51 protein-coding genes are annotated in these 50,451 nt (G+C 63.3%); 26 read left to right on the top strand and 25 right to left on the bottom strand.

The window, feature by feature from the left end; all coding sequences use genetic code 11:
* The 5 genes from BLU15_RS34895 to BLU15_RS34875 all read left to right on the top strand — a co-directional run.
* The coding region (locus BLU15_RS34895; RefSeq protein WP_305765363.1) for an enolase C-terminal domain-like protein at positions 1-318 on the top strand (318 nt) is incomplete at its 5' end.
* Complete coding sequence (locus tag BLU15_RS34890; RefSeq protein WP_244546913.1) at positions 315-1,187, top strand: amidohydrolase family protein; 873 nt, start codon at positions 315-317, stop codon at positions 1,185-1,187. The genes BLU15_RS34895 and BLU15_RS34890, both read left to right, overlap by 4 nt.
* A 121-nt stretch (positions 1,188-1,308) precedes the next feature.
* Complete coding sequence (locus tag BLU15_RS34885; protein ID WP_060520509.1) at positions 1,309-2,286, top strand: TRAP transporter substrate-binding protein; 978 nt, start codon at positions 1,309-1,311, stop codon at positions 2,284-2,286.
* A 79-nt stretch (positions 2,287-2,365) separates the two neighbouring features.
* Positions 2,366-2,887, top strand: a complete 522-nt coding sequence (locus tag BLU15_RS34880; RefSeq protein ID WP_090301714.1) for a TRAP transporter small permease — start codon at positions 2,366-2,368, stop codon at positions 2,885-2,887.
* Positions 2,888-4,168, top strand: a complete 1,281-nt coding sequence (locus BLU15_RS34875) for a TRAP transporter large permease (protein WP_034800061.1) — start codon at positions 2,888-2,890, stop codon at positions 4,166-4,168.
* 64 nt (positions 4,169-4,232) lie between these two features.
* On the opposite strand, the gene BLU15_RS34870 is transcribed toward BLU15_RS34875, so the two are convergent.
* Both BLU15_RS34870 and BLU15_RS34865 read right to left on the bottom strand, forming a co-directional pair.
* Positions 4,233-4,565, bottom strand: a complete 333-nt coding sequence (locus tag BLU15_RS34870) for a tetratricopeptide repeat protein (protein ID WP_034800062.1) — start codon at positions 4,563-4,565, stop codon at positions 4,233-4,235.
* Positions 4,566-4,590: 25 nt separating this feature from the next.
* Entirely contained in the window at positions 4,591-5,184 is a 594-nt protein-coding gene (locus BLU15_RS34865; protein WP_090301712.1) for a flavin reductase family protein, read from the bottom strand.
* A gap of 322 nt (positions 5,185-5,506) precedes the next feature.
* Here BLU15_RS34865 and BLU15_RS34860 point away from each other — a divergent pair, with 322 nt between their 5' ends.
* Positions 5,507-6,118 carry a helix-turn-helix transcriptional regulator gene (locus BLU15_RS34860; protein ID WP_034800063.1) on the top strand — a complete coding sequence of 204 codons (612 nt, stop codon included), beginning with the start codon at positions 5,507-5,509 and terminating at the stop codon, positions 6,116-6,118.
* A gap of 61 nt (positions 6,119-6,179) precedes the next feature.
* Here the strand turns inward: BLU15_RS34860 and BLU15_RS34855 are convergent, their stop codons facing one another.
* From BLU15_RS34855 to BLU15_RS34835, 5 genes are all read right to left on the bottom strand, one after another.
* Positions 6,180-6,947, bottom strand: a complete 768-nt coding sequence (locus BLU15_RS34855) for a 3-hydroxyacyl-CoA dehydrogenase (protein ID WP_034800064.1) — start codon at positions 6,945-6,947, stop codon at positions 6,180-6,182.
* A gap of 104 nt (positions 6,948-7,051) precedes the next feature.
* Positions 7,052-7,372, bottom strand: a complete 321-nt coding sequence (locus tag BLU15_RS34850) for a FliM/FliN family flagellar motor switch protein (RefSeq protein WP_051659531.1) — start codon at positions 7,370-7,372, stop codon at positions 7,052-7,054.
* Positions 7,373-7,527: 155 nt separating this feature from the next.
* Positions 7,528-7,884, bottom strand: a complete 357-nt coding sequence (locus BLU15_RS34845; protein ID WP_143034323.1) for a hypothetical protein — start codon at positions 7,882-7,884, stop codon at positions 7,528-7,530.
* A gap of 306 nt (positions 7,885-8,190) precedes the next feature.
* Positions 8,191-8,454, bottom strand: a complete 264-nt coding sequence (locus BLU15_RS34840) for a hypothetical protein (protein ID WP_034800066.1) — start codon at positions 8,452-8,454, stop codon at positions 8,191-8,193.
* Positions 8,451-9,254: a DUF899 domain-containing protein gene (locus BLU15_RS34835; RefSeq protein WP_034800067.1), complete on the bottom strand. Its 804-nt coding sequence runs from the start codon at positions 9,252-9,254 to the stop codon at positions 8,451-8,453. The genes BLU15_RS34840 and BLU15_RS34835 overlap by 4 nt, the downstream gene beginning before the upstream one ends.
* A gap of 245 nt (positions 9,255-9,499) precedes the next feature.
* Here BLU15_RS34835 and BLU15_RS34830 point away from each other — a divergent pair, with 245 nt between their 5' ends.
* From BLU15_RS34830 to BLU15_RS34805, 6 genes are all read left to right on the top strand, one after another.
* Positions 9,500-11,344 carry a phospholipase D-like domain-containing protein gene (locus BLU15_RS34830; protein WP_090301710.1) on the top strand — a complete coding sequence of 615 codons (1,845 nt, stop codon included), beginning with the start codon at positions 9,500-9,502 and terminating at the stop codon, positions 11,342-11,344.
* 305 nt (positions 11,345-11,649) lie between these two features.
* A complete protein-coding gene (locus BLU15_RS34825) occupies positions 11,650-12,822 on the top strand; it encodes an ABC transporter substrate-binding protein (protein WP_090301708.1) in 1,173 nt (390 codons plus the stop codon).
* A gap of 175 nt (positions 12,823-12,997) precedes the next feature.
* Positions 12,998-13,864, top strand: coding sequence for a branched-chain amino acid ABC transporter permease (locus BLU15_RS34820; RefSeq protein WP_034800070.1), 867 nt, complete (start codon positions 12,998-13,000; stop codon positions 13,862-13,864).
* Positions 13,861-14,865 (top strand): branched-chain amino acid ABC transporter permease, encoded by a 1,005-nt coding sequence (locus tag BLU15_RS34815; RefSeq protein WP_089046005.1) that lies wholly within the window; start codon positions 13,861-13,863, stop codon positions 14,863-14,865. The genes BLU15_RS34820 and BLU15_RS34815 overlap by 4 nt, the downstream gene beginning before the upstream one ends.
* A complete protein-coding gene (locus BLU15_RS34810) occupies positions 14,865-15,629 on the top strand; it encodes an ABC transporter ATP-binding protein (RefSeq protein ID WP_060529554.1) in 765 nt (254 codons plus the stop codon). The genes BLU15_RS34815 and BLU15_RS34810 overlap by 1 nt, the downstream gene beginning before the upstream one ends.
* On the top strand, positions 15,610-16,326 hold the full coding sequence (locus BLU15_RS34805) for an ABC transporter ATP-binding protein (protein ID WP_090301706.1): 717 nt from the start codon (positions 15,610-15,612) through the stop codon (positions 16,324-16,326). Before BLU15_RS34810 ends, BLU15_RS34805 begins: the two co-directional genes overlap by 20 nt.
* A gap of 22 nt (positions 16,327-16,348) precedes the next feature.
* Here BLU15_RS34805 and BLU15_RS34800 read toward each other — a convergent pair whose 3' ends face one another.
* The 3 genes from BLU15_RS34800 to BLU15_RS34790 form a co-directional block, all read right to left on the bottom strand.
* Positions 16,349-18,355: a CHASE2 domain-containing protein gene (locus BLU15_RS34800; protein WP_082566452.1), complete on the bottom strand. Its 2,007-nt coding sequence runs from the start codon at positions 18,353-18,355 to the stop codon at positions 16,349-16,351.
* A complete protein-coding gene (locus BLU15_RS34795) occupies positions 18,355-22,011 on the bottom strand; it encodes a FecR domain-containing protein (RefSeq protein WP_090301705.1) in 3,657 nt (1,218 codons plus the stop codon). The genes BLU15_RS34800 and BLU15_RS34795 overlap by 1 nt, the downstream gene beginning before the upstream one ends.
* 467 nt (positions 22,012-22,478) lie before the next feature.
* The gene (locus BLU15_RS34790; protein ID WP_034800075.1) at positions 22,479-23,165 is read right to left on the bottom strand and encodes a GntR family transcriptional regulator; all 687 of its coding nucleotides are present in this window, start codon (positions 23,163-23,165) and stop codon (positions 22,479-22,481) included.
* A gap of 204 nt (positions 23,166-23,369) precedes the next feature.
* Here BLU15_RS34790 and BLU15_RS34785 point away from each other — a divergent pair, with 204 nt between their 5' ends.
* The 8 genes from BLU15_RS34785 (at position 23,370) to BLU15_RS34750 (ending at position 32,118) form a co-directional block, all read left to right on the top strand.
* Positions 23,370-24,413 carry a 4-hydroxythreonine-4-phosphate dehydrogenase PdxA gene (locus BLU15_RS34785; RefSeq protein WP_060529556.1) on the top strand — a complete coding sequence of 348 codons (1,044 nt, stop codon included), beginning with the start codon at positions 23,370-23,372 and terminating at the stop codon, positions 24,411-24,413.
* A 75-nt stretch (positions 24,414-24,488) separates the two neighbouring features.
* On the top strand, positions 24,489-25,475 hold the full coding sequence (locus tag BLU15_RS34780; protein ID WP_060520518.1) for a Bug family tripartite tricarboxylate transporter substrate binding protein: 987 nt from the start codon (positions 24,489-24,491) through the stop codon (positions 25,473-25,475).
* A 61-nt stretch (positions 25,476-25,536) separates the two neighbouring features.
* Positions 25,537-26,037, top strand: a complete 501-nt coding sequence (locus BLU15_RS34775) for a tripartite tricarboxylate transporter TctB family protein (RefSeq protein WP_034800080.1) — start codon at positions 25,537-25,539, stop codon at positions 26,035-26,037.
* A gap of 138 nt (positions 26,038-26,175) precedes the next feature.
* Complete coding sequence (locus BLU15_RS34770) at positions 26,176-27,714, top strand: tripartite tricarboxylate transporter permease (RefSeq protein WP_034800081.1); 1,539 nt, start codon at positions 26,176-26,178, stop codon at positions 27,712-27,714.
* Between the two features lie 88 nt (positions 27,715-27,802).
* Positions 27,803-28,741, top strand: a complete 939-nt coding sequence (locus BLU15_RS34765) for a sugar phosphate isomerase/epimerase family protein (RefSeq protein ID WP_090301703.1) — start codon at positions 27,803-27,805, stop codon at positions 28,739-28,741.
* Between the two features lie 12 nt (positions 28,742-28,753).
* Complete coding sequence (locus BLU15_RS34760; protein ID WP_060520519.1) at positions 28,754-30,472, top strand: dihydroxyacetone kinase family protein; 1,719 nt, start codon at positions 28,754-28,756, stop codon at positions 30,470-30,472.
* A 336-nt stretch (positions 30,473-30,808) separates the two neighbouring features.
* A complete protein-coding gene (locus BLU15_RS34755) occupies positions 30,809-31,333 on the top strand; it encodes a DUF992 domain-containing protein (protein ID WP_090301701.1) in 525 nt (174 codons plus the stop codon).
* 140 nt (positions 31,334-31,473) lie between these two features.
* Positions 31,474-32,118, top strand: coding sequence for a DUF922 domain-containing Zn-dependent protease (locus tag BLU15_RS34750; protein WP_060520520.1), 645 nt, complete (start codon positions 31,474-31,476; stop codon positions 32,116-32,118).
* A 54-nt stretch (positions 32,119-32,172) separates the two neighbouring features.
* On the opposite strand, the gene BLU15_RS34745 is transcribed toward BLU15_RS34750, so the two are convergent.
* Genes BLU15_RS34745 through phnG form a run of 8 tightly spaced genes read right to left on the bottom strand, consistent with a single transcriptional unit; the run spans position 32,173 to position 37,600 of the window.
* On the bottom strand, positions 32,173-32,787 hold the full coding sequence (locus tag BLU15_RS34745) for a DapH/DapD/GlmU-related protein (RefSeq protein WP_090301699.1): 615 nt from the start codon (positions 32,785-32,787) through the stop codon (positions 32,173-32,175).
* Positions 32,784-33,491 (bottom strand): phosphonate C-P lyase system protein PhnL, encoded by a 708-nt coding sequence (phnL, locus tag BLU15_RS34740; protein WP_034800087.1) that lies wholly within the window; start codon positions 33,489-33,491, stop codon positions 32,784-32,786. Before phnL ends, BLU15_RS34745 begins: the two co-directional genes overlap by 4 nt.
* Before the next feature lie 3 nt (positions 33,492-33,494).
* Positions 33,495-34,271, bottom strand: a complete 777-nt coding sequence (gene phnK, locus BLU15_RS34735; protein ID WP_034800088.1) for a phosphonate C-P lyase system protein PhnK — start codon at positions 34,269-34,271, stop codon at positions 33,495-33,497.
* On the bottom strand, positions 34,268-35,146 hold the full coding sequence (locus tag BLU15_RS34730) for an alpha-D-ribose 1-methylphosphonate 5-phosphate C-P-lyase PhnJ (RefSeq protein WP_034800089.1): 879 nt from the start codon (positions 35,144-35,146) through the stop codon (positions 34,268-34,270). The genes phnK and BLU15_RS34730 overlap by 4 nt, the downstream gene beginning before the upstream one ends.
* A complete protein-coding gene (locus tag BLU15_RS39240; RefSeq protein ID WP_143034322.1) occupies positions 35,143-35,415 on the bottom strand; it encodes a hypothetical protein in 273 nt (90 codons plus the stop codon). Before BLU15_RS39240 ends, BLU15_RS34730 begins: the two co-directional genes overlap by 4 nt.
* The gene (locus BLU15_RS34720) at positions 35,412-36,521 is read right to left on the bottom strand and encodes a carbon-phosphorus lyase complex subunit (protein WP_034800091.1); all 1,110 of its coding nucleotides are present in this window, start codon (positions 36,519-36,521) and stop codon (positions 35,412-35,414) included. Before BLU15_RS34720 ends, BLU15_RS39240 begins: the two co-directional genes overlap by 4 nt.
* Before the next feature lie 3 nt (positions 36,522-36,524).
* Complete coding sequence (phnH, locus tag BLU15_RS34715) at positions 36,525-37,133, bottom strand: phosphonate C-P lyase system protein PhnH (protein WP_029742727.1); 609 nt, start codon at positions 37,131-37,133, stop codon at positions 36,525-36,527.
* Entirely contained in the window at positions 37,133-37,600 is a 468-nt protein-coding gene (phnG, locus tag BLU15_RS34710; RefSeq protein ID WP_090301696.1) for a phosphonate C-P lyase system protein PhnG, read from the bottom strand. Before phnG ends, phnH begins: the two co-directional genes overlap by 1 nt.
* Positions 37,601-37,690: 90 nt before the next feature.
* Between phnG and phnF the strand changes: the two genes are divergently transcribed.
* The 3 genes from phnF to BLU15_RS34695 all read left to right on the top strand — a co-directional run bounded on the left by phnF (position 37,691) and on the right by BLU15_RS34695 (position 40,664).
* A complete protein-coding gene (gene phnF, locus BLU15_RS34705; RefSeq protein WP_029742729.1) occupies positions 37,691-38,440 on the top strand; it encodes a phosphonate metabolism transcriptional regulator PhnF in 750 nt (249 codons plus the stop codon).
* 169 nt (positions 38,441-38,609) lie between these two features.
* Positions 38,610-40,004 carry a selenium-binding family protein gene (locus tag BLU15_RS34700; protein WP_090301694.1) on the top strand — a complete coding sequence of 465 codons (1,395 nt, stop codon included), beginning with the start codon at positions 38,610-38,612 and terminating at the stop codon, positions 40,002-40,004.
* Positions 40,005-40,037: 33 nt separating this feature from the next.
* Positions 40,038-40,664 carry a hypothetical protein gene (locus BLU15_RS34695; RefSeq protein ID WP_090301692.1) on the top strand — a complete coding sequence of 209 codons (627 nt, stop codon included), beginning with the start codon at positions 40,038-40,040 and terminating at the stop codon, positions 40,662-40,664.
* 20 nt (positions 40,665-40,684) lie between these two features.
* Here BLU15_RS34695 and BLU15_RS34690 read toward each other — a convergent pair whose 3' ends face one another.
* The gene (locus BLU15_RS34690) at positions 40,685-41,377 is read right to left on the bottom strand and encodes a glutathione S-transferase family protein (protein ID WP_029742732.1); all 693 of its coding nucleotides are present in this window, start codon (positions 41,375-41,377) and stop codon (positions 40,685-40,687) included.
* Between the two features lie 91 nt (positions 41,378-41,468).
* On the bottom strand, positions 41,469-42,059 hold the full coding sequence (locus tag BLU15_RS34685; protein ID WP_060520524.1) for a VOC family protein: 591 nt from the start codon (positions 42,057-42,059) through the stop codon (positions 41,469-41,471).
* Positions 42,060-42,346: 287 nt separating this feature from the next.
* Between BLU15_RS34685 and BLU15_RS34680 the strand changes: the two genes are divergently transcribed.
* From BLU15_RS34680 to BLU15_RS34670, 3 genes are read left to right on the top strand one after another with little or no spacing between them, the layout of a single operon-like run.
* Positions 42,347-42,946, top strand: a complete 600-nt coding sequence (locus BLU15_RS34680; protein WP_090301690.1) for a hypothetical protein — start codon at positions 42,347-42,349, stop codon at positions 42,944-42,946.
* Positions 42,946-43,536, top strand: coding sequence for a hypothetical protein (locus tag BLU15_RS34675; RefSeq protein ID WP_244546912.1), 591 nt, complete (start codon positions 42,946-42,948; stop codon positions 43,534-43,536). The genes BLU15_RS34680 and BLU15_RS34675 overlap by 1 nt, the downstream gene beginning before the upstream one ends.
* 11 nt (positions 43,537-43,547) lie before the next feature.
* Positions 43,548-44,087: a hypothetical protein gene (locus BLU15_RS34670; RefSeq protein WP_090301685.1), complete on the top strand. Its 540-nt coding sequence runs from the start codon at positions 43,548-43,550 to the stop codon at positions 44,085-44,087.
* On the opposite strand, the gene BLU15_RS34665 is transcribed toward BLU15_RS34670, so the two are convergent.
* The 5 genes from BLU15_RS34665 to BLU15_RS34645 all read right to left on the bottom strand — a co-directional run.
* Positions 44,068-45,330, bottom strand: a complete 1,263-nt coding sequence (locus BLU15_RS34665; protein WP_090301683.1) for a hypothetical protein — start codon at positions 45,328-45,330, stop codon at positions 44,068-44,070. The genes BLU15_RS34670 and BLU15_RS34665 overlap by 20 nt on opposite strands.
* An 81-nt stretch (positions 45,331-45,411) precedes the next feature.
* Complete coding sequence (gene scpA / locus BLU15_RS34660; protein ID WP_034800101.1) at positions 45,412-47,550, bottom strand: methylmalonyl-CoA mutase; 2,139 nt, start codon at positions 47,548-47,550, stop codon at positions 45,412-45,414.
* Positions 47,551-47,590: 40 nt separating this feature from the next.
* The gene (locus BLU15_RS34655) at positions 47,591-49,594 is read right to left on the bottom strand and encodes an acetyl-CoA carboxylase biotin carboxylase subunit (protein WP_090301681.1); all 2,004 of its coding nucleotides are present in this window, start codon (positions 49,592-49,594) and stop codon (positions 47,591-47,593) included.
* Between the two features lie 30 nt (positions 49,595-49,624).
* Positions 49,625-49,915, bottom strand: coding sequence for a hypothetical protein (locus BLU15_RS34650; protein ID WP_244546911.1), 291 nt, complete (start codon positions 49,913-49,915; stop codon positions 49,625-49,627).
* 11 nt (positions 49,916-49,926) lie between these two features.
* A partial coding sequence (locus BLU15_RS34645) for a carboxyl transferase domain-containing protein (protein WP_305765362.1) occupies positions 49,927-50,451 on the bottom strand: 525 nt, incomplete at its 5' end.

The raw sequence follows: 50,451 nt of genomic DNA, 5'->3' as shown, positions 1-50,451 counted from the left end.
TTTTCCGAGATGGCGAAGATCACGAGCCTTGCGACGCTGCACGGCGTTCGCATCGTGCCGCATGTCTGGGGCACGGGCGTGCATATCGCTGCCGCGCTGCAGTTCATGGCGGCGATGACGCCGGATCCGGTGCGGGTCAACCCGATCGAGCCGATCCTGGAGTTCGACCGGACGGAAAATCCGTTCCGACAGGCGGTGCTGAAGGCGCCGATCGAGGCGGTCGACGGTGTCGTTGCCATCCCCGATGCGCCCGGCCTTGGCATCGAGATCGATCGTGACGCGCTCGCCAGGTTCAAGATGCCCGAGAGCGCGCAATGATCGAGCGAACCCTCACCGGCCGCCCGCCTGAACCGCGCTTGCCGACGGGCACGGTCGACGCGCAGATGCACATGTATCTGCCGGGTTATCCATCGCTTCCCGGCGGCCCGCCTTTGCCGGTTGAGCCGTTGCCGGATGCTGCCGCCTACCGCCAGGTCATGGACTGGCTCGGCATCGACCGGGTGATCATCACCCAGGGCAACGCCCATCAGAAGGATAACGCCAATCTGCTCGCCTGCCTGGCCGAGATGGGCGATGTCGCGCGCGGCGTCGCCGTCATCGACGAAACCACGTCCGATGCGGACATCGGCGCGCTCAGCGACGCGGGCGTTGTCGGTGCCCGTATCATGGATCTGCCTGGAGGGGCGCTGGGGCTCGATGCGTTGGAAGCGGTCGATGCGCGGGCACATGCGGCAGATTGGATGATAGCCGTGCAGTTCGACGGCAACCGGCTGCTCGACCATCTGCCGCGGCTGGCGCGCATCCGGTCACGCTGGGTGCTCGATCACCACGGCAAGTTCTTTGCCGGCGTCGATCCGGATGGACCGGAGATCGCGGCCCTCTTGAAGCTGATCGATCGCGACAATGTCTGGTTCAAGTTCGCCGGCGTCTACGAGAGTTCGCGCGACGGGTGGCCCTATGAGGATGTCGCAGCCGTCTCCAGGAAGATCGCCGCGCATGCGCCAGAGCGCATCGTCTGGGGCTCGAACTGGCCGCACAACATGATCCGCAAGACGGAAGACTATCCCGACGATGCACGGCTGGCAGACCTCGTGCTCGGCTGGCTTCCGGACGAACGGGCCAGACATCTGGCTCTCGTCGAGAACCCGGAACGCCTGTTCAAGCTGCCGGCGTTCGCCGCGGTGTAGTTGCCGCGGGTGCTGGGAGGCGCCCGTGGAACCCACAACATGGAGATTTCGCATGCCGGCCCGGATGGGCAGCAACCCGGTCTTGGGAGAGGCCGAAGCACGACTAGAGGAGGAGGAAAACATGAAGAAAATTGCAAGCATGCTTTGCGTCGCCATGGGGCTGGCGTTTGCCGGCACAGCGGCGCAGGCGCAGGAAATCACCCTGCGTTCGGCAGACATCCATCCGGATGGCTACCCGACGGTCGATGCGGTCAAATACATGGGGCAATTGCTCTCCGAGCGCACCAACGGCCGAATCAAGATCGAGGTCATGAACAACGGCGTTCTCGGCGGCGAGAAGGACACGATCGAACAGACCCGCTTCGGCGTCATCGACATGAACCGCGTCAACGCAGCACCCTTCAACAACCTCGTCAAGGAGACGATGGTCCTCGGCATGCCTTTCCTGTTCCGCTCGACGGAACACATGCACAACACCGTCGACGGCCCGATCGGCGACGAAATCCTCGCAGCCTTCGAGCCACACGGCCTGATTGGCCTTGCTTTCTACGATAGCGGCGCGCGCTCCTTCTACACGACCAAGAAGCCGATCGAGAAACTGGCTGACCTGAAAGGCCTGAAGATCCGCGTGCAGCAATCCGATCTCTGGATCGCGATGATGCAGGCCTTCGGCGCCAACCCGACGCCGATGCCGATGGGCGAGGTCTACTCCTCGCTCGAGACGGGCGTCGTCGATGGTGCCGAGAACAACTGGCCGTCCTACGAATCTGCCCGCCATTTCGAGGTGGCCAAGAACTATTCTCTGACCGAACATTCGCTCAATCCGGAAATCCTCGTCATTTCCAAGACGAGCTGGGACAAGCTCTCGCCTGAGGATCAGACGCTGCTTCGCCAAGCGGCCAAGGACAGCGTCGGCAAGATGCGCGAGCTTTGGAGCGCGCGCGAAAAGGCTTCCGAGGAGAAGGTCCGCGCTGCCGGTGCGAACGTGATCAAGGTCAACAAGGAGGAGTTCGCAGCCGCCATGGGGCCGGTCTACGACCAGTTTGTCAGCGACCCGAAGCTGAAGGACCTTCTCGAAAGGGTAAAGGCGGTCAAGTGACAGCGGTGAGGCCGGCTCCGGGATCGGGGCCGGCCTTTTCAACTGTTTACCGGATCGCCTTTGTCGAGGAGGAAGAAACATGCGTCGTTTCATGCGGACGATACGTCCGCTTCTAGGCGCGCTGAGCTGCGCTTCGCTCTACATCGCCGGCATCGGCATGGTCGCCATGACCCTGATCGTCGGCTGGCAGGTCTTTGCCCGCTACGTGCTCAACGACTCTCCGAGCTGGTCGGAGCCCTTGGCTCTTCATCTCATGGCCTGGTTCATCATGCTCGGCGCCGCCGTCGGTGTACGCGAAAGCGTGCATCTCGGCCTCGATGTCGTCCGACACGTGATGAAGCCGTCGGTGCAGCTTGCCATGGATCTGACGAGCCTCGGGCTGATCGTCGTGTTCGGGTTAGCGATGGCCTATTACGGCCTGCTCCTTTCGGCCGGCACCTGGACGGCGACCATTCCGGTTCTCGGATGGCCCGGCGGCGTCGACTTTTTCCCGCTGATCGTCGGTGGCGCCATGATCGCCCTTTTTGCCGCGGAGCGATTGATCGACCAGTTTCTCGGCGTCGAACTCGCAGCCGATGTCGTCGTGCAGGAGATGGCCTGAATGGCTTACACTATCCTCTTTGGGGTCTTCACCCTCCTGATGCTCATCGGCACGCCGATCGCCTTCTGCCTCGGCATCGCTTCGTTCGCGACCGTGCTCTATCTCGGCCTGCCGCCGGTGGTCGTGTTTCAGCAGCTGAATTCGGGCATGAACGTCTTTGCCATGATGGCGATCCCGTTCTTCATCTTTGCCGGTGACCTGATGGTGCGCGGCGGCATCGCCAACCGGCTGATCCAGTTTGCGGCCGGCCTCGTCGGCCACCTGCGCGGCGGCCTCGGCCAGGTCAATATCGTCGCCTCGACGCTCTTCGGAGGCATCTCCGGCTCGGCGGTGGCTGACGCCTCTGCGGTCGGCGGTCTGATGATCCCGCAGATGGCCAAGCGCGGCTACGACCGCGACTATGCCGTCAACGTCACCGTCAATGCGGCGATTATCGCGCTGATGGTTCCGCCGTCGCACAACATGATCCTCTATTCGATCGCCGCCGGCGGTAATGTTTCGGTTGCCGATCTCTTTACCGCCGGCATCATCCCGGGGCTCTTGCTCGCGCTTGCGCTGATGGTGACGGCCTATGTCGTTGCCAGGCGCCGGGGCTATCCGTCCGAACCGTTTCCGGGCTTTGCCAAGGTCTTCTACTACCTGCTCGCCTCGTTCCCCGGCATCGTGCTGATCGGCATCATCTTCGGCGGCGTGCGCTCCGGCGTCTTCACCGCCACGGAAAGCTCGTGCATTGCCGTGCTCTATGCCTTCCTCGTCGCCATGCTTGTTTATCGCGAGCTGGATTGGACGGGCTTCGTCGAGGCGGTGATGGGGGCGGTGCGCACGACGGCCATGGTGCTGCTCGTCATCGGCATGGCGGCGTCCTTCGGCTGGCTGATGGCGTTCCTTCAGGTGCAGGCATTGATGATCAGTGCGATCGGCGCGATCTCGGAAAACCCGATCATCGTGCTGCTCGTCATCAACATCATCCTTTTGATCCTCGGCACCTTCATGGACATGGCGCCGATGGTGATCATCTGCACGCCAGTGCTGTTGCCCGTGGTCAAGGCCTTCGGCATCGATCCGGTGCATTTCGGTGTGGTGATGATCCTCAATGCCGGCATCGGCCTCAACACGCCGCCGGTCGGAACCGTACTCTTCGTCGGCTGCGCCGTCGGCGGGATATCCATCCGCGAGGCGATGCGCACGATCTGGCCGTTCTTCGGCGCCAGCATCGCAGTGCTGATGGCGGTCACCTACATACCGGCGCTGTCGCTGTGGCTGCCTTCGGTCTTCAAGTGAACTGATCGTTCGCGATATCTCCGGGCTCGGTATATCCGCCGGGCCCGGCCTTTTTCAGGGCTGGCTACTCGTTCCCGTTGGCGGCGAGACACTGCCGCTCCAGGCGTTTCAGGAAGACGCCGATTTCCTTTGCTGCCTGCAGATCGCCCTTCCGCTCGGCGACCGTACGGCCTTCGCGCCAGACCTGAATTGCCTCCTGGTGGCGGCCCAGCTTGAGGAGGATTGCGCCACGCAGTTTCCATGCTGCCGAATAGTCCGGGTCGAAGGCGATCGCCCGCTCCACATGGGCCAAGGCGGTATCGAAGTCCGCCTCCTGGAGGCAGATGCTGCCGAGCGTGAACCGCAAAAGGGCGTCGTCCTTTCCGTCCTGTAAGAGCTTTTCGAGCACTTGCCGCATGGCTTCCTCCTCCGCGATCGCCGGTTCAGGCCGCAGGCTTGCTTGGGGTAAGGGGCGCATGCCCATTGCTCGCCAGCGTCAGCGATCTCGTCCTGTCGAGAGACTGATACCGGCGGCGGCCCCAGATCAAGGGGTCGGCATGAGCAGACGTCTGGGTTGCGACAATTGTTCCCACGAACAGCATATGGTCGCCCACCTCGATCGAAGCGCTGAGCAGGCAGTCGAGCGTGGCAGCCGCGCCGAGCAGCCTTGGCCGTCCGCTCGGCCACTCAGCCCATATGCCGACGAGATAGCGCTTCGACGCTTCGATCTTGCCGGCAAAGGCATCTGCGATCAGCTCCTGGCCCTCAGCCAGCATGGCGAGCGAAAACCCTCGCTCGGCGGCGATCAGCGCGGCAAGCGGACTGTCCGCCTTGATCGAAATGACGATCGACGGCGGGTTGGCAGAGAGCGAGAAGGTCGCCGTCAACGTCCGGCCGAGACTGTCGGGGCCATTGCCGGCGCTCGCCACGCAGACGGTGGCGGCGAGATGCGACAGGGTGTCGGCGAACTCCGGTTTCGACACCGCCAGGTCGGCATGGGCGTCGATGGCGAGGGAGGGCGGAGGTGTCTGGCGCATGGGGCTCGTTCCGAGATGAAATAGCCCGTGGCGGCGGGGAGACGCCACGGGATTTGCAGAAGCCTGAGCTCAGGCGGGGGCGAGCGGCTGCTGCAACTCATGCCGTTTTCGGCAAGTGCTGCGGCGGCGTAGGGAAGGGCGGGAAGTTCGAAGGCCATGGTCAAATCCTTTGCGGGCGGGGCACTCTCGGATCACTTGTCTGCGAACGGAGGAGAGTGTATTTAGCAAGACAATTCTTTGTAAATCTGCGCGCGGGAATATGTCAAGCGATCCCTTGTTAAATCCAGAGCAAAGCGCCGGCCGCACCCCGGGCGAGCGCATCATGCTTGCACTCAAGCTACACGGACCGCAGACCGCGACAGCGCTCGGCAAACGTCTGGCGATCACCGGCGAGGCCGTGCGCCAGCAGTTGGTGCGTCTCGCCGAGGAGGGGCTGGCCACGTCGTGGTCCGAGGCAAAAGGCGTCGGTCGTCCGTCGCAGTTCTGGGGGCTGACGGCTGCCGGCCACGCGGAGTTTCCCGATACGCATGCAGAGCTGACCGTCCAGTTGTTGCGCACCATCCGGCAGACGCTTGGCGAGGACGCGATCGACCGGCTGATCGCCGCGCGTGAGGACGAGACGCGCCAGAACTATCGTGCGGCGATGGTGGAGAAAGAGAGCCTGCGCGAACGGGTGGACGTGCTCGTTCGATTGCGGTCACAGGAAGGCTATATGGCCGCCTGCGAGGATCCGGGCGACGGAACGCTGCTGTTCGTCGAGAACCATTGTCCGATCTGTGCCGCCGCGACCAACTGCCAGGGCTTCTGCCGGGCAGAATTGAGCGTGTTCCGCGCGGTGCTCGGCCCCGGTGTCGAGGTCGAGCGCGCCGAGCACATTCTGGCCGGCGCGCGACGTTGTGCCTATGTGGTCAAGTCGGCCGACCGGGCCGCCTGATCGTGCCAAAGGAACGCTCTGGCACGCGCCCGGTCGTCGGGCGCCACCAGCTCCGATCGTGTCAGCGCGCGCCCATGCGCAGGGCGCCGTCGAGGCGGATGACTTCGCCGTTCAGCATGCGGTTTTCGCAGATGTGCTGCACGAGTGCCGCGAATTCGTCCGGTTTGCCAAGGCGCTGCGGGAAGGGCACGCTCTTGCCGAGCGAATCCTGCACTTCCTGCGGCATGCCGGCCATCATCGGTGTTTCGAAGATGCCCGGCGCAATGGCGACGACGCGAATGCCGTGGCGCGCGAGTTCGCGCGCAATCGGCAGGGTCATCGAGACGACGCCGCCCTTGGAAGCCGCATAGGCCGCCTGGCCGATCTGGCCATCGAAGGCGGCGACCGATGCGGTATTGACGATCACCCCGCGCTCACCATCCTCGCCGGGCTCTTCCCGCTGGATCGCCTCTGAGGCGAGCCGCAGCATGTTGAAGGTGCCGATGAGGTTGATCGCGACCGCGCGCGAAAAGCTTTCAAGCCGGTGCGGACCGTCGCGCCCGAGCACCTTTTCCCCCGGCGCGATGCCGGCGCAGTTCACCAGGCCGTGCAGATGTCCGAAGCGATCGAGGGCCGCTGCCACTGCGGCGGCGCCATCGGCCTCGCTGGTGACATCCGTCTTCTGGAAGAGCGCGTTGCCGCCAAGCTCCTCGGCCATCTGCTGGCCGGCTGCGGCGTTGACGTCGGCGAGAACCACGCGGGCACCCTCGCCATGCAGCTGCCGCGCGACGGCCGCACCCAGACCCGAACCGCCACCGGTAACGATAAAGACTTTTCCATCGATCAGCATATGAGGCTCCTCCCGTACCGGATCGTGTCGTTGAACTATCGACATAGCCTTGCTGGCTGTGGAAGCCAAGTTCCGCTGACGACGGCGGCCTTACGCGTCGGAGCCTATTGGGCGCCGATCGGGGAGATTTCGATGATCTTGATGCCGATGGCGTTGGTGGCTTCGTCGAAGACGATTTCGCCGCGGCCGATCACCATGCCGTTGACCTTGAGTTCCACCGGTTCGCCGAAGTTGCGATCGAGATGTATCGTGTCGTCCTGATGGAGTTTCGAGATCTGCGACACCGTCAGCTTGGCGCGCCCGATCACCGCTTCGATCGCGAGAGGAATTCCCTGGACTGCGCGCTCGCTCATGACAGAACGGCCTTCGAACGCAGGGCTTTCGTCGAGCTCGACCAGCTCATCCTGTAGCTTCTTGTTAATCATTCTGCACCATCCAAAGCACTGATTCACGACTCTTTAACAAAGAGTTGCGCCAGTTCGCCCTGGGTAGCAACCGTGGCTAAATGGGGGTTCCCCGTGCCTTGCAAGCGAGCGTTAACAAAGCGTTAACATCCACAATTCGGAGGCGGTGAAAGCTGTCAAAGCGTCACCGCAGCCCAGTTTCCGTCCCGTTTTTGGAATCCGATCATGCGGCGGCCATTCGGCAATTTGTCGCCGAGTCGCACGACATAGACGTAACCCTCGTAGACCATCAGCCCGCGATCGCCGTCACTGAACAGGATCTGGAAATTCGGCGACTGCATCATCGCGGCGTCGACTTCAGCGCCGGTCACAGCCGGGGCAATCGCTGCGATCTCCGACGAAGGCTCTTTCGCTCCACTCAAATAGTAGAGCGATGCCGCAGCGGCTGTAACGAAAAGCAGCAGGGCGCCCGCCAAAGGCAACGGGCGGCTCTTGAAACGTGTCGGGTTCGGTTGAGAGGCGGCAACACTCAAGGTCAACTTCCTGATTCGCTGTATTTTCTGAACGGATCCGGCCACAGGTGGAAAGCGACTGATTTCTCCTGCCGATACAAGGGCCGGAGATCTTGCCAAATCTACCTAGTGGAACCGTTCCGTACTTCAAGCTGAGAAGTCACTTGCTTCTCCGACTCGACAGCATGCCCACTCGCCGATTTCAGGGACATATGCCCATCGGCGTTTCCACATCTTTTGCGTGCCGTGCGACAATAGCATGTCGCCGGATGATTTTTCAGCTCCCGACGCCCGCAACTGACAGGCGCCGGGGGCGAGGCCGATCCCTCAGCCCTTTCTGATGTCGATCAGTTTCAGCCAGGGCTGAAGGTGAAAGGCGCCCATCAGCAGATACATGGCGGTCATCCCGCCGATCACAGTTTGTCCGGCGCCGCTACACAGCATCGGATCGGCCCCGGCGGTTCCCATGTTGGAAAGAACCGCCATCAGGGCGAAGGTGGGGGCGGCGGCAAGCGCCAACCCCGCAGCTACCAAACGGGCGAGGGAGGGCGCCCGCCCGTCGCGCTCACCGGAGCGGGCGCCGATGCTCATGGCTTCGCGCTCGTGTCGGAGGCGCGCATCGCGGCCTCGCCGGCATCCGATACTTCGACCCATCTTTTGTCGGGGGCAGCGCCTTCGACGTAGCTGTCGTTCCAGTTCCACCACTTGTAGGTCGGGGTCTGCGGATATCCGGCCGGCGAATCCTCCCACACTTCCTGTCGGCCGAGCGGGGTGATGTCGAGATAGTTCCAGGTGCTACCCATCTGTTCGTCGCCGCGGCTGTTGACGAGGTAGGTGCGAAACAGCTCTTCGCCGTCGCGGAAGAAGACATTGTGGCCGTGCCACTCGCCCACGTCGAAATCAGCATCGAAGCTGTCGGTGATGGTGTACCAGGGCATGGTCCAGCCCATCCGTGCCTTCAGCCTGGCAATATCCGCCTGCGGGGCGCGCGAGGCAAAGACCAGGGTCGTGTCACGGGCGTTAAGGTGCGACAGATGCGCAACCTGATCGGCGACCATCGAGCAGCCCCGGCAGCCGTGATCGGGCCAGCCATGCACGCCCGGTTCGTAGAAGGCGCGGTAGACGATCAACTGGCGCCGGCCGGCAAAGAGGTCAAGCAGGCTCGCCTTGCCGTCGGAGCCCTCGAACACGTAGTTCTTGGTCACGGCCGTCCAGGGCATCCGCCGACGCTCGGCGGCCAACGCATCGCGGGCGCGGGTGTGCGCCTTTTCCTTTACCAGCATTTCCTGCCGGGCCGCTTCCCATGCCTGTGCCGAAACCACCGGCGGCTTCTGCATCGTCGACTGGGCGTCCGCGCGTCCGTTCTCGCGTTTCTCGATCGTCTGGGTCATGGTGCTGTGTCTCCTCGTTTCAGCAAAGCTTCTCAACGCAAGGCCGATGCCTTGCAGTCCTGAGCAGCTTGACACCGCAAGAGGATCGGCGGGAGTAACAAGTGTGGCGGTGTTTTCGAGCCGGAGCCGCTGCCACTGCGCAGCGGCGCGGGAGTTCGCCGATCAAGCTCCTTTTTAGTTGTCGCTGTTGTAATTCCTCGAAGTTGAGCGAGTATGCTTGTCGCAACCACGCGCGGGAGGACGGCATGCATTTCGTTTCGGATGCGGTTGGCGGGTACAAGGTCTTCGCCGTGTCGGGGGTCAATACGGTTTCGTTCGCGATAGACTATCGCAACGCCGACACCGCGGGGCTTCTCGGTTTTGCGGTCGAGCGGCATGATCCAACGGAAGGCGAGCGGTACTACATGTACGGCTTCAAGGTCTTCGAAACGGTGATCTCCCATCCCAATGAGGATACCGTCGTTCTGACCTACGACCATCCCGTTCAGAGTTTCGTCTGGGATGACTTCACGGCCAAGCCCGGTCGGCGTTACGACTATTACTTCCATCCGCTGACAGGTATGGCGAAGAACATCGACCGGTCAGCACCTGCCATCAGAATCGGTATCAAAACCGAACCGCTCTTCAGTGAGGAGACGCACGACGTTTTCTTCAACCGCGGTGTCGCGAGCAGCCAGGCCTACCGACGCCGTTTCGGAAACAAGCCGCCGGACAAGCTGGAAACGCCGGAAAAGACGCTCGAGGCGCTGCAGTGGCTGAGCCGGGACCTTGACGAAGCACTGCTGCGTTTCATCGACGAGGCGGAAGCGGGGGACACGCTGCTCGGCTGCTTCTATGAATTCAGATATCGCCCCGTCGTGGAAAGGCTGAAGGCCGCCTTCGAGCGCGGCGTCGCCGTGAGGCTCGTGCTCGACGCGAAGGAAAATGCCTATACCGACAAGAAGGGCAAGTTCCACGAGAGCTTTCCGCGCGAGGAGAACAAGGAAATCGTCCGCACCGTAGGGCTTCCGAAGGCGGCGATCGCGCGGTGGCGGGAGAACAATCCCGCCGACATACAGCACAACAAGTTCATGGTGCTGCTCCCCAAGGATCCGGGCCGAAAGCCGCAGGTTTGGACAGGCTCGACGAACCTGTCGATGGGCGGCGTGCATGGCCAGACCAATGTCGGGCATTGGGTCCGCGACGCCGATCTCGCCAAGGCATTTGAAACATACTGGACACTGCTTGCCGGCGACCCTGGTGCGGCAAAGACCGACAATCCTGCCGCGAACAGGTCAAAGCGAAAAGCCTTTCGCAAGGCGGTCTCTGACCTTGCCGAGGTGCCGCATGCGCCCGCGGATGTTTCAAGCGGCGTGACCTCGATCTTCAGTCCGCGTGCCGGAAGCGCCGTTCTGGATATGTATGTGAGGGCGCTGGACGAGGCGCGGTCCTATGGCGGCGTGACACTCGCCTTCGGGATCAACGATCGCTTCAAGCAGGCGTTTCTCGACAATAGTGCCCAGTCCGGCGTGCATCCGGTGCTCTTCCTCCTCCTGGAAAAGCGCGACCAGCCTAAGGCCAAGGCGAAGAAGCCGTTCATTCCGCTGACGGCGCGACAGAACGTCTATCAGGCCTGGGGATCCTATCTGCGCGATCCGGTCTATCAGTGGGCGCGGGAAACCAATGCGCGGGCGCTCGGGCTCAACAATCACGTCGCCTATGTGCATTCCAAGTTTCTGCTCGCCGATCCCCTTGGCGCGGATCCAATGGTCGTCACCGGTTCGGCGAACTTCTCGGACGCGTCGACCAACGACAACGACGAGAACATGCTGCTCATCCGTGGCGATCGGCGCGCGGCCGACATCTACTTCACGGAGTTCAATCGGCTGTTCAACCACTATTATTTCCGCTCTGTCCGGGAGGCGACAGCAAAGAAGAAGTCCGACCGGGACAAGGCGGCGCGCGTGGGGACATCCGAGGGAGCCGCGGCCAGTCTGTTCCTCGATGAAACTGGCGAGTGGCTGAAGAAGTACAAGCCCGGCAAGCTGCGAGCCAAACGCGTTCAGGTCTTCATCGACATGGCGCAGCCGGAAAATCTGCCGCCGATCTAGGTTAGCGGCGGCGATACGCCCCGAACCTGCGATTGCGCCGCCACCGTGTCGTTTGCTGCTCCCCTGTTGATCGCAGTGGGCTGGCGCGGGCACCGGAAGGTGCGTGTCATGGGCTGGGGATTTCGGTGCACTCGGCTGGCCGAGGCGCGCTGCCTGTGTCAAAACATAACCCCTAAATTATGATTGGCACCCCATATTTCATTTTTACATCACCGTTTGGCATGGCAAGCTGACAACCATCAAATCGACAGTCGTTTGCGACGAGGATGCGGGCTCGGGAGTGGCCGGCATCTCAGGGAGGAAATATGAAGCGGATGATTCTGGCTGCGATTGCGGCTTTGGCAATGAGCAGTGCTGCCTATGCCGACACGATCAAGATCGGTGTCGTCGGACCGTTCTCCGGCCCCTTCGCGCTGCAGGGCAAGAACTTCAAGGCTGGCATCGACGCCTATATGGCGCTGAACGGCAGCAAGGTCGGCGACGACGATATCGAGATCATCTACCGCGACGTGCCGCAGGCCGATCCCGCCCAGTCAAAGGCGCTGGCCCAGGAACTGGTGGTCAAGGAAGGCGTGCAGTACCTCGCCGGCTTCTACTTCACCCCGGATGCCATGGCGGTCACGCCGCTGCTCACCCAGGCGAATGTGCCGCTCGTCATCATGAACGCGGCGACCTCGGCGATCGTCACCAAAAGCCCGCTCGTCGTGCGCACCTCGTTCACCACCTGGCAGACCTCGACGCCGATCGCCAAGGTTGCCAAGGACGCGGGTGTTTCCAAGGTGATCTCCGTCGTCAGCGACTACGGCCCGGGCGTGGACGCCGAGAACGCCTTCAAGACGGGCTTCGAAGCGGCCGGCGGCCAGGTGGTCGAAGCGATCCGCATGCCGCTTGCGACCAACGACTTTTCCCCAATCATGCAGCGCATCAAGGATTCGGGCGCGGAAGGCGTCTTCGCCTTCCTGCCGTCCGGCCCGACGACGCTCGGCTTCGTCAAGGCCTTCAAGGAAAACGGCCTGAAGGACGGCGGCATCAAGTTCTTTGCGCCCGGCGACCTCACGCAGGAATCCGATTTGCCTGCTCTCGGTGAGGCGGCGCTCGGCATTCAGACGACCTTCCACTACGCCGTCTCGCACGACTCGCCGGAGAACAAGGCCTTTGTCGAAGCGGCGAGCAAGGCGATCGGCAACCCGGCCGAACTCTCGTTCCCCTCGGTCGGAGCCTATGACGGCATGCATGTGATTTACAAGATGATCGAGGCGACCGGCGGCGAGCAGGATGCGGCCAAGGCCGTGGAAGCCGTGAAAGGCCTCTCTTGGGTCAGCCCGCGTGGTCCGGTGACGATCGATCCGGAATCGCGTCACATCACCCAGAACATCTATCTGCGCGAGGTCGCCAAGGCCGATGACGGCACCTATTACAACAAGGAAATCCAGACCTTCGAGAAGCAGGGCGACCCCGGTCTCGCTGCGCTGAAGTAGTCGACTTGGGCGGGTGCTGAGCGCCCACCGACACTGATGATGCGTTGACCGGTTGCTTTTGAGCGACCGGCGCGCCTGCGGCGCCGCGAATGCTGGCGCCTGACTGCCGCTCCGCGCATAGTGCGCACCGAATCCGGCGCAGCCAAATTTGGAAGAAAGGGCAACGGATAGCCCCATGCAAACCGTCCTCAGCATTGCGATCGACGCCCTTGCCTATGGCATGGTGCTCTTCGTCATCTCCATCGGCCTTTCGGTCACCATGGGCCTGATGCGCGTGGTCAACCTGGCGCATGGCGCCTTTGCCATGATCGGCGGTTACATCGCCTCCTATGCAGCGCGCGATTTGGGTCTTGCCTACGGCTTTGCCGTGCTGCTCGCGGTCTTCGGCACCATCATCATCGCCGTGCCGATCGAGCGGCTGCTCTATAGGCGGATCTACGGCGCACCGGAACTGACCCAGGTGCTGATGACCATTGGTATCACATTCTGCATCATCGGCATCGCCAACTATGTCTTCGGCCCGACGCTGAAGACGGTGCCGCTGCCTGGCGAATTGCAGGGATCCGTCGATCTCGGCTTCCGGGCAATCGCCACCCATCGCATCTTTGCGATCGTCTGCGGCCTCGTGGTTGCAGCCGGTCTCTGGTACGCGATCGAAAAGACCGCCTTCGGCGTCAAGCTGCGGGCCTCGGTTGACAACGCGGCAATGGCGGCCGCCCTCGGTGTGCGCACGGAAATCGTCTATGCGGTGAGCTTTGCGGTTGCCGTCGGACTTGCCGCCTTCGGCGGCGTGGTGGGGGCGGAACTTCTTCCGGTCGAACCCTATTACGCGTTGCGTTACATGGTGACGTTCCTGGTCGTCGTCTCCGTCGGCGGCGCCGGGTCTATCCCGGGCGCGCTCGTTGCCTGCCTGCTGCTCGGCGCGATCGATACGACCGGCCGTTATCTCATGCCGGAATTCGGTGAATTCTTCTTCTATCTGGCCGTGATCGCGATCATCTGCGTGTTCCCGCGCGGGCTCGCCGGGAGGGCCAAGGGATGACCATGACGACGACGAACGACTTGATCGCGACCGCTCCGGTGCGCCGACGGTTTGGCGGTGGGGACCTCATAGGTCTGGCCGTTATCCTGCTGGTCGCGGTGGTCGGCTACTTCCTCTTTCCCAACAATCTGGCTCTTCTGACCCGGATCATCGCAGCCGCTCTGTTGGTGCTGTCGCTCGATCTCGTCACCGGCTATTGCGGTGTCGCGACGCTCGGGCACGCGGCCCTCTTCGGCGCCGGCGCCTATGCCGCGGGCATCGCCTCGGCGCATTACGGCATCAACGATCCGCTGGCGATGCTGGCCTTCGGCATTGTTGCCGGGGCGGTGGCGGGACTTATCTGCGGGGTCGTCATCCTGCGTGCGCACGGGCTGCCGCAACTGGTGCTGTCGATCGCGCTCATCCATCTCTTCCACGAGTTCGCCAACAAGGCCTCCTCCTGGACCGGTGGCAGCGACGGGCTCTCCGGCATTGCGCCGACGGCACTTCTCGGACTCTACGAGTTCGATCTCTGGGGCCGCACGGCCTATGTCTTCGGCGTGGCGCTGCTTGCCATCGTCTTCGTCGTGCTGCGACTGATCGTGCGCTCGCCCTTCGGCATGTTGTGCCGCGGCATCAAGGAAGACCCTGTCCGCATCCGCTCGATGGGGGCGTCGCCGAAGTTCGCGCTCACGAAAATGTATGTCATCTCCGGTGCCGTTGCCGGCGTCGGCGGCGCGCTGAATGCGATCTCCACCCAGGTCGTCGGGCTCGACAGCCTCTCCTTTACGATGTCGGCGGAAAGCCTCGTCATGCTGGTGCTCGGGGGTACCGGCTCTCTCTTCGGCGCGCTGACTGGCACTGTCGTCTTCATGTTTTTCGAGGACGTGGTCTCGGCGGCCAATCCCTTCCATTGGCTGACGATGGTGGGCGCGCTGTTGATCGCCGTCGTGCTCTTCGCGCCGAAGGGCATCTATGGCACCGCGGCTGCGTTCTTTGCCCGCCGCAAGGAGGCACAGTGATGCAGCCGATCTTCGAAGTCCGCAACTTGAAGCGCGCCTTCGGCGGGCTCGCGGTCACCAATGACGTCAGCCTCAGCATGGCGCCGGGCGACCGGGTCGCGCTGATTGGGCCGAACGGCGCCGGCAAGACGACGTTCGTCAATCTCGTGACCGGCAATCTCAAGCCGGATTCCGGCGAGGTGCGTATCGGTGGCGAGGTGGTGACCGGTATCGACGCCATCGGTCGGGTGCGAAGGGGGCTCGTTCGCTCGTTTCAGGTGACGCGGCTCTTTGCCGATATGACACCTTCCGAACATGTTGCGCTCGCTGTCCTGCAACGCACTGGCCGCGCCGGTCGTCTGTTCGGCAATTTTCTGGGCATGCCGGACGTCATGGCTGAGGTGGCAGACCTTCTCGGCAAGCTCGGGCTTCGGGAACTGATGCACCGCAAGGTGAGCGAGATCGCCTACGGTCAGCAACGCTTGCTGGAAATCGCCGTTGCGCTGGCGCTGAAGCCGCGGGTGCTGCTGCTCGACGAGCCCGCCGCCGGCGTGCCGCAGAGCGACACCGGCCGGATCGAGCAGGCACTGGCCGACCTGCCAGCCGATCTCGCCGTCTTGATGATTGAGCACGACATGGATCTCGTCTTCCGCTTTGCCAAGCGCGTCGTCGTGCTGGCCGCCGGCGCGATCATCTTCGACGGTTCGCCGTCTGACGTGACGAAGGATCCGCGCGTGCGGGAAGCCTATCTGGGGAGCTATGCCAATGCCAGCCACGCCGCTTGAGGTGTTAAACCTGTCCGCCGGCTATGGGCCGACGCGGGTGCTCGAAGGCGTGTCCTTTGCCGTTCCGGCAGGTGCCCGGCTTGCCGTGCTCGGTCGCAACGGCATGGGCAAGACGACCCTGCTTGCAACGCTTGCCGGCCAGACGCGACGTTATGACGGGCGCATCCGCATGGGCGGGACGGACGTGACCGTGTTGCCAAGTGCTGCGCGCGCCATGCAGGGGCTCGGCTTCGTGCCGCAGGCGCGCTGCGTCTTCCCGACGCTGACCGTGGAGGAGAACCTGTTCGTCGGCCTCAAGAACCGCCCGAAAAGTGCGATCCAGGAAGCCTACGACATGTTCCCGCGTCTCTTCGAGCGCCGGCGCAATCTCGGCAGCCAGCTCTCAGGGGGCGAACAGCAGATGCTGTCGACGGCACGCTCCATCCTCGGCCGTCCGTCGATCCTGTTGCTCGACGAACCGCTGGAGGGCCTGGCGCCCGTTATCTGCGAAGAGCTGATGAAGGCGTTTGCCGAACTGGCAAAGACCGGCGACATGACGATCGTCTTGGTCGAACAGCGCATTCAGAGCGCGCTCGACTTTGCCGACCGGGTGATCGTGCTCGAACGCGGCCGGATCGCCTGGACCGGAACGCCGGAAGCGCTGGCGGGAGATCACGATACCGTCGAGCGGCTGCTCGGCGTCGGCGGGCTCCACTGACCACGCGGTCGGTTGTGGCTGCTCACTTCGGTTCCCGTCGCGACGTATCGAGACGGGAACGCTCCCTTTCGTAGTAGCGCGCGAGTGGCGGCAGGGCGCTCCTCAACTGGTCGAACACCGCGTCATGAGCTCGAAGCGTGCCGTCATATTTGGCCTGTACGAAGGCCTGGTGGCGTTCGATCGCGTCCTTCCTGGCGCCGACGGCGACGGTGAAGACCGGCGACACGGCGGTGCGGCCCTTGACGGTGATGCGATCGAGTTCGGCGATCGGGAAGGTCTTTTCGACGAGACGCGCGGTCTCCTCGCCGAGGAGCAGGGAGATGCCGTAGTCCTTCGATGCGCCTTCGAGGCGCGAGGCCAGATTGACGGCGTCGCCAAGGGCCGAATAGTCGAACCGCTGGTGCGAGCCCATGTTGCCGACGACGCATTCGCCGGTGTTGATGCCGATGCCGATCCTCAAGGTTTGGGCCGGTCGGCGTTCCCGTTTCGCCTCGCTTTCGAGTTCCCGGTTCACCCGTTCAAGCCGCGCAAGCATGTCGAGCGCCGCCCCGACTGCATGCACGGCATGGTCGGGGTCGTCGAGCGGCGCGTTCCAGAAGGCCATCAGGCAGTCGCCGATATATTTGTCGATGGTACCGCCCTGTTCGAGAACGGCTTCCGAAAGCGGCGTCAGCAGCCGGTTGACCAGTGCCGTCAAACGCTCCGGGTCCTCCTTCATTTCCTCCGCGATGGTGGTAAAGCCCCGGATGTCGCAAAAGAGGATCGACAGCGTTCGCCGCTCACCGCCGAGCCTCAGGTGTGACGGGTCTTTCGCCAGGCGCTCGACAAGGGCAGGGGAGAGGTACTGCTGGAAGGCGCGGGTGATTTCGCGGCGCTTCTTGCGTTCCTCCGCATAGTCGAGCCCGGCCTGGCCGGCAGTCACGGCAAGGAACGCAAGCCCAGGCCCAAGCGGCGACAGAAAGACGTGGCCAAGCCGCATCGCGGCATAGCTGGCGGCGATGATCAGGCCGATGGCGACGGCGCCATAGGCAAGCGTGCGCCAGCCGGTCGTCCGCAGCACCGAAAAGGCCGCAAGCATCGCGGCCAGCGCAATGGCGGCAACCACATACGGTCTTGCAGCGCGCTGAATGAAAAGCTCATGGGCCAGATTGTCGTAGATGGTAGCCTGCATCTCAACGCCGGAAACGAGCTTGTTCGAATGTACGGTATCCGATGTCGTGAAGGCATCGGCCCCGCCATCGGCGATCGATGGCGCATTTTGCAGACTGAGACCGACGAGCACGACACGGTCCTCGAACATGCCTTCTGGCAGGAAATTGTCGGGATCGAGCGCCTGGTAATAGGAGACGGTGGGATAGGTCCGCGCCGGTCCGAAGACCTGGATCAGCGCGTCCTTTGGCGGTGCGTGCGATTTTGCGCCGGCGATTGCCGCGAGCACGGCGGCAAATCCGTCCGGATAGTCGGGAACGGCGCGCAAGGTTCCGTCGCCGCTGAGGCTGACGGAGGCGATCCCGGTCCAGGCGCCCTTTGCGATGAAGCGGGCGAGCGGCTCGGTGCGCACGAACTGGTCGGCCTGCGGCGCCTCCACCAGCGTCTGGTCTCCGGCAAGAACCACGTCCGCGCCGAGCGCCTTTTCCAGCGCCTCGTCGTTGGCGGCATCGGCCGAAGGTTCAGCGAAAATCACGTCGATGCCGATGGCGCGTGCGCCGGCCTTGCGCAGCGCCTCGATGAGGCGCGCATGCAGGGCGCGCGGCCAGGGCCATTGGCGCCCGATTTCGGCCATCGACGGTTCGTCGATCGCGACGATGATCGGGCTGTCCTCGGGCAGTGGCGGGCCGTCGATGGTCGACAGGTAGTCGAAGCTGCGCAACTCGTTCAGCCGCCAGGCATTGGTCAAGGTCGCCAGCGACAGCGCGATGGCGACGAAAACCGCAAGCGCAAGAAGTTTCAACCGCCGTTGCAGGAAGCGGGGGCTGTCCCATTGTCCGGACCGACCGCTCGATGCCTGCACGGCGACGCGCTCCTCCATCAGAACCGCACTTTGATCGTGCCTTTGAACGTTCGTCCCCAACCCGGCAGGCCATTGCCCAGCTCGAAATCTTCATCGAGCAGATTGAAGGCTGCCAGATCCACCTCGATCAGCTTATCGAACGGTTCCCATTGCAAGGCGGCGTCGAGCGTCCAGAAGTCGTCGAGCGTCTTTAACCCGCCGGGTCGTGAACCGACATAGTTGGCGGCAACGGTCGTCTTGACGTTCGCCGTGCTGACCCAAGTCAGCGCCGCTTGGCCGGTGTTTTCCGGCACGAACAGCAGTTCGCCGGGCTGGCTGCCGGTGTGTTCCTTAACGTCGGCTTCCGTGTGGGCCGCTGTCAGGGAGAGGCCGAAGCCGTGGCCGATGGCAAAGTTCGCCGTTGCCGCAACCCGGTCGAGCCCGACCTTGGCATACGCAAGGCTGGTGGTCGAAAGCGGAATGTCGAGCGCGAGTTGCCGCACTTCCTGGTGCTGGTAGTCGAGCGCGGTGAAGAACCAGCTGTTCCACTCCGCGTCCCAACGCAGTGCCAGCGTATCGGCATAGCCTTCGGCGCCGAAGCGCAGCTGGTTCGGCTGCAGCCCGACGATGCCGATCGGCGCAAGGGTGGCGACGTCGAAGTTGAGGCCATCGCGCATGGCTGCCGCCCGCAGCCAATGCCCTTCGGCCGGCGCCCAGGCGATGCCGAATTTCGGTTCGAGCCTGACATCGCCGTCGTTGACGCCTTCGATATAGCGGGCAAAGAGGGCGCCTTCCGTCTTCAGGTCCGGCGTGATTTCGTAGATCGTGTCGATGTAAGCCTTGGCGACCGTCTGTGTGGCGGACGTCGAACCGGACGCGATGACGGGCGCATTGCTGCTGCCGGTGCTGACGCCCAGCGGGTCAAAAATGTCGAACGCGCTCGATGACTTTACCACGCCGCCTTCGACGCCGTAGCGCCAGGTGAAATCGCCGTCACCGTAAAGGTGATTGATGGCGGCGATATAGGTTCTTTGCTTGTCCTCGCTCCGGCTGGTGGCAAGGTCCGGAAAGCGCGGGTCCGTGAGCCGGATCCGCTCGTTTTCCGTGGTATTCTGATCGGAGAAGAAGAACGCGGCATTGGCGATGTTGCGGTATCCGAAGGTATGGCTCCACGCCACGCCCGAGAGTAGCCGCGAGGAATCGTCGTCGCTCAGCCCGTCGAGCTTCAGAGGGGCCGCGCGGGGATCCGGGATATCGAAAATACTGCGTTTATCATCAAGATCGCCGTAGTTGGCATAGGCCACGACCCTGTCATCCGGCGTCGGGGAGGCTGTCACATAGCCATTGCCGCCAAGCAGGCGTGCTTCACGCTCGATCGCCAGGCCATTGCCGATATCGATCGTATCGCGCGGCTTCTCCCAATGCAGATTGCCGTAGACGCTGATCGGGAAGGGCGAGAACGTCAGCCCGCGCAGTTCCGCTTCGCCGATCCCGCCCTCATGGTCGCTGTCGGCGATGATGCCGCCTGCGACCGCGGCCTCGAAGAACGGCCGTTGGACGAGATTGGCCGTGCGCTCGCGGCTTGCCAGCATGTGCGGCTCGATCAGCAGCCCCTGGAAGAAGGCGGAGAAGCTCTGCGGATTGGCGGTGTTGACGACGGGGCTGCCATCGAAATCATAGGTGTTGAACAGCGGATTGACGCTGCCGCGGATCGCCTGGTCGACATAGCTCGATCCCGTGAACGGATCGAAGACCACATCGCCGTAATATTGCCCCCAGGCGTTCAGGCCTTGCAGGCGGAAGGCGTCGTTGAGCGTCGATCCGGCATCCTGGTTGGCGCCGAGCGGAGCACTTTCGCCGCCGCGCGCCCGCGTCCGCCGCATCAGTTCCTGCGCGTAGCGGATCGCCGCATCGGAATCGTATTCGTCGATCGCAATCGCGGTCCGCACGGTCGCGACAACGGGGTCGTTCGGGTCGAGCCGGTCGGCATTGTCGAGGGCCTGTGCCGCCGGAAGGCGGTCTCCCTTTTCATAATGCGCCGCCGAGAGCAGCAATTGCGCGTTGGAATAGGCGGGGTTGGCCGTCGAACCGGCCAAGAGGTCGTCGATGGCCTTGTCCAGGTTGCCGTTCTGCAAATGGTACCGACCGCGGGCGACGAGCACGAGGTCGAAGGAAGGATCGATCGCGAGTGCCGTATCGATCTCGCGCTTTGCTTCCGCAAGCCGCATTTCATCGAGGTACTGATAGGCCAGGTTGGCGTGGTAAAGCGGATCGGCCGGATCGAGTTCCACGGCCTTCTGGAATGCTCTCTCGGCGCCGCGGTTGTCGCCCCGCTCGCTTTTTGCCAGGCCCACCCAGTTCCAGAGAGACGGGTCGCCCGGCGTGATTTCCAAGGCGCGCTCGAGATCCGCCAGCGCGCCTATTCGATCGTTTTCAATGAGCAAACGGTATTTGGCGCGCGATTCCAGCGCGGTCGGGTCGTCGGGATCGTTCGCAAGCGCCTTTTCGATACCGGCGCGCGTTTCGTCTCGATCGTCGAGCAGCATTGCAAATTGCGCGCGGGCCGCTGGGAGGAACGGATCGTCCGGATATCGCCTTTCCGCCTTCTTGATCGTTTCGATCGCTGCGCGGATATCGGTGCGAAAGCCCGCGGTCCAGGCCGCAGCGAAGGCGCCATAGGCACCTGTCGCCTGAGACGGCGGCTGCTCGATCCGGTCCGGGTCGGCGAGAGCGCGTGCGAAATAGCCGCCGAAGGCCGCGACGGAGCGGCGGTCGGCGTCGAGCCCGGGGGTTGCCTTTTCGAACAGCTGTGCCGCATCGCCGTAGCGGTTTTCAGAACCGGCAATCAGCGCTTCGACGAGATAGGCGCGCGCGGCTTGAGATCGGTTGAGGCCGAGGCGTCGGGCCTGTTGAAGGGCGGCTGTGGCCTGGGCTCGCCCGTCGAACCGCAGCTGGATTTCGGCGAGTGTCAGCCAGTCTTCGGCCGAGCGCGACGCTTCCGGCCGGGCTTCGATCCGTTCGCGCTCATTGCGCATGTCGCGCACCTTAAGCGGGGTTGACGGCATGAGCGCGAAGGCGTCGCGTAAAGACAGATGGAAGAGCATCTGTTCGCGGTCCTTCGGCGTCACGATCACGATCTTGGTCGGCGCTTTCCCGATGGCGGCAACGGCGCCTTCGCCCTGTTTCACGGTGACGCTGCCAAGTCCGTTGCTGAGTTCGACCACGCCTTCAAGCACGGTCAGCGAGGTCGTGTCGCCGGCGACCGTCAGTGTCCAGTCGGTGCCACGAATGGCAGCCGTTGCCGCCGGCGTGTCGATCGTCAGGCCCTGGCCGCCACGCTCCGCCCGTGCCCAGATCGTGCCTGACTGCAGTTCGAGATTGGTATCGCTGCCTGTGCCCATGCGTTTGACGCGCAACGCCGTGTTGCGGCCGAGCCGGATCTGGGTGTGGTCGGAGAAAAGCACCGCCAGCGCCCCGGTCGCATTGGTGCGCAGGATATCGCCGGACAAAAGGTCCTGTGCGAGATCGACGAAACGCCAGCTCGAAACGTCGACGAAGCGCACTTCCTCACCGGATTTGCGGGCAATCACCGATCCGGCGACGGGCGGTGTTCTTTGAACCGGCTCTGCCATGCTTGCGCCTGGACAGAGGATTGCCACTGTCGCAAGCAGTCCCCGAAGCCGTTGCCGCCCCATCTTCGTTCCTGTCTCCGCCCCACGTAGATTCAGTGAATTTCGATCAGGTTAAAGTCAATTGAATTCGAATATCCTTAATTGCTTTCCAAGCAATGCAGATTGTTCGGGAGGCAAATCTGTAACACCAGGCGGACAGCGACGCTGCCATCGCCTGCCGTTGCTTGGTGGCGGACGGATTCTTCACTGTTGCACGCGAGTGTGTCGTCCCTGAACCTGCCGTCGAACTGCCGTCGGCTTCCCTCGGTGGCTGGCGCGTCTGCTGGGGACGCAGGGCTTGCTCTCCAAGCTCTCGAGCCTGGATGTCTCGGGAAAGGCGCTGACCGCAAACCCCGGTACCGCGCGACGCAATTCGCGCGGGGAAAAAGCAGGTGGCCGCGGGAGATGCCGTGGCCGTTGCGAACGCCTGTTCGAAGTTCTGACAGAAGGTGCGCCCGCGGGGCTCACTTGCGCCGAAGCTGGAGCGTCGCCTACACCGCGGCGCGCACCCGTTCCCAGGCATTCATGAGGTGCCGACCGAGAACTTCGGAAAGCCTTGCCTTGTCGCGGGCTTCGAGCGCGACGATCATTTCCTCATGCTCGGCAACGGCCGCTGCCCATTTTTCGGGCCCCTCGTGGCCGATGAAGCGAATGCGCTTCAGCCGCGTCTGCAAGATCGCATGCATATCCGCCAAGGCGGCATTTGCCGCCAGTTGGGCGATGGCCGAATGGATCTGCTGGTTGAGCTTGTAATACTGCAGCCGGTCACCGGCCTTGTAGCGCGAGACCATTTCGTCGTGGAGCGCGCGCACTTCGGCGATGCCGGCGTCGCTGGCGGCTTCACAGGCGAGCTTGCCGGCAAGCTCTTCCAGCGTCTGCAACACCGTCAGCATGTCACGCACGTCCTTGGCGCTGAAACGCTTGACGACGGCGCCGCGGCTCGGAACGAGCTCCACCAGTCCTTCGCTCGCCAGATACTTGATGGCTTCGCGCAGCGGCGTGCGCGAAACGCCGAGCTGCTCGCCGAGTTGACCTTCATGCAGACGCGTGCCGGGCGAGAGATCACCCTCGATGATCATGTCGCGCAGATGCGTGACCAGCGTGTCGTGCAGCGCAGTGCGTCGGATCGGGCCGGGGCCGCCCTCGGGGCGTTTCTCCAGAGAGGTAATTTCGTTCATCGTTTCGCTTCTGCATCTGGCGACTGAAGTGTCGGCCGTCTGTTCCCGTTCGCGCCAATTGAATCAGCGCTGTCTCATTAAAGCATGGAGACGGCCCCCGATATCGTCAACAGAAAATGCTGCATACAGAATACAAAAGACTTGATGCAGAATTTTGAATAACGTATGACGGCTCTCGAAAGAATGAAGTGGAGGACATCTCTCATGACGACCAACGGTGTAGCCGCTAACGGCGCGCGTCCTGTCATCGCGCTCGCTATGGGCGATCCGGCCGGCATCAGCCCGGAGCTCACGGCAAAGCTGCTGGCGCTTTCCGATATTCGTGAGGCTGCCCACATCATCACGATCGGCGATCGTCGCATCCTCGATGAAGGCGCCCGCATTGCCGGCGTCACGCTCGACCTTGCATCCTCGACCCTGGAGGACCTCGACGCTGTCGGGACCGAGCGCCACGTGTTCGTCGACCTTGGCCATCTCGATCCGGCCGACGTCGTTCGCGGCGAGGCGACGCTTGCGGGCGGCACCTTTGCGACCCGCAACTTTCGCGTAGCGCTCGAGCTGGCGCATGCCGGCAAGGCGGAAGCAGTCTGCTTCACGCCCTTCAACAAGAAGGCGATGCGCTTTGCCTATCCGGGCTACGACGACGAGATCCGTTTCGTCTCCGACGTTCTCAACTTCACGGGCAAGGTCCGGGAATTCAACGTTCTCGAGAAGGTCTGGAACGCCCGCGTCACCTCGCACATTCCGATCAAGGAAGTGGCCGACAACCTGTCGGTCGAGGCGATCCTTGCCGAGCTCGAGCTGACCCAGAGCTGCCTCAAGGAAGCCGGTTACAGCGAGGCGAAGATTGCTGTTGCCGGGCTCAACCCGCACGCCGGCGACGGCGGCAGCTTCGGCATGGAAGAGATCGACATCATCGAGCCGGCCGTCGAAAAGGCCAAGGCGCGCGGCTTCAACGTCGACGGCCCGTTCCCGGCGGACACAGTCTTCGGCCGCGCCCTGAAGGAAGGCTACAACGCCGTCATGACCATGTACCACGACCAGGGCCAGATCGCGATGAAGCTGATCGGCTTCGACAAGGGCGTGACGATGATGGGCGGCCTGCCGTTCCCGCTCTGCACGCCGGCCCACGGCACGGCCTACGACATCGCCGGCAAGGGGATTGCCGACGTCGGCGCCAGCCGCGAAGCGCTGCTTCTGGCAGTGCGCATGGCGAAGAAAAAGGCGGCTCTCAAGGCTGCTGCCTGATTTCGCACGCTTTCAAGCAATAACGGCGCAGGAGGAGGTCTTGCGCCGCAGAACCACAAAAACGGGAGGACCCGCATGAAGAATACCGTCTCCATCGCATGCATCATGGCAGCCGTTTTCGGCGTTGCTGCTCCGGCCGCCGCTTTCGAGCCCGATCGTCCAGTTGAATTCGTCGTCACCGCCGGCCCCGGCGGCGGCACCGACATCTTCGCCCGCACGATCCAGGCGATCATCGGCAAGTACGAGCTGATGAAGGCTCCGGTCGTCGTGACCAACAAGGGCAGCGCCGGCGGCGCCGAAGGCTTCGTCTACACGGCGACCAACAAGGGCGACGCCTACAAGCTGGCATTCGGCACCAACAACGCCTACCTGCTGCCGGTCCGCGCCAAGGTTCCCTACAAGGCTGAAGACCTGACGCCGGTTGCGGCGCTTGCTTCCGACGAGTTCGTTCTCTGGGTCAACGGCAAGGCCTCCTACAACACCGCTGCCGACTTTGCCGCCAAGGCGAAGGAAGGCGGCCTCAAGATCGGCGGCAGCCAGTCGAAGGACGTCGACCAGATCCTGACCTCGATGATCAACGAGACGACCGGCTCGACGATCAACTACATCCCGTTCAAGAGCGGCGGCGAAGCGGCCGTTCAGCTCGCCGGCGAGCACCTCGATGCCAACGTCAACAACCCGAGCGAAAACCTTGGCCAGTGGCAGGCCGGCATGGTCAAGCCGCTTTGCGTCTTCAAGAGCGTCAAGCTTTCGAACGAAACCAAGGTTGCCGGCGACAAGGCCTGGAGCGACATCCCCACTTGCAAGGAATCGGGCATCGCCATCGACAACTACTCCATGCCGCGCACCGTCTGGCTGCCGGCTGGCGTTGACCAGGATGTGGTCAAGTTCTATGCGGACCTGATGCGCAAGGTTTCGGAAACGCCGGAATGGGCGAAGTACCTGGCCGACACGTCGCAGTCGCCCGCCTACATCGCCGGCGACGACTTCAAGGCCGCCATCGAAATGGATGGCGCTGCTGTCGGCGAGGTGCTGAAGCGCGAAGGTTGGCTCGCCAACTAACAGGCGACGATCGGGACGGGTGCCATCCGGCGCCCGTCATTCGCTTTGAAAGGTCACGATCATGAGCGAGAACGGTGCGAATGGGGTCTCCCGCTTCGCGGTTGAGCTTGGTGTTGCCGCACTGACCGGCGCCTTCGGTGCTGCGGTCTGCTACGGATCTCTCGATATCGGCGCGGGCTGGACGGAATTCGGTCCCGAAGCCGGCTATTTTCCCTTCTATGTCGGGCTTCTGATCCTTCTCGGAAGCGTCGCCAATGCGATCCACGCCTTCGTGAAACATCGCGGGTCCGGTGAGATCTTCATCGACGGTCACCGCGCCAAGGTGGTGGCATCGTTCCTGCTGCCGCTGGTTGTCTTTGCCGGCGTATCCGCCTGGCTCGGCCTTTATGTCGGGACGGCGCTCTATATCGCCGGAACCATGCTCTTCCAGGGGCGCTACAAATGGTGGATCGCGCTGCCGTCGGGCATCGCCGTTTCGCTGTTTTTCTTCATCGTATTCGAGTTCGGTTTCAAGGTTCCCCTGCTCAAGGGACCGATCGAGGCCTGGTTCGGGATCTATTGATTCCGACCGCTCAAGGGCATGTCGCGTAAGCGCGCACAGCGGTCTTGCGCTAACGACAAGCAAAAAAAGTCAAAGACTTAAAGCGCGGGGAGCGAGCCTCAAGGATCGTGACGTGCTTTAAGCCCCGGGAGGAATGACATGGAAAATATCGGTCTTCTGATCGATGGCTTCGGCCACATCCTCAGCTGGAACCATATCCTGCTGATGATGATCGGCGTCACGCTCGGCATTCTGGTCGGGGTGCTGCCCGGCCTTGGCGCGCCGAACGGCGTTTCGCTGCTCTTGCCGCTGACTTTCTCGATGGACCCGATCTCCGCCATCATCCTGCTCTCCTGCATGTACTGGGGGGCGCTCTTCGGCGGATCGACCACATCGATCCTGTTCAACATTCCCGGCGAACCCTCGTCGGTGGCGACCACGTTCGACGGCTATCCGATGGCGAAAGCCGGGCAGGCGAGCCGAGCGCTGACGCTCGCCTTCGTATCCGCCGGCATCGGCGCGCTGGCCGGCGTCGTGATGATCACACTGCTTTCCGGCTGGGTCGCGAACTTCGCACTGCGTTTCTCGTCGCCGGAATACTTCGCGGTCTACTTCCTTGCGTTTGCAAGTTTCATCTCGATGGGCGCGCAATCGCCCTTCAAGACGCTCGTCTCGATGATGCTCGGCTTCGCGCTTGCTTCCGTCGGCATGGACACGATCTCCGGCGACCTGCGCCTGACCTTCGATATCCCGACGCTGATCAAGGGCGTCAGCTTCCTGATCGCGGTCATGGGTCTCTTCGGCATCGGCGAACTGCTGCTGACGACGGAAGAGGGCCTGCGCTTCGAAGGCATTAAGGCGCGCGTCAAGCTCGTCGAGATCGGCCGCACGCTGGTCGAGATCCCGCGCTACTGGTTCACGATCCTGCGCTCGACGATCATCGGCATCTGGATGGGCATCACGCCCGCCGGCCCGACCGCGGCTTCCTTCATGAGCTACGGCGTTGCCCGTCGCTCGGCCCGCGACAAGTCGAAGTTCGGCAAGGGCGACCCGCGCGGCGTCGTCGCACCCGAGACCGCCGACCACTCGGCCGGTACCTCGGCGCTGCTGCCGATGCTGGCGCTCGGCGTTCCCGGCTCGGCAACGGCGGCCGTCATGATGGGCGGCCTGATGATCTGGGGCCTGACCCCCGGCCCGATGCTTTTTACCGAGCGGCCGGACTTCGTCTGGGGCCTGATCGCGTCCATGTATCTCGGCAACGTCGTCGCCGTCTTCCTGGTGATCGCCACCGTGCCGCTCTACGCCTCGATCCTGCGCGTGCCTTTTGCGATCATCGGTCCGATCATCGTCGCCGTCATCTTCTCCGGCGCCTATCAGGTGGCAAACTCGGTCTCCGACATCTTCATGGTCATCGGCTTTGGCGTACTCGGCTACGTCTTCAAGAAGCTCGACTACCCGCTTGCGCCGCTGGTTCTGGCCATGGTGCTCGGCGACAAGGCTGAGGACGCCTTCCGCCAGTCGATGCTTCTTTCCGGCGGTACCCTGAACATCTTCTGGTCAAACCCGCTGGTTTCCTCTCTGATGGCGCTTGCTCTTGCCCTTCTGCTGTCGCCGCTTGTCTTCGGGCTGGTCGGCCTGGTCCGCAAGCGCAAGCAAGATGCGGCCACGCCGCATGGCGACGGCAGCGCGGCGGCTTGACGGAGCCGCCGCACCTCAAAACAAGCGCATCGGAAAAGCGCGGCGCGGTCTGCTTATAGACTGCGTCGCAAAATAAGTGAGGAAAACCATGGCGAACCCATCGCGCAAATGGACCCGTGAAACCTGGCCGATCGCGGCCGCGATGATCCAGTATCCGAACGTGCTAGCAGACGGCAGCTCCGTGCAGGATCAGTCGGTCGAGCAATGGGCCGAGACACTCGCCGATGTCGTCGACGCCGGCTTCACCGAGCTCGACCCGACCGACAGCTGGATCCGGCTCGCCGACCTCCCGGCCGCGCGGCGCGATGACTTCGTCAAGCTGACGCGTGACCTTGGCCTTTCCATGCCGGCGATCTCGACTTCGCGGCGTAGCGTCATTGATCCGGAGCATGGCGACGAATATCTCGCCTACGGACATCGGGTCATCGACACGGCTGCGGCCATCGGCGCCGGCTCCGTTTCCTTCGGCTTCTTTCGGCCTTTGACCGACGCGCAGAAGAAAGCGCTCTGGTTCTGGACCGTCGACGGCGTCAAGAACCCGGAAGACCCCGCGGTCTGGAGACAAGCGGTTCAGCGCATCCGCGAACTTGGTCGCCATGCCGAGGAACTCGGCATCGAGCTGGCGCTCGAGATGTACGAGGACACCTATATCGGCTCGGCCGACAGCGCCGTGCGCTTCGTTACCGATGTCGGCCTGCCGAACGTCGGCATCAATGCCGATCTCGGCAATCTCGTGCGCCTTCACCGCCCGGTCGAGCACTGGCAGCCGATGATGGCCAAGGTTGCACCCTTCGCCAAATACTGGCACGTCAAGAATTACTACCGCACCGAGGATGAGACCTCGGGGCTGGTGGTCACCCATCCGGCGCCGCTGGAATTCGGCGTTATCAACTATCGGGCGGCGATCCGTATGGCCTTGGCGCATGGCTTCGACAGCCCGTTTCTCTGCGAGCATTACGGTGGCGACGGGCTCTCCGTCAGCGCCGCCAACCGGGACTATCTGAGGCGCATTCTGCCTCGCGACTAAGGAAGAGACGCGATGACCACAATCTTTGACGCACCGGAAGAATTTGCGACGACCGCGCTTGCCGGATTCAGCTCGATCTACGCGCGCAACGTCCGTCTCGTGAAGGGCGGCGTCGTGCGCTCGACCAAAGTGCCGAAGGGCAAGGTCGCCGTCGTCGTCGGCGGCGGCTCCGGCCACTACCCGGCCTTTGCCGGCTATGTTGGCCCGGGCATGGCGGATGCGGCCGTGGCCGGTGACGTCTTCGCCTCACCTTCGACCGCGGCAGTTGCCCGCGTCTGCCGGGTGGCTGACCAGGGCGGCGGCGTGCTGCTTGGCTTCGGCAACTATGCCGGCGACGTCTTGAACTTCGGCGTTGCCGCCGAGCGGCTGCGCGCCGAAGGCATCGACGTGCGGATCGTGCCGGTGACGGACGACGTGGCGAGCGCCTCTGCCGAAACCCCGGCCAAGCGCCGCGGCATCGCCGGCGACCTCGTGGTCTTCAAGGTTGCTGGAGCCGCAGCGGAAGCGGGCCTCAATCTCGACGAAGTTGAGCGCGTCACCCGTCTTGCAAACGACCGCACCGTCTCCTTCGGTGTGGCTTTCGGCGGCTGCACGCTTCCGGGCGCCAAGGGTCCGCTCTTCACCGTTCCAAAGGGCGAGATGGCCCTTGGTCTCGGCATCCACGGCGAGCCGGGTATCCGCGAAGAAAAGATGGTTTCGGCAACTGAGTTCGCGAAGCTGCTCGTCGGCAAACTGCTCGCCGAGCGGCCGGCGGATGTGCGCAAGGTCGCACCGCTTCTGAACGGCCTCGGCTCGACCAAGTATGAAGAACTCTTCGTGCTTTGGGTTGCGATCGAAAAGGAACTGAAGGCGGCTGGCCTGGAGATCGTCGATCCGGAATGCGGCGAATTCGTCACCAGCCTCGACATGCAGGGCTGCTCGCTGACGCTGATGTGGCTGAACGACGAGCTCGAGACCTACTGGCGCGCGGCTTGCGATGCGCCGGCCCTGCGCAAGGGGGCGATCATCGCCACCGAGCCCGCGACGGACACGCTCAAGGATGACGAGGACGCCATTTCCTTCGCAGCGGCTTCCGAGACCTCCCGTCAGAGCGGCGCGTGCATTGCGCGGCTGATCGGCGAAATGGCCGAGGCGCTGAAGCAGGCGGAAGACGAACTCGGTCGCATCGACGCCTTTGCCGGCGACGGCGACCACGGACAGGGCATGCGCCGCGGTTCGGCCGCGGCCAACGATGCCGCGAAGGCGGCGGTTGCAGCGGGTGCAGGCGCCGCCAGCGTTCTGGCGGTGGCGGGCGATGCCTGGGCGGACCGGGCCGGCGGCACGTCGGGCGCGATTTGGGGCCTGCTGTTGCGCGCCTGGAGCAATGCCTTCAACGATGATGCAGCCCCGACCGATGCCGCGATTGTCGACGGTGCCCGCCGTGCGCTCGATGGCGTGACCCGCCTCGGCCGCGCCCGTGTCGGCGACAAGACCCTTGTCGATGCATTGGTGCCTTTCGTCGAGACCCTGGAGCGCGAGTTTGCCGCCGGAAAGCCGTTGATCGAGGCATGGCAGGCGGCGGCAAAGGCTGCGACCGAAGCGGCCGAAGCTACTTCGAGCCTGACGCCGAAGCTCGGCCGGGCACGGCCGCTTGCGGAAAAGAGCATCGGTCATCCGGACGCCGGCGCCGTTTCTCTGGCGCTGACGGCACGCGTTGCCGCCGGTGTCCTGGCGCAGGCCGCAAAGGCCTAAGAAACGTTATCTCCTCCGATCGGGCGGCGCCGTCGCCCGATCGGAACCTCCCCCCGTGTAACCGCTGAATTGCCCTGCGCCAATCGGCGCCGCCACACGCTGCCGCGCAATGAGCGTCCCCTACTGCCCAGGCACGGCCTTCCGTGGCTTTTTCAACACAATCTGCAGTCATTGTTGGGGAAACCCGACCAATTTTATCGTCTGCTAAAAGCTTGCCACGGAATTGCCCGATCGCGGGCTATGGCTTTGGTTTCCTGCAGCGTGCGCTATGTGCTTAAGTTCGTGTGCCGCCGGTCAAATGACAATCATTTCTGACGTTCCGAGAAGGAGACAAGAATGAAAAAGAGTTTTGCCGTAAAGGTGTCCGCAGCGTCTCTGGTTCTCGCTGGCGCGATCGCCGCAAACGCAGCCGATCTCGCGACAGTTCAACCGCAGCCCGAGCCCGACACAAGCAACGGCGTCAAGATTGGTTACCTCGATTGCAACATCGCTGGCGGTGTCGGCTATGTGCTCGGCTCGGCCAAGGAAGTCGACTGCGTCTTCCGCTCGACCATGGGTGCTGAAGCCTCCGACCACTATTCCGGCGCCATCCGCAAGATGGGCGTCGATGTCGGCTTCACGACGCAGAGCCGCCTAATTTGGGCCGTGTTCGCACCGACCGCCGGCTACCACCGCGGTTCGCTCGGCGGTCTCTACCAGGGTGCAACGGCGGAAGCGACCGTCGGCGCCGGTATCGGTGCCAACATCCTCGTCGGCGGCACCTCCGGTTCGATCCACCTGCAGACGATCAGCGTGATCGGCCAGATCGGCCTGAACCTCGCGGCCACCGGCACGTCGATGACGCTGACGGCCGTCAACTAACGTCGTTTGGGCGGCCCGTTGCACCTCCCACAACGGGGCGTCGAAAGACCGGGTAAGACGCAAAGGCACCGCACGCTGGAGACGGCGCGCGGTGCCTTTGTTTTTTGGCCTGTTGCCATTGGCCGATTCGCGTTTAAGGAATGCGGCCAGGAATCGTGCGCCGACAGGGCGAACTTCGAGGGGTTGGATTGAACAAAAGCCTTTGCCTGGGCGTCGTTGCCCTTTGCCTTGCGTCTGAGCCGCGGTTCGCCTCTGCCGAATGGCAGCCGGTCGAAAAGGAAGCGCTCTACACAATCACCGGGCAGACGGGTGCCGAGCTCTACGCCTCGATCGGCGAACGGGGTCCGAAAGCCGGAATCGGCAGGGCGATCGCACACACCAACTTCAAGCTGACCTGGACGCGAAAATATGAAGAGCAAGGCGGTGCCTGCGTGCTGGCGGTGGCAAAGCCGAAACTGATCATCACCTACACCCTGCCGAAACCGGCAAGGCCGCTGCCTTCAGGCACGCGCGAAAACTGGGACATCTTCATCGACGGCGTGCGCAAGCACGAACTCGTGCACGGCGATTTCATCAAGGAGATGGTCCGCGCGATCGAGCAGGCGACGCTGGGCCTCACTGTTCCCGACGATCCGAAGTGCCGCAAGATCAGGACCGTCATGACCGAGCGCCTCGGCGCGCTCTCGCAGACGCAGCGCCAGCGCAGCCGCGACTTCGACCAGGTCGAGTTGACCGATGGCGGCAATATTCACCAGTTGATTCTGAAGTTGGTCAACGGGCCGTAACCGCCTCGTTCTCAGCTCGGAAAGGCGCCGAACCTCTGCCCGGCGCCGTATCACTCACGCATAACGCACCAAAAACTCTTCGGCCGTCAGCTCGCGGAAATCGTCGAGCGCGCGGCGCAGGCGCTGGTGGTCCCAGTCCCACCACGAGAGCGCGTCCATCCGCTCGCCGACGCCCTCGTTGAAACGGGCGCGGATGAGCTTGGCGGGCACGCCGCCGACGATGGTGTAGGGCTCGACGTTCTTCGAGACGACTGCGCCGGCGCCGATAACAGCACCGTTGCCGACAGTGACGCCCGGCAGGATGGTGGCGCCGTGGCCGATCCACACATCATGGCCGATCGTCACCCGGTTCGAGCGCCGCCAGGCGAAAAGGTCGTGGTCGAGTTCGGTATCGTCCCAATAGTTCGGCGCGCGATAGGTGAAGTGATGCAGCGTCGCCCGCCAGGTCGGGTGGTTGGTGGCGTTGATGCGCACGGCGGCTGCGATGTTGACGAACTTGCCGATCGTTGCGCACCAGATCGAGCCGTCCTGCATGATGTAGGAGTAGTCGCCGAACTCGACCTCGTCGAGCCTTGAGCGCTCCTGCACTTCGGTGTAGCGGCCGAGCGTCGAATTGTTGACGCTCGCCGTCGGGTGGATAAAGGGCTCCAGCCCGAGCTTCTGGCTCATGCGGCAGCCTTTCGCGGCGAGAAGGCCGAGACGTCGAGAATGCGATCGGCAACGGCGTCGCGCACTTCCTCGTCGTGGAAAATGCCGATCAGCGCGGTGCCCTTGGCCTTTTTCTCGGCGATCAGTTCGACGACAACCGCCCGGTTCTTCGCGTCGAGCGACGCGGTCGGCTCGTCGAGCAACAGGATCTTGTGGTCGGTGATGAAGCCGCGGGCGATGTTGACGCGTTGCTGTTCGCCGCCGGAGAAGGTCGCCGGTGGCAGGCTCCAGAGTTCGCGCGGCAGGTTCAGCTTGTTCAACAGTTCGGCCGCATGGGTGCGGGCCTCTTCGAGCGGCATGCCGCGGGCCTGTAGCGGCTCGGCGACGATGTCGAGGGAGGAGACGCGCGGCACCACCCGCAGGAACTGGCTGACATAGCCGAGCGTCGTGCGCCGGACTTCGAGCACCGTGCGCGGCTCGGCCGTTGCCAGATTGACCAGCTTGCCGTCGTGATCCATCAGGATCTGGCCTTCGTCGACGCCGTAATTGCCGTAGAGCATTTTCAGGATCGAGCTCTTGCCGACGCCGGAGGGGCCGCCGAGAACGACGCATTCGCCGGCCTTCACCGAGAAGGAGACGTTGGCGACGACCGGCCGGCGGATACCGTCACGCAGATGCATGGTGAAGCTTTTTGCGACTTCGGAAACAACAAGGGGCGTGGCCATGGTTTACACCTGCAGGATCGAGGAGACGAGGAGCTGGGTATAGGGCTCGCGCGGATCGTCGAGCACGCGGTCGGTCAGCCCCTGTTCGATGACCGCGCCATCCTTCATCACCATCATGCGGTGTGAAAGAAGGCGGGCGACGGCGAGATCGTGGGTGACGATGATGGCGGCAAGCCCGAGGTCATGCACGAGGCCGCGCACGAGATCGAGCAGGCGCGCCTGAACCGAGACGTCGAGGCCGCCGGTCGGCTCGTCCATAAAGACGAGGCGCGGGGAAGTGACGAGGTTGCGGGCGATCTGGAGGCGCTGACGCATGCCGCCCGAAAAGGCGCGCGGCTGGTCGTCGATGCGGTCGATGCCGATTTCCACCCGCTCCAGCCAGTCTCTAGCGGTGGCGCGGATGTTGCCGTAGTGGCGATCGCCGACGGCCATCAACCGCTCGCCGACATTGGCGCCGGCAGACACGGTCATGCGCAGGCCGTCGGCCGGGTTCTGGTGCACGAAGCCCCAGTCGGTACGCATCAGGAAGCGGCGCTCGGCTTCGCCCATGCGGGCGAGGTCACGGTACTGACCGTCGCGCATGTGGTACTCGACGATACCGGAGGTCGGCATCAGACGGGTCGAGAGGCACGACAGAAGTGTCGTCTTGCCCGAGCCGGATTCGCCGACGATGGCGAGCACTTCGCCCGCATAGAGCTCGAAGGAAACGTTGCGGCAGCCGATGCGGCTTCCGTAGAACTTCGAGACGTCGTTCACTTTCAGAAGCGGGAGCGTACTCATTCTGCGGCTTCCTTTCGGGCAAGCATGTGACCTGCATGGCCGCAGGCGCGGCGGTCTTCGCAATGATCGGTATCGGAGCAGACGAACATGCGTCCGCCCTTGTCGTCGAGGATCACCTCGTCGAGATAGACGTCCTCGGCGCCGCAGAGCGCGCAGGGCTTGTCGAAGCTCTGGATCTCGAAGGGATGGTCGTCGAAATCGAGGCTGACGACTTCGGTATAGGGCGGGACAGCGTAGATCCGCTTTTCGCGACCGGCGCCGAAGAGCTGCAGCGCTTCCGACATATGCATCTTCGGATTGTCGAACTTAGGCGTCGGCGACGGGTCCATCACGTAACGTCCCTCGACCTTGACCGGATAGGCGTAGGTCGTGGCGATATGGCCGTTGCGGGCGATGTCCTCGTAGAGCTTCACATGCATCAGCCCGTATTCCTCGAGCGCATGCATCTTCCGCGTCTCGGTCTCGCGCGGCTCGAGGAAGCGCAAGGGTTCCGGGATCGGCACCTGGTAGACGAGCGTCTGTCCCTCCGAGAGTTTTTCCTCCGGAATGCGGTGGCGCGTCTGGATGATCGTCGCGTCTTTCGTCCGGGTGGTGACGGCAACGTCGGCGACCTTCTGGAAAAAGGCGCGGATGGAAACCGCGTTGGTTGTGTCGTCGGCGCCCTGGTCGATGACCTTCAAGACGTCCTGCGGACCGAGGATCGAGGCGGTGACCTGGACGCCGCCGGTGCCCCAGCCGTAGGGCATCGGCATTTCGCGCGACGCAAATGGAACCTGGTAGCCGGGAATGGCGATCGCCTTCAGGATCGCGCGGCGGATCATGCGCTTGGTTTGTTCGTCCAGATAGGCGAAATTATAGGTAGCAAGGTCGTTCATCGCTGATTACCCTTGAGTGTGTCGACCGCTGATGAGGCCAGGATTTGAGCGAGATTTTCGTCTGGGTGATTGGGATCTTCGTGCTGTGTTCGGCGGTTGCCGGCCTGTTCGGCATTGCCCGCCGGCCGCAGCGCGAGACGGAGAGCAGGGCGTGTAAGAACGACGGAGGTGGCGACGCCGGTGGTGTCTATGCCGGTGACGGCGGCGATTGTGGTGGCGGGGATGGCGGCGGCGATTGAACCGCTAGGGCTGGCGGTATGCCCGATCATTCGGCCGCCTCCCGTTGTACCTTCGGTGCTTCACCTGAATTCGCGGCCTCGTAATCGCGGCGCATGCGGCGCACGAGATCGAGTTCGGCCTGGAAGTCGACATAGTGCGGCAGCTTCAGGTGCTCGACGAAGCCGGTAGCCTGAACGTTATCTGCATGCGAGATGACAAATTCCTGATCCTGGGCGGGTGCGACGATGTCCTCGCTGAACTCGTCAGTGCGCAGTGCCCGGTCGACCAGCGACATCGACATCGCTTTGCGTTCACTCTGGCCAAAGACGAGGCCGTAGCCGCGGGTGAATTGCGGCGGCTGCTTGGCCGAGCCCATGAACTGGTTGACCATCTGGCATTCAGTGACGCGGATCGCGCCGAGTGAGACGGCAAAGCCGAGTTCCGGCAGATCGAGTTCGACTTCCACTTCTCCGATGCGGACTTCGCCGACGAATGGGTGGGTGCGGCCGTAGCCGCGCTGGGTGGAGTAGGCGAGCGCCAAGAGGAAGCCTTCGTCGCCGCGGGCAAGCGCCTGCAGTCGCAGGTCCCGGGCCATCGGAAACTCCATCGGCTCGCGGGTAAGGTCGCCCATGACATGGCCCTCGGGCATCTGGCCATCACCCTCGATCAGGCCTTCGCCGTCGAGAATGTCGGAGACGCGCATCACATGCTCACCGGGCTCCTTGACTGCCGGTTCTTCGACCGCTTCGTCGGCGATCAGTGATGGGTCGAGCAGGCGGTGGGTGTAATCGAAGGTCGGGCCCAGAAGCTGTCCGCCGGGCAGATCCTTGTAGGTCGCCGACACGCGGCGCTCGACCTTCATGTCGGCGGTATCGACCGGCTCGGAGTAGCCGAAGCGCGGCAACGTCGTGCGATAGGCGCGCAGGATGAAGATCGCCTCGATCATGTCGCCGCGCGCCTGGCGGACGGCAAGGGCTGCGAGCGCACGGTCATAGAGCGAGGCTTCCGCCATCACTCTATCGACCGCAAGGCCGAGCTGCTCGACCACCTGGTCGATGGTGATGGAGGGAAGGCTACGGTCGCCACGGCGGCGATCGGCGAGAAGGCGGTGGGCATTGGCAATGGCGGCTTCCCCGCCCTTGACGGCTACATACATGGCTCACGCCTCCTTGAGCGAAAGACGGGTGGTGCGCGGCAGGCAGATGAGCTTGTCGCCGGCCGTCAGCACGAGATCGACGCCGCGCGGAAAGATCGCGCGATTGGCGGTCCAGAATTCGAGGAAGACGTCCGGCAGCCCCTTCACCGCAATCTCCGTCACGTCCTTGATGCCGGGGCCTTTGGCGGTCAGCGCAGGGCCGCCGCTCAGCGCTTCGACTTCGATGACGAGTGTCGTCGAGCGATCCGGATATTCCTGCGTGCCAAGCGAGAACTGGTCGAAGCCGGGGAAGGCGGCGCCCTTTTCGATGAAGGCGAAGCGCGCGTCGGTCTTGCTGGTGGTGAGCGGAGCACCGGTGTGGAAAGCGATCCACTGCGGAACGGCCGATTTGGAAAGTGCCGGCGTCAGCCAGACGGGCGTGTCATGGTCGCACAGAGTCAGCGCTACGGCGCCTGCGGCCGTAGCGAGCGGAGCCGGAGGCGTGCTCGTCGCTTCGAGGCGCTTGATCGTACCCGGACGGGCAAAGCCGTCCATCAGGTCGCGGAAGACGGACTGAGCGGCAAAGACTGGATCGGCAAAGGCGCCGGCGTAAATCTGCGATTGGCTGGCCATCAGTCGTCTCCCCGAACCATGGTGAAAAAGTCCACGCGGGTGGCCGCGGTTTCTTCCGCCTTGCGGCGTTCTTCCTGGGCAAGCCGGTCGGCCACGCGGCCAAGTAGGGCCTCGACCTTAGCCCTGTCGCCGTCACGCTGGGCAAGGGCGTCGAAGATGGCGGCAAGCCGGGCGCGTTCCTTGTCGGTTCCGAGCAACTGCCCGTGGCCGATTTCGCCGGTGGAAAGGCGGACGGTGGCGCGCGACACCGTAGCCTCGCCGAGATTGAAGGGATCGCCGCCGCCGCCGATGCGGCCGCGCACCATGACGAGGCCGGTCTCGGGGCCTCGGACCGGGTGAACCTCGGGCTGGTCTGCGAGCGCTTTCCAGGCGTCCTTGAGTTCGGCGAGCGTTGCCTGGGCGAGCAACCGCATGGCCTCCTTGCGCGCCGGGTCCGGCGGGCTTTCCTGCTTCACTTTCGCGTCCATCATTTTCACCTCAAATGTCTATTGATCTAGACAACTATACATCTTATACTTTTTCATAACGTCGGCAAATGACAGGCTTGTGACATGCCAATGCGAAAAGACACGGCAGCGCGAAAAGTGGTGGAGCGCCAGACCGGCGTCGCTCTCTGGCGGCAGATTGCCGACCGGATCCGCCTGGCGATCAGCAATGGCGACTATGACGCGACCGGCATGGTGCCGCCGGAAACGGTGCTTGCGGGCGAGTTCGGCGTCAACCGGCACACGGTCAGAAGCGCGCTGGCGGCGCTGGCCGAAGAAGGGCTCGTGCGTCCCGTCCAGGGGCGCGGCACGATGATCGAGCGCAAGGAGCGGGTGAGTTATCCGATTTCAAAGCGCACGCGCTTCTCGCAAGGTCTTGGCCACCAGGTGAAGGAAATTGGCTCGCGGCTGCTCGGCCACACGGAATTGCCGGCAAGGGGCGAAGTGGCGAGCGCGCTTGCCATCAGGCCCGGTGATCCGGTGATCGAACTCAGAACCGTCAGCAGCGGCGATGGTCGACCGCTCTCGGTTTCCTCGAGCTACTATCCGGCGCATCGCTTCCCGCGCATGGCCGAAGAATTCGAACAGCTGCACTCCGTCACCAAGGCCTTCGCAGCCCACGGTCTGGATGATTATGTACGCGCCTCAACGGAGATCGTCGCCCGGCACGCTGACGCCGACGAGCTTGCGATGCTGAAGCTCTCGCCGGGCGCAATCGTGCTCGAAGCCCAGTCGATCAACGCCGATCTCGACGGCAAGCCGATCGAATATTCCCGTAGCCGCTTTGCCGCTGACCGGATGAAGCTGCGGATCGAGACTTGAGGCCGTCAGGCCGCCTCTGCCGGTCGCGATGACGTCTCGCTCAACCAGAAGCGTTCCGATCCCTGTCAGGAAATAAGGCAAAGGCCGTATTTCCGACGCGTTTTTGCCGCATGACCGGAGCCTGCATCAGGACCGCGCATTCGGGAATTCTCTAAGGGGGAGAATGGCAATGGCGACGTGGCGACCCGATCCTTCCTTCTATCCATCACCGCGCATGGCGGCCAAGGCTCCAAAGGAGACGCTCGCCTACGTGGCGGCTTTCGATCCGGACCGAAGAAGGCTGGACGCGATCGCCGTCGTCGATGTGGATCCGGCGTCGCAAAGCTATTCGCAGATCGTCGGGCAGGTCGAGATGCCGAATGTCGGGGACGAGTTGCACCATTTCGGCTGGAACGCCTGCTCCTCGTGCCTGTGTCCCAACGCACCGCATCCACATGTCGAGCGTCGCTACCTGGTGGTGCCGGGCCTGCGCTCCTCCCGTCTCCATATCATCGACACCAAGCCGGACCCCCGCAATCCGAAGATCGTGCGGGTGATCGAGCCCGCGGAAATCGCCGAGAAGGCGAATTATTCGCGGTTGCACACAACCCATTGCGGACCCGAAGGCATTTACGTCAACGCGCTTGCGGATCGAGACGGCAAGGCGCCCGGCGGCATTTTCCTGCTCGACCATCAGAGCTTCGATGTGCTCGGACAGTGGGAAATGGACCGTGGGCCGCAGAAGCTCGCCTATGATTTCTGGTGGCACCTCGGCCACGACACGATGATCACCAGCGAATGGGGCACACCCGATACTTTCGAGAACGGGCTGGTGCCGGAGGTGCTGCTTGGCTCGAAATACGGCCGTCGCCTGCATTTCTGGGACCTGCACAAGCGCAAGCACGTGCAGGAGATCGACTTCGGCGAGGAACACCAGCTCGTTTTCGAACTGCGCCCGGCGCACGATCCGACCAAGGCCTACGGTTTCGTCGGCTGCGTCATCAGCCTCAAGGACCTCTCGGCGTCGATCTGGACCTGGTATCGCGACGGCGACCGATGGGCCGTGAAGAAGGTGATCGAGATCCCGGCAGAACCGGCCGATCCGGATCTGTTGCCACCGGTGCTGAAAGGCTTCAGTGCGGTCGCGCCGCTCGTCACCGACATCGACCTGTCGATGGACGATCGCTTCCTTTACGTTTCCTGCTGGGGCACCGGCGACATGATCCAGTACGACGTGTCCGACCCCTTCGCACCGAAGGAAACGGGGCGGGTCAGGATCGGCGGCATCGTTTCGCGTGCGAGCCATCCGAAGGCGAAGAACGGTGCGCTCAACGGTGGGCCGCAGATGGTGGAAATCAGCCGCGACGGCAAGCGGGTCTATTTCACCAACTCGCTCTATGGCGCCATCGACCCGCAGTTCTATCCCGAAGGCATCGACGGTTGGATGGTCAAGCTCGATGTCGCCGATGGTGGCGGGATCGCCTTCGACGAAAACTTCTTCGTCGACTGGCCAAAGGGTCATCGACCGCATCAGGTTCGTCTCGAAGGCGGCGACTGCTCGTCCGATTCCTATTGTTATCCGTGAGGAGGGAGCCGCGGTGCAGCCGGGTCACGGCGAATGACGACGGTCTGGCCATGGCTCTCGCTCGCCGGCCTCGGTGCCTTTCACGGCCTCAACCCGGCAATGGGCTGGTTGTTTGCGGTTGCGCTCGGACTTCATCGCCAGAGCAGCCGGGTCGTCTGGCTGTCCCTCGCACCCATTGCGGTTGGTCACGCGATCTCGGTCGCGACCGTGCTGGCGGTGGTCGCAGCATTCGGCTCGGTGCTGGATCCGAACACATTCAGGATCGCGGCCGCCGTGCTCATTCTGGGGGCCGCCGGCTACACCGCCATTCATGGCCATCGCCACCGCGTCCGGATCGGAATGCGGACCGGCATGGCGGGACTTGCGGTCTGGTCATTCCTGATGGCGACGAGCCATGGGGCCGGCCTGATGCTGGTGCCGGCGGTGCTCAGTCTCTGTCTTGCAGGTCACGCCGGCGAACTGGCGATGGCAAGTTCGCTGCCGGTCTCGCTCGCCGCCGTCGCAGTGCATAGCATCGCGATGCTGACGGTGACCGCGGTGCTGGCGCTCGCCGTCTTCACCTGGTTCGACCTTGCGGTCCTGCGTTCCGCCTGGATCAATTTCGATCGCCTCTGGACGTTCGCACTCGGGGCAACCGGCGTCGCACTCCTCATTCAATGATCCGCATCGCAGCCGCCAGGCTATTGCCGCTGCGATTTTACATAAGCGATATAGCCGCGGACATCGGCGGCGGGCTCGGCATAGGCGGCCCCGAGCGTTCTTTCGATGCTTGCCATGTAGGTCTTTGCCCAGTCCGGCAGGTCATAGTCGATCGCGGCCAGGAACTCGAGCGTTGCTGCGAGCCGGATATCGGCGATCGAAGGCTTCGCGCCACCGATGAACGGCTTATCGCCAATGTAGAAAGCGCGGAATACGTCGAGCGGTTCGGCAAGGGCTGCAACCGCTGCCTTCCGGGCGATCTCCTTCGTCGCCGCATCGGCATCGCTGCAGCCGACTTCGCCCGCGTAGAGCGGAAAGTTCAGCGCCGGATAGGTTGCGCGAGCAAGGTAGGGATAGAAGGTGCCGATCAGGTAGAACATGGCGCTGTCGATCATCGCGCGTGCTTCGGGTTCCCTCGGGTAGAAGTCATCAAGCCCATGTTTGTTGCAAAGGTACTGCATGATCGCGCAGCTTTCCCAAAGCGCGCCCCTGGGCAGGTCCGCGGTCTCGATCATCGGTGTCAGATGCGACGGCGCTCGTGCCAGATATTCGGGCGAGCGCGTCTGGCCGTAGACATCGTTTTCACTGAAATCGAGCTTGGCCGCGCGCAGGAACACGCGCGCGGTCATGTTGTTGACGCTGGGCTTGATCACGTTGAGCTGGATTGCGGACATGGCATTCCTCCCGGTTGATCGTCGTTGAACTGGTGCCGGCTCGCCCGCCGCAGACACCGCCACTTGGCTGCAGATCTCGCCAAGCGCCACCCTATCGCGGTCCGTATGGGTTCTTCGGTTGGCGATCGAGCGACAGCGTCGGCCGAGAGCGTTCGTTCAGGGCTTCGATCGCATCGGCGAGATGGACCTCGGCGATGTTATAGTCGCCGCGTTCAGTCCTGATCCTATGCGCTTCCATCAGGACTTCGGCATGGCTGTGACCGGCCGGCGGCTCGAAGCGATAGGAGGCAAGTTCAACCAGCAGCCCAAGCGGATCTTCGAAGTAGATCGAATCCATGAAGCCGCGATCCTTGACGCCACTGTGGCGGATCTTTCGCTCCTCGAGCCGCTCCACCGCCTGGTTGAATGTCGCGCGCGAAACAGCAAAGGCGATGTGATGCACACAGCCCATGTCGGTCGGGGTGCGCTCGGGATCCGGCGTGCGGTTCTCGTCGGTGAAGACGGTAATCAGGCGGCCGTCGCCCGGATCGAAATAGAGGTGGCTTTCGCTCGCCCGGTCGAGGTTCGGTTGCTCGAAAATGAAGGGCATGCCGAGCAGCCCCTCCCAGAAATCGATCGACGTCTGACGGTCCGCCCCGACAAGCGTGATGTGGTGAACGCCTTGCGATTGCAGTTTGCGCATAGCCGGCCTCCCGGGTTCGGCGGAGAATGTGGGCCGAATGGCTCCTGGCACCGCTTTCCACCGCATGCAATTGTCGCCCGTCGCGGGCAGAAGGCAAGCGCCAATCACGGGTGGGTTGGCGGGCGGCAAACGTGTTGTGGCTGGGCAATGCACAGCTTTTAGCCCACCCGACCTTCGTTCTGAGGTTGTGTCTGCCGAAGAAACCGTTTCCGACACGCGTGTTTTGATTTCCCCGGCAAACTTTCCTATCTTCCGGTTGCAGTATCCGCAGGGTGGATGGAGGACAGATGCCGGTCATGCGGCGGTCGAAGATCAGGCAGCGCCTGCTGATCATGCTTGTCACCGGTATCGGCGGCATGGCGGCGGCTGCGATTTCCTTTGCATCGGCGGTTTATGATGCAGCCAATCCGGTTCCTGTTCCGGTCATAGGTAAAGACCAGGTCGTCGACACGGGCCGGTGGCGGGTGACCATAAACGGCGCCCATATGTCGTCTCTGCCGCCGACCGGCACCAAACCGTTCGAGCCGAAGCGGTTCCTGCTGGTGAATCTCGAACTCGACAACCGGTCCGTGGCCAGCAGCAACGTCTTCATGAACCTGATCACGATCAAGGATGACGCCGCTCCGCTGCAGCCCAAGCCCACCTATTACCTGGCGAGGGACAAGTGGATCGCCAGCGCGATCAATCCGAACATGCCGGAAAAACTGGTCGCGGCCTGGGAGTGGCCGGCGGACCGCCCGGAACCGCAAACGCTTTCGCTGGCGATCGGCAAACAGATCTATAAGCCACGTGACAATCTCTACGGCGCGCCGAATTGGTTCGATGACGGCGAGGCCGCGGTCGTCGAGTTGCCGGTGACGCAAGCTGTGGAGACGACGGAGCAATGATGTCGGCTTTCCGTACGCTGCTGCTTTGCGGCCTTGCAAGCGCGGCGCTCTATGGGATGCGAAACAGCACCCCCGGCTACGGCGACATCACCGCGCCGATCGCCATTCGCGGCGCTGTCGGCGAGCGGGTGGAGACGCGCGACTTCGCTTTCGGCGCAGCCAATGTGCATCTGGCACGACAGCTCAAGGTCGAAAGTTTTGGACGGGTCAAGGACTTCTCCACATCCGGCATCTGGCTGGTCATCGAGGGCGCGGCCGTCGCCAAGACGGAAACGATGACGTTGATGTCCGCCGAGTGGCTGGCGGGCAATGGTCTGCGCTATGCGTTGAGCCAGCGGTTCTCGACCGTGCCGGGCTATCTGCCGGCGGAGCGGCTCGAACCCGGCCTGCCAAGGCCGGTGCTTCTTGCCTTCGAGCTTCCCGAGGCGGCCGTTGACCAGGGCACGCTGCTCGTCGCACGCAGTCGTGTGTCGCCGCTCGCCGAGGAACTGTCGATTGCGCTCGGCGACAAGAAGCCGGCCGAGATCAAGCCGTCCGTCACCATTGCGCGCAGCGGCAGCGGCGCGCCCTGGACACTGGCCGCGCACTGAGGGAGGTAGTCATGAGCGAGAAACGCACCTTCTGGACCTGCCTGCTCGCGTTGATCGTCGCGCTGCCGCTCGCCTTCGTTGCCCGCGCATGGGAAAGCCTTGGTGAGAGCCAATGGCTCGCCGGTGGTAGCCCGGAAATCATCGTTGCGGATGGAGCGGCGCAGGCCTTCGCCGGCGGGCAATGGAAGCTTATGGATATGCGACGCCTGCCGCGCACCGACGACGCACGCGTCATTCTTACCGAATTCGAGGCATCGCCGACCGATCTCGCCGCTTTGTCGAAGGGCGCCTGCCGCGTTCGACTGATCGACGACAAAGGGCGCCGCTTCGAACCGGTCACCCTGACCGAGCCGATCGTGCGAGAGATGTATCCGGAGGTGGCCGAGCGTCAGCGCTGCAGTGTCCTGGCCTTTACGGATGCCAAGGCCGGCAGCCCCGTCCGCATGGCCGAGAGCTTCATCGTTCCGGCGGAGGCGCGGGACCTTTCGCTGCGGATCGAATTTCCCGGCGCCAGTGACGAGACGCTGGTGTTCAAGTGGACGCGTAGTTGATCTCGACTTTCTCGGCCTGACGGGAAACGGCGTGTTCGAGCATCGCCGCCAGCAGGGTGATGCGCAGTGCATCGAGCACGATGCCGCCGTTGAGATCGCTGGGGCTGCCGATGAAAAGGCTCACGGCATCGAAAACGAGCCGCCAGCTCGCAAGATCTCCCACGTCCAGCGTCCGTGTTGCCGCGTACCACGTCCAGGCGCCGAGCCAGGCAATGGCATTGTAGGCGATGATAAAGGCGAAAAGTGCCGCCAGCCCCGAACCGAGCGTCAGCTTCAGGCAGGTCCAGATCGGCGCATAGCGGGAGCGATAATCGCCGATGAAGTGGTCGAGAAAATCGGCGACCCATTTGCGCAGCGTGCGGGCGCGGCGCGGCTTTGGCGATGCCGGCCGGGTGCGCGGTGTTGCGCTCGAAAGCTCGTAGCCGTTGATGATGGCCGCCATGACCAGCCAGACGACCGGAAGGAGCGCATAGAAGAACAGGCCTGTGGCCTGGCTATCCCAGTCAGGTTTTCTCAATTCCACCGGCACGAAGGTCTCGGCGGCATGCGCAATGCCGGCGAAGGCGAAGCCGTTCATGCCCAGAAGCTTGCCGGCGCCAAGCCAGGTGATCACCTGGTCCTTCCAGACCGACAGGCCGTAGAGACCGATGAAGATCCAGCTTGCATCTGCAGCGACGATCAGCAGTCGCCAGACGGGCGCTTCGCTCAGTTTGCTCATGCGTTTTGCGCCCCAGCGTACAAGCCAGCAGAGCGCGATCGACACGAGAACGCCGCGCGACCCCAGAATATCGAAGAAGTTGGCTTTTTCGCCGAAAGCGACGGCAGCAAGTGCTGACCGCGAATATTCGCGCACGGTCTCGCCGAGAAACCCCCAGGCGGCGTAGTAGGCAAAGAACGGCAGGAGGGCGGCGGCGGTGACGGCGAGCAGCCTGCGCTCGGCCTTCGGCACCTTGCTCTCGACAGGCGCCGCAGCCGGTTGCTGCCGGAGCGCTTCGAGCGCCGGCAAGCCCGGGCGAAGGACCATGAACATCAGCACGATGACGACGAGCTTCGCCAACACAACGAGGGAGAGCGTGACCATGCCGCCGAGCGGATGCTGCATCCCGATCCAGACGGCTGCCCGCATCAGGAGATCGTGCACGATGGCGCCGCAGGCGCCGATCAGCAGGAGCTGCGGCCAGAAGCGGGCGAGAAGGCGCGCCATCAGGGCAAAGGGTCCGAACACTTCGGCGATCGACGTCATGCCGACACCATAGTTGCGTCGGCCGGCTACGACAACCGCTCGGGGCGGGCGGAGAGACAATGTCCTCCGCGTCGCCCGGCGTCAGATGTTGCGGCGCTTGCCCTCGATCAGGTCGAGCACCGCGCGTGCCGCATCGAGCACGTTGGTGCCGGGGCCGAAGACCGCCGACACGCCGTTCTCCATGAGATAGTCATAGTCCTGGCGAGGGATGACACCCCCACAGATGACGATGACATCCTCGCCGCCACGCTTTTTCAGCGCTTCGGCCAATTGCGGCATCAGCGTCTTATGGCCGGCTGCGAGCGAAGAGACGCCAATGACATTGACCTTGTTCGCAAGCGCCATGTCGGCCGCTTCCTCCGGTGTCTGGAACAACGGGCCGGCAAGCACGTCGAAGCCGATGTCGCCAAAGGCCGACGCGATCACCTTGGCGCCCCGGTCGTGGCCGTCCTGGCCGAGCTTGGCGACCATGATTTTCGGCTTGCGGCCGAGTTTCGCCGAAACCTCGTCGAGGCGGCCGGAGAGCACCTCGAGTTCAGGCTCGCCCTCATAGGCCTTGCCATAGATCTTGCTGACGACCTTGGGCGTTGCGGCATGGTCACCAAAGGCGCCGCGCATCGCATCGGAGATTTCGCCGACGGTCGCGCGCGACCGCGCCGCTTCGACGGCGGCCGCCAAGAGGTTGCCTTCGCCGGTCGAGGCGACCTTTGAAACCGCGGCCAGGGTCTCTTTCACCTTTGCGCTGTCGCGCCGCCGCTTCGTCTCCTCGATGCGACGGATCTGCGCGGCGCGCACGGCGCTGTTGTCAATTTCCAGGATGTCGATCGGCTCCTCGTTGTCGAGCCGGTACTTGTTGACGCCGACGATGATTTCCTCGCCCTTGTCGACCGCGGCCTGGCGGCGGGTCGCGGCCTCTTCGATCAGTCGCTTCGGCAGGCCGGCGTTGACCGCACGGGTCATGCCGCCCATCGCCTCGACCTCTTCGATCAGCGCCCAGGCCTTTTCCGCGAGTTCATTGGTCAGGCTCTCGACATAGTAGGAGCCGGCAAGCGGATCGACGACCTTGGTGACACCGGTCTCGTGCTGCAGGATCAGCTGCGTGTTGCGGGCGATGCGCGCTGAAAACTCCGTCGGCAGTGCGATCGCCTCGTCGAAGGAGTTGGTGTGCAGCGATTGCGTGCCGCCAAGGGCGGCCGACATCGCCTCGAAAGCGGTGCGGATGATGTTGTTATAGGGATCCTGCTCCTGCAGCGAGACGCCCGAGGTCTGGCAATGGGTACGCAGCATCAGCGAAGACGGCTTCTTCGGCTCGAACTCCTTCATGATCCGGGTCCAGAGCAGCCGCGCCGCCCGAAGCTTCGCCGCTTCCATAAAGAAATTCATGCCGATGGCGAAGAAGAACGAAAGCCTCCCGGCGAACTCGTCGACGTTCAGCCCCTTGGCAAGGGCAGCCCGCACATATTCGCGCCCGTCGGCGAGCGTGAAGGCAAGCTCCTGCACCAGCGTCGCGCCGGCTTCCTGCATGTGGTAGCCGGAAATCGAGATCGAATTGAACTTCGGCATCTCCTTCGCCGTATACTCGATGATATCCGCGACGATGCGCATCGAGGGTTCCGGCGGGTAGATGTAGGTGTTGCGGACCATGAACTCCTTGAGGATGTCGTTCTGGATGGTCCCCGAGAGCTTGTCGCGCGAAACGCCCTGTTCCTCGCCGGCGACGATGAAGGAGGCGAGGATCGGAATGACCGCGCCGTTCATGGTCATCGAGACCGACATCTCGTCGAGCGGGATGCCGTCGAACAGGATTTTCATGTCCTCGACCGAGTCGATCGCAACCCCTGCCTTGCCGACATCGCCTTCGACGCGCGGATGATCGCTGTCGTAGCCCCGATGGGTCGCAAGGTCGAAGGCGACGGAAAGGCCCTTTTGTCCGGCCGCGAGATTCTTCCGATAGAAGGCGTTCGAAGCTTCGGCCGTGGAGAATCCGGCATATTGGCGGATCGTCCAGGGACGCCCGGCATACATGGTCGCGCGCGGACCACGCACGAAAGGCTCGAAGCCCGGCAGCGAATCCAAATGATCGATGCCGTCGAGGTCGCCGGCCGTATAAAGCGGCTTCACCGCAATGCCCTCGGGCGTCTGCCAGGTGAGGCTTTCCGGCGCTGCCTTCAGTTCACGCTCGGCGAGCGTTTCCCAGTCCTTGGTGGTCTTTTCGGTCATCGGATGTTCTCCTGGATGATGGCGTCGACAGCCGTCGCCATCATTCGAATTCCATGATCAGTTCGTCGACCGCGAGGCTGGCGCCGGCGGCGACCGCCACGCGCTTGACCACGGCCTTCTTTTCGGCGCGCAGAATGTTTTCCATCTTCATCGCTTCGACCACGGCAAGAGCCTGCCCGGCCTCGACGGTGTCGCCGGCCTTGACCGTGACCGAGGTGATGACACCCGGCATCGGGCAGAGCAGCATGCGCGACGTGTCCGGTGGCAGCTTTTTCGGCATCAGCCGCGCCAGCTCCGCAACCCGCGGGCTTCTGACGTGGGCAATGGTGTCGATGCCGCGCCAGCGGAGCCGGATGGCGGTTCCAACCCGATCGACTTTGACGCTCAAGGGCTCATTGTCGATGTTGAAGGTGGCAAGGGTGCGGCCGGGAGCCCAGTCACCGGCGATCGTAACCGAGGCGCCGTCGGCAAATCGGACATAGGCACCATCGGCAGACGCGCCGGCGGTGACTGCGAAGTTGTGATCGCCGAGGCTGACCACCCAGTCGTGACCGACGATGCGACGGTGATTGCCGATCGTGCCGGAGATCTGGCTGGCGCGCTCCTGCAGCACCTGATTGATCGATACGGCGACGGCTGCGATCTTGCGAAGCGACTGCTCGTCGGCCGCAACGCCGTGGAAGCCGTCGGCGAATTCCTCGGCGATATAGGCCGTGGTCAGCCGGCCCTCTCGGAACCGCTGCTGCTGCATGACGGCTGCAAGGAACGGCAGGTTGTGACCGATGCCTTCCACCTCGAACTGATCGAGCGCATCGGCCATGGCATCGACTGCCGTCTTGCGATCCGGCCCCCAGGTGCAGAGCTTGGCGATCATCGGGTCGTAATACATCGAGATCTCGCCGCCCTCGAAGACGCCGGTATCGTTGCGTGTCACCGTGCCATCTTCGCGTCTGCCCTCGACCGGGGGACGATAGCGCGTCAGCCGACCGATCGACGGCAGGAAATTGCGGTAGGGGTCTTCCGCATAGAGCCGGCTTTCGATCGCCCAGCCATTGAGCTTTACGTCGTCCTGGCCGAAGGCCAGTTTTTCGCCACTCGCAACACGGATCATCTGCTCGACGAGATCGAGCCCGGTGATGAGCTCGGTCACCGGATGCTCCACCTGCAGGCGGGTGTTCATTTCGAGGAAGTAGAAATTGCGCTTGCCGTCGACGATGAACTCGACGGTACCGGCCGAATGATAGCCGACCGCCTTGGCGAGCGCGACCGCCTGTTCGCCCATGGCCTTGCGGGTCTCGGCATCAAGGAACGGCGAGGGGGCTTCTTCGATAACCTTCTGGTTGCGTCGCTGGATCGAGCATTCGCGTTCGCCCAGGTAAAGCGTGTTGCCGTGCTTGTCGCCAAGCACCTGGATCTCGATATGGCGCGGTTCGGTCACGAATTTTTCGATGAAGATGCGGTCGTCGCCAAACGCGTTCTTCGCTTCGTTCTTCGACGACTGGAAGCCTTCGCGTGCCTCCTGGTCGTTCCAGGCGATGCGCATGCCCTTGCCGCCGCCACCGGCCGAAGCCTTGATCATCACGGGATAGCCGATCGATGCGGCGATCCGCACGGCCTCGTCGGCATCCTCGATCAGGCCCATGTGGCCCGGAACCGTGGAAACGCCGGCCTCGGCCGCAAGCTTCTTCGAGGTGATCTTGTCGCCCATTGCCTGGATCGCGCCAACCGGTGGACCGATGAAGGCAACGCCTTCCTTTTCCAGGGCTTGCGCAAAGGCGGCATTTTCGGAGAGGAAGCCATAGCCCGGATGAACGGCATCGGCGCCGGTCTTGCGGATCGCATCGATAATCTTGTCGATGACGATATAGGACTGCGCCGAGGGCGAGGGGCCGATATGCACCGCCTCATCCGCCATGCGCACATGCATCGCGTCGCGATCGGCGTCGGAATAGACCGCGACCGTTGCGATGCCGAGCTTCTTCGCAGTCTTTATGACGCGGCAGGCAATTTCACCACGGTTGGCGATGAGGATTTTCTTGAACATCTTGTTTCTCTTTCAAATCCGGACTGCGCGTCAGCGTTTGAACTTGCGGCGATAGGGCAGAAGCGCGATCGAGGATGCTGCAGCAGCACCTCCAAAGAGCAACGCGAAAGGCACGACGACCATCAGGGTTGCGAGCACCGGGCTCGTCGAGCGGATGATGTGCGTGCCGACCGCGCCGATATTGAGCCAGATCAGAACGCCGGCCGTTATGGCCCCGATCGCAACGCCGATCAGCGCGTTGACGATCATGTAGCGCAGCATCTGCCAGTGGTCGCGTCGGGCCTCTTCCGGCGTCATTACGCGTTCCGGCTCCCGTTCCATCGTCGCCTCCATCAGAGCGGGATCGTGTCGTGCTTGCGCCAGCGGACATCGACCTGCTTGTTGCTCAAGGACGCGAAGGCACGAGCGATGCGGCGACGCGACGAATGCGGCATGATTACTTCGTCGATGAAGCCACGCTCGGCGGCGACGAACGGATTGGCGAAGCGCTCCTCGTATTCTTTGGTGCGCGCCGCAATCTTCTCGGCATCGCCGAGTTCCGAGCGGTAGAGGATCTCGGTTGCGCCCTTGGCGCCCATCACGGCGATCTCGGCGGTCGGCCAGGCATAGTTGACGTCGGCGCCGATGTGCTTGGAGGCCATGACGTCGTAGGCGCCCCCATAGGCCTTGCGGGTGATCAGCGTCACCATTGGCACGGTCGCTTGGCTATAGGCGAAGAGCAGCTTGGCGCCGTGCTTGATGACGCCGCCATACTCCTGCGCCGTGCCAGGCAGGAAGCCGGGCACGTCGACCAACGTCAGGAGCGGGATTGAGAAGGCGTCGCAGAAGCGTACGAAACGCGCGGCCTTGCGCGAGCT

Source organism: Ensifer sp. YR511, assembly GCF_900103045.1.
GTDB lineage: Bacteria > Pseudomonadota > Alphaproteobacteria > Rhizobiales > Rhizobiaceae > Ensifer > Ensifer adhaerens.
The sequence above is the reverse complement of the archived record's forward strand: the minus strand, read 5'-3'. Positions and strand labels throughout refer to the sequence as shown.

What these genes read in the sequence shown, in the direction of transcription:
- BLU15_RS34890 (WP_244546913.1), top strand. Translation starts at nt 315, where the DNA reads ATGATCGAGCGAACCCTCACCGGCCGCCCGCCTGAACCGCGCTTGCCG.
- BLU15_RS34885 (WP_060520509.1), top strand. Translation starts at nt 1,309, where the DNA reads ATGAAGAAAATTGCAAGCATGCTTTGCGTCGCCATGGGGCTGGCGTTT.
- BLU15_RS34880 (WP_090301714.1), top strand. Translation starts at nt 2,366, where the DNA reads ATGCGTCGTTTCATGCGGACGATACGTCCGCTTCTAGGCGCGCTGAGC.
- BLU15_RS34875 (WP_034800061.1), top strand. Translation starts at nt 2,888, where the DNA reads ATGGCTTACACTATCCTCTTTGGGGTCTTCACCCTCCTGATGCTCATC.
- BLU15_RS34870 (WP_034800062.1), bottom strand. Translation starts at nt 4,565, where the DNA reads ATGCGGCAAGTGCTCGAAAAGCTCTTACAGGACGGAAAGGACGACGCC.
- BLU15_RS34865 (WP_090301712.1), bottom strand. Translation starts at nt 5,184, where the DNA reads ATGCGCCAGACACCTCCGCCCTCCCTCGCCATCGACGCCCATGCCGAC.
- BLU15_RS34860 (WP_034800063.1), top strand. Translation starts at nt 5,507, where the DNA reads ATGCTTGCACTCAAGCTACACGGACCGCAGACCGCGACAGCGCTCGGC.
- BLU15_RS34855 (WP_034800064.1), bottom strand. Translation starts at nt 6,947, where the DNA reads ATGCTGATCGATGGAAAAGTCTTTATCGTTACCGGTGGCGGTTCGGGT.
- BLU15_RS34850 (WP_051659531.1), bottom strand. Translation starts at nt 7,372, where the DNA reads ATGATTAACAAGAAGCTACAGGATGAGCTGGTCGAGCTCGACGAAAGC.
- BLU15_RS34840 (WP_034800066.1), bottom strand. Translation starts at nt 8,454, where the DNA reads ATGAGCATCGGCGCCCGCTCCGGTGAGCGCGACGGGCGGGCGCCCTCC.
- BLU15_RS34835 (WP_034800067.1), bottom strand. Translation starts at nt 9,254, where the DNA reads ATGACCCAGACGATCGAGAAACGCGAGAACGGACGCGCGGACGCCCAG.
- BLU15_RS34830 (WP_090301710.1), top strand. Translation starts at nt 9,500, where the DNA reads ATGCATTTCGTTTCGGATGCGGTTGGCGGGTACAAGGTCTTCGCCGTG.
- BLU15_RS34825 (WP_090301708.1), top strand. Translation starts at nt 11,650, where the DNA reads ATGAAGCGGATGATTCTGGCTGCGATTGCGGCTTTGGCAATGAGCAGT.
- BLU15_RS34820 (WP_034800070.1), top strand. Translation starts at nt 12,998, where the DNA reads ATGCAAACCGTCCTCAGCATTGCGATCGACGCCCTTGCCTATGGCATG.
- BLU15_RS34815 (WP_089046005.1), top strand. Translation starts at nt 13,861, where the DNA reads ATGACCATGACGACGACGAACGACTTGATCGCGACCGCTCCGGTGCGC.
- BLU15_RS34810 (WP_060529554.1), top strand. Translation starts at nt 14,865, where the DNA reads ATGCAGCCGATCTTCGAAGTCCGCAACTTGAAGCGCGCCTTCGGCGGG.
- BLU15_RS34805 (WP_090301706.1), top strand. Translation starts at nt 15,610, where the DNA reads ATGCCAGCCACGCCGCTTGAGGTGTTAAACCTGTCCGCCGGCTATGGG.
- BLU15_RS34800 (WP_082566452.1), bottom strand. Translation starts at nt 18,355, where the DNA reads ATGGAGGAGCGCGTCGCCGTGCAGGCATCGAGCGGTCGGTCCGGACAA.
- BLU15_RS34795 (WP_090301705.1), bottom strand. Translation starts at nt 22,011, where the DNA reads ATGGGGCGGCAACGGCTTCGGGGACTGCTTGCGACAGTGGCAATCCTC.
- BLU15_RS34790 (WP_034800075.1), bottom strand. Translation starts at nt 23,165, where the DNA reads ATGAACGAAATTACCTCTCTGGAGAAACGCCCCGAGGGCGGCCCCGGC.
- BLU15_RS34785 (WP_060529556.1), top strand. Translation starts at nt 23,370, where the DNA reads ATGACGACCAACGGTGTAGCCGCTAACGGCGCGCGTCCTGTCATCGCG.
- BLU15_RS34780 (WP_060520518.1), top strand. Translation starts at nt 24,489, where the DNA reads ATGAAGAATACCGTCTCCATCGCATGCATCATGGCAGCCGTTTTCGGC.
- BLU15_RS34775 (WP_034800080.1), top strand. Translation starts at nt 25,537, where the DNA reads ATGAGCGAGAACGGTGCGAATGGGGTCTCCCGCTTCGCGGTTGAGCTT.
- BLU15_RS34770 (WP_034800081.1), top strand. Translation starts at nt 26,176, where the DNA reads ATGGAAAATATCGGTCTTCTGATCGATGGCTTCGGCCACATCCTCAGC.
- BLU15_RS34765 (WP_090301703.1), top strand. Translation starts at nt 27,803, where the DNA reads ATGGCGAACCCATCGCGCAAATGGACCCGTGAAACCTGGCCGATCGCG.
- BLU15_RS34760 (WP_060520519.1), top strand. Translation starts at nt 28,754, where the DNA reads ATGACCACAATCTTTGACGCACCGGAAGAATTTGCGACGACCGCGCTT.
- BLU15_RS34755 (WP_090301701.1), top strand. Translation starts at nt 30,809, where the DNA reads ATGAAAAAGAGTTTTGCCGTAAAGGTGTCCGCAGCGTCTCTGGTTCTC.
- BLU15_RS34750 (WP_060520520.1), top strand. Translation starts at nt 31,474, where the DNA reads ATGCGGCCAGGAATCGTGCGCCGACAGGGCGAACTTCGAGGGGTTGGA.
- BLU15_RS34745 (WP_090301699.1), bottom strand. Translation starts at nt 32,787, where the DNA reads ATGAGCCAGAAGCTCGGGCTGGAGCCCTTTATCCACCCGACGGCGAGC.
- phnL (WP_034800087.1), bottom strand. Translation starts at nt 33,491, where the DNA reads ATGGCCACGCCCCTTGTTGTTTCCGAAGTCGCAAAAAGCTTCACCATG.
- phnK (WP_034800088.1), bottom strand. Translation starts at nt 34,271, where the DNA reads ATGAGTACGCTCCCGCTTCTGAAAGTGAACGACGTCTCGAAGTTCTAC.
- BLU15_RS34730 (WP_034800089.1), bottom strand. Translation starts at nt 35,146, where the DNA reads ATGAACGACCTTGCTACCTATAATTTCGCCTATCTGGACGAACAAACC.
- BLU15_RS39240 (WP_143034322.1), bottom strand. Translation starts at nt 35,415, where the DNA reads ATGATCGGGCATACCGCCAGCCCTAGCGGTTCAATCGCCGCCGCCATC.
- BLU15_RS34720 (WP_034800091.1), bottom strand. Translation starts at nt 36,521, where the DNA reads ATGTATGTAGCCGTCAAGGGCGGGGAAGCCGCCATTGCCAATGCCCAC.
- phnH (WP_029742727.1), bottom strand. Translation starts at nt 37,133, where the DNA reads ATGGCCAGCCAATCGCAGATTTACGCCGGCGCCTTTGCCGATCCAGTC.
- phnG (WP_090301696.1), bottom strand. Translation starts at nt 37,600, where the DNA reads ATGGACGCGAAAGTGAAGCAGGAAAGCCCGCCGGACCCGGCGCGCAAG.
- phnF (WP_029742729.1), top strand. Translation starts at nt 37,691, where the DNA reads ATGCGAAAAGACACGGCAGCGCGAAAAGTGGTGGAGCGCCAGACCGGC.
- BLU15_RS34700 (WP_090301694.1), top strand. Translation starts at nt 38,610, where the DNA reads ATGGCGACGTGGCGACCCGATCCTTCCTTCTATCCATCACCGCGCATG.
- BLU15_RS34695 (WP_090301692.1), top strand. Translation starts at nt 40,038, where the DNA reads ATGACGACGGTCTGGCCATGGCTCTCGCTCGCCGGCCTCGGTGCCTTT.
- BLU15_RS34690 (WP_029742732.1), bottom strand. Translation starts at nt 41,377, where the DNA reads ATGTCCGCAATCCAGCTCAACGTGATCAAGCCCAGCGTCAACAACATG.
- BLU15_RS34685 (WP_060520524.1), bottom strand. Translation starts at nt 42,059, where the DNA reads ATGCGCAAACTGCAATCGCAAGGCGTTCACCACATCACGCTTGTCGGG.
- BLU15_RS34680 (WP_090301690.1), top strand. Translation starts at nt 42,347, where the DNA reads ATGCCGGTCATGCGGCGGTCGAAGATCAGGCAGCGCCTGCTGATCATG.
- BLU15_RS34675 (WP_244546912.1), top strand. Translation starts at nt 42,946, where the DNA reads ATGTCGGCTTTCCGTACGCTGCTGCTTTGCGGCCTTGCAAGCGCGGCG.
- BLU15_RS34670 (WP_090301685.1), top strand. Translation starts at nt 43,548, where the DNA reads ATGAGCGAGAAACGCACCTTCTGGACCTGCCTGCTCGCGTTGATCGTC.
- BLU15_RS34665 (WP_090301683.1), bottom strand. Translation starts at nt 45,330, where the DNA reads ATGACGTCGATCGCCGAAGTGTTCGGACCCTTTGCCCTGATGGCGCGC.
- scpA (WP_034800101.1), bottom strand. Translation starts at nt 47,550, where the DNA reads ATGACCGAAAAGACCACCAAGGACTGGGAAACGCTCGCCGAGCGTGAA.
- BLU15_RS34655 (WP_090301681.1), bottom strand. Translation starts at nt 49,594, where the DNA reads ATGTTCAAGAAAATCCTCATCGCCAACCGTGGTGAAATTGCCTGCCGC.
- BLU15_RS34650 (WP_244546911.1), bottom strand. Translation starts at nt 49,915, where the DNA reads ATGGAACGGGAGCCGGAACGCGTAATGACGCCGGAAGAGGCCCGACGC.